The following is a 44,210-nucleotide window of genomic DNA, read 5'->3' as shown; positions in this document are numbered from 1 at the left end:
ACAGCGTGTGCGTGAGCTGGCGGTGCAGGCAGCAAGTGACACCAACGGTAGTACTGACCGTACTTCAATCTACACTGAAATGAAGCAACGTCTGGACGAAATTGACCGTGTTGCTAAATCAGCATCTTTCAACGGCACGAACCTGCTGGACGGTACTGCAAGCGGCGGTATCAACATTCAGGTTGGTGCAAACACCGGTGCTAATGAAGTTATCACTATCGACTCTGGTGCGCTGGTTAATGCTTCAACGACTTCAGGCCTGTCTTCTGGTGTTTCTACTGCAGTAGACACAATCAGTGGCGGCACAGGTGCTGCGAGTGGTTCTGGTGCTATCGGTGGTTCTGGTGGCTTGGCACAACAAATCGTAAGTGCTGTTGATACCGCACTGAAAGCGGTAGATACCGCGCGTAGTAACCTGGGTGCGATCCAGAACCGTTTCGAATCCACGATCACCAACGTGAACAACACCATCAACAACCTGTCTAACGCCCGTGGCCGAATTCAGGATGCGGATTATGCGGTGGAAGTGTCGAACATGACCAAGGCGAACATTCTGCAACAGGCTGGTACATCAGTGCTGTCTCAGGCGAACCAGGTACCTCAGACCGTTCTGTCTCTGTTGCGTTAATCGTAAGCAATATGGCATGAAATTTAACCCGGCCATGTGCCGGGTTAAATTTATCAGTCGCTCCAATGTCTCGGTACTTTCTTGAGTTTTTAATAGTATCTTCATGATTCTTCTATCTTAATTTCCTCCGTTTTTTTGCCTTTCAATTTGGTATATGTACCTTTTGAGCAAGTTTTTTCCTGTTTCTGGTTTTAAAAATAGCTATAAATGATTATTTATCATGCGATTAGGTAATGCAGGCAATAAAAAAGTAGATTCCAGTAAAGTTGTCAGGAGAGGAAGTTGCAGTTTTGATTCTAATGCTTTAAATAGCATGGTAATTGATTGGTTTATTTATCGTTTAGTTTGATTTTCTAGCCTTAAAATGGAAGTATTTATATATCTGTTTTGTCTACAAGGCTCCTTTCTATGCCACGCGTCTTTATCAGCACACTTCAACTTATCGACTACAGAGATGAAACACTGGCCATTTTGGATCTGATTGGTGGATTCATCGATAACGGCTGGAGTGTAGATATCTATTGCCATCAATATGATGTTCGCATAAAAACTCTGATAGAGAAAAAATTTGCAGGTAAAGACATTTTCGCCACTGACGACACCAGTTATATTTTTAACGAGCATTATGATCTATTCTGGATTCAGTATTTTTCATTAAACACAAGTATATTAGATAGATTTCTGAATGGTGGCGTTACAACGAATATCATATTCGATCACCAGTCATTGGATAGCCGAGAGGCCGCATCGGCTGATATTTTGCTTGAAAATCGCTTATGCGATCGAGCGTTAGTCACATTGCCGCGTTTGACTGATTTTTTGAATGAGAGTGGGATAACTAGCTCGCTGATATCCGTGTTTCCTCATTCTGCTCCTGATTTTTATTTCAATCACTCTTCATCGGAAAATGACAATAGCCTAAAAAAGATACTTATTGTCGTGGAAGAAACAACACCGATGCTCAAGGCATTGATAAGTGAACTGGAGAAGTTTTCGATAGCTTGCGAAATTATGAATCGAGACCAATGGGTTCATAATAATGTGGTGACTGATTTTGATGCTATTGTTGCTAGTGGAATTATTGCACAATATGCACTATGTGCAGGAAAACCTGCCTATTTGTATCAAGACAATTTTTTCATCGGATATATTACCGACGAGTTGATTGAAGGAAATGTATTTCGTAATGAAACGGCCGGAAAAGCTCTTTCTTCAGAGGAAGTAGCAGAAAACATTTATAAGGGTTATGAGCAAGCGGCTAAATATACCCAGAAACGTTCAGGTTATTATAATGAATCCTGGCGGTTATCAAATACGTTACCATCACTGCTTGGCAGTTTGCCAGAACCGACGCTTAAAACGATAACCGATCAAGAACTGCAACGACTTGCTCTTCACAATTTAACCTTACAGGATAAAACGAAGCCTTTTTATTCTGTCGATAAGTGGTTAAGTGAGCGCTTGATTAGCCCTGCGCGTCGTGATTTATTGCAAGCGTTTATTCAGGCCTATCCGGAAATTGGCAATATAGGCATTGCAATACTGGCACAATCTAACGATAAAGACGCCATAAATGCGTCATTAGCTAGTATCCATGGACAATTTTATGCAGCCAGTGAGGTCTATGTATTGACCTCTAATAATTTCATTTGCGCGGATGCTGACGGGGCAGTCACATGGCTATCATCTGACTCGGTTGAAGAAAGCCCACTGAATGTTGTACTCGCTAAAACATCAGCATCTTACCTGCTAGTTTTACGTTCTGGCGAACGTTTACTGCCACATGCGTCATTATTATTAGCTGAGCATCGCCTGCGTTTTCCTTCGGCAAAAGCATTCTATTTTGACGAAGCGATTATGAAAGAAGGTAAAGCAGAAAACCCAATGCTTAAGCCTGAATGTAATATTGATATGTTGCGTAGTTTCCCTTATATAGGTCGAAACTTAGCTCTTGATGCATCAACTTTGCGCCAGCAAGGCATAATTCCTTCTATTGGTGAATCTCTTGAACTGCACGATGTTATTTGGCAACTGATAGAACAAGAAGGGCCACAGGCTATTGGTCACATTCCGGAAGTACTGGTTTATACCACAAATTCACTGTTCGATTGGTTGCACAGTGAGGGGGTGACGCAATATTACCCTGATATTATTCAACGCCATCTTGCTCGTTGTCATGTTGATGCTGTTGTTTCAGCAAACGATGACGATGGGATATGCTATATTCAATATCAGCACCTAAGTAAGCCGCTTGTTTCTATTATTATTCCTACGCGCGATCATCTACCTGTTATTAGCCGGTGCATCGAAACGCTTATGGAATGTACGCAATACCTCAACTATGAATTGTTAATTGTAGATAATCAGTCGACAGAGGCTGGGGCTTGTCAATATTTAAGACAACTTTCTGCAATGGAGTTAACGCAAGTTCAGGTTTTGTCGTGGCCACATCCATTTAATTTTTCTGCCATTAATAATTTTGCTGCTCAAAAAGCGAAAGGCGATGTACTACTTTTCCTTAATAATGATACAGAAATCACGAATGGCGATTGGTTGAATGCCCTATTAAATCATGCACTACGTCCTGAGGTAGGCATTGTTGGGGCTAAGCTGGTGTTTGATGATGGCCGAATTCAGCATGGTGGCATCGTATTAGGTATGAATGATAGTGCCGCGATTGCGTTTCAGGGGTTGGGAGCGGAATCTAAAGGTTATATGAGTCGTTTACGCACGACTCACAACGTAAGCGCGGTTAGCGCGGCTTGCATGATGATGCGGCGTGACGTTTATGTTGAGCTTGGTGGGTTTGATGAGGAGCAATATCCTACCTATTTTGGCGATGTTGATCTTGCGCTTAAAGCACGACAACAAGGATATCTGGTTGTGTGGACGCCAGATGCTCAAGTGATGCATCTAGGAGGTGCGTCGCGCTTATTACAGCAGCATTTCAAGCTGCCACCATTACCGCAACAATCAAATATTGACTCACTTTATGACCGCTGGTTACCGCAGTTAGCGAACGATCCCTGTTATCACCCTGCTTATGGCAAACATGCTCCAGGGTTTTCTCTAACGCCAGAAATGGCAAGGTGCCAACGCGCATTACCAGGGCGACCGCTGCCTGTGGTTATTGGGAGCCATAGTGATTGGCATGGGTGTGGACACTATCGTGTTATTTTCCCTTTTCAGGCATTAGAGCGAGAGATGCATATAGAAGGGGGGCTGAAACACGGCGTGCCAAAATTGGTCGATGCCGTTGATATGGAACCTGATGTTGTGATTGTTCAATCTGCCGCGGGGGCCCAGACACCAGAGATGGTGGCACAGTATCGCAAATATACACGTTCATCGATTGTTGCAGAATTCGATGACTACATCCTTAATGTTCCGATCAATAGCGGTAATAGGAAATCATTCTCACAACAATTAATTAAAAATTTCCGCCGTTCTTTGGAATCTGTCGATTGGGTCGTGGTTTCTACACCAGCATTGGCCGAAGCTTATTCTGCTTACCACTCAGATATTCGTGTCGCTTACAACCGATTGCCTGCATCTTGGTGGAAAGGGTTAACTAGCCTACGCCAGCAAGGACGTAAACCTCGGGTTGGTTGGGCTGGAGGAAGTAGCCATAAAGGTGATTTGGCTATTCTCCGTTCGGTAGTGAAAGCGTTAGAGGATGAAGTTGACTGGGTTTTCATGGGCATGAAACCTGAAGGTGTGAAATGTGAATTTCATGCCGGTGTCCCTATCGAATATTACCCACAAAAAACAGCGAGTCTGAACCTCGATTTGGCACTGGTGCCGCTAGAACATAATCTGTTCAATGAATGCAAAAGTAATTTACGACTCATGGAACTAGGGGCGTGTGGGGTTCCTGTAATTTGTACTGACATAGAACCTTACCGCTGTGGTCTGCCAGTAACGCGAGTTGATAATCGTTTTAAAGATTGGATAGATGCGATACGTATACACATCTCGGATATGGATGCGACTGCAAGAATGGGCGATGAGCTCAGAGATGCTGTGTATAAAGATTGGATGCTAGAAGGTGATGGGTTGACTGATTGGTTGCAGGCTTGGTTACCAAAATAGCGAGATAACGTGGTAAACACAATATGAAGATGTAATAGCGCATTGGTTGCTGAAGAGCCAAGGGCGGTAGCTTTCCCTGCTTTAGATAGTAACAATAGATTTTTTGTGAACTGCATATATGAGTGTTTGATTTTTAGGATAAACGATGAGTAAAAAATTTAAATATCCTTATGTAATTACTGTTCCAGGTTATATTGAATCCTCTCTTGGGATTCAGGTTATGCATCGCCTTTGCCATCTTATTAACCAACATGGGGGAGAGGCATATATTGTTTCTCCTATAACCAATCCTGAATGGAATACACCGAAATTAACGTCTGGTAAATTTAACGAGTATAAAGACTCTGGAGAAATATTCATCGCGGTTTACCCTGAAATAGAGTCAGGTAACCCTCTGGAAGCGCCTCTCTGTGTCAGGTATATGCTGAATAGAGAGGGTGTCCTGAACGGCAACAGTATTAATGCTGGTGAGGATGACCTCTTTTTCTTTTATCGACAAGAATTTGCTGAAAATGAAGCGAATGTGAATTTACTGATGATCTCAACTTATGATTTGTCAGTGTTTTGCGATGATGCTACAGAGAAAGATCTTGACCTGTTGTATTTAAACCGAGTTCCACGGAGTTCTGTCGATTTTTCAACGTTGCCCGAGAATATAACGGTCTTATCGATGGAGCAGCCATTATCGCTGAATGAACTTGCTAAAGTCCTTAAGCGTGGGCGAGTTATGTATTCCTATGAAACATCTGGCACCTGTTTTTTAGCTGGATTATGTGGTTGTCCCGTGGTTGCAAAAGTTGCCATTGGGTATGAAAAATACGCTATCACGGAGAAAACGTCTAAAGATGTGGGTAATGCCGATGTTGCCTGGGATGATTCCCCGAATGAATTGGCTCGGGCAAGGGCGAGTCTTTATAAATATAGAGAGTTTTATGAAGGATTGGATAGTGTATCCAATCAACAATTTTTCAATTTTCTGGGTCTTACACAAGATAAAGCGCAGAGTTATTATAATAATTGTAAAGAAAATATAGCGGGATGGGTTGAACAGAGGGCGTTTCCTCCGGAAAAAGTCACCCTAGTTTCTAAAAATATTGATGAATTAGTATCACCTCAAGCTATTTATATTTGCATCTATGATCGTTCGGAATCTTGGCGTGAGGTTTTAACTACATTAGAATCTTTATTGCCTGTAAAGGAGGTGTATTCAAGATTACGCTGTGTTATTTTTACCAATGGGGAATATATTTTTTCTAAAGATTTTGAATCTTGGGTTTCATTATGCGAAACAGAAAAACTACACTCTACTATAAAAAATATAGCGATGCAGCAGAGTGTTAACTGGTTTCAGTATGTGAGCGCGGGAGTTACATTCATCGCAGACAGCTTTTTTTCTGCAATATGCTTCTTAAATAAAGAAAGTGACTACAGCGCAGTCTACCCTGACAAAATATTCATTAATGATTGTGGTGAATTAGAGTCTGCTTTTTTACCAGATTTTAGTATTGATTACTTTCTTGGTTTCCCAAGTGCTTTTTTTGTTGGCTGTTTCTTCCATAAAAGTATTTTTATAGATACGAATTATTACAATGACATTTCCTCTGACTGCTTTGATTTTGACGTTCTGATACGTTTGATTACAGAGAAAGGAAAGGGGAGCATCGGTCATTTCCCTGAACCGTTGTTAGTTAGTGGGTCAAGAAAAGAATTAGATAATAGCAAAGTAGAGCAACTGATCAGTAACTACTTAAACGCAAAAGGTTATGTGAATAGCTTGATTTTACCTAATTCATCAGGTGGGTATCGGGTTGTTTATGGCCATAACAAAGATTTGCCTAAAATTAGTATCTTTATCATCGATAACGGTGATATCAATGTATTGCAACGCTGTGTGATGGGACTGCTGGAAAAATCTAAATATACCAATTATGAAATTTTGATTCTAAGTTGCTATGCTGAGATTGAAGAGAATCGTTACTGGTTGGAAGAAGTCAGTAAAATTGATCCTAATAGAATAAAAACCATTATATTTCCACATCATGAAAGTCGCGCTAAGCTTAACAATATTGCTGCTAATCAAGCATCGGGTGATTATCTTCTCTTGCTTGATGTTGCAGTTTTTCCAGCGCACGATGAATGGCTGGAAAATTTAGTTAATCATTGCCTGCGTGATGATGTTGGGTGTGTTGGCAGCAAGGTAATTAATCTAAATGAGAAAATTTATTCAGCAGGCATGATTCTTGGGCTCAATGGTGTAGCGGAAACGCCTTTCGTTGGGAGCCACTATTCAGATTCGGGTTATATGAACCGTTTATCAATAGAACAAAATTATAGCGCGCTTCCCTCATTGTGTTTACTTATAAGACGTTCTATTTATCACGATGTTGGTGGAATAGATGAGTCGCTGACAGAGGGATATCTTGCTGATATCGATTTAAGTCTAAAAATTCGTGAGGCGGGTTATCTTTCCGTTTGGACTCCTTATTCTATTGTTGCGACTGACTTGTCTCCAGAAAAAAATGACAAGAGCAAAGAAACGTGCTCGGAGCAAGAGAGAGTTATTTACCACAAGTGGGGAGGGGTGATTGCTAATGATCCTACATATAATAAGAACTTGTCATTAACTCAATGTTATAGAATAGAAAAAAATCTCAGACCGTGTGAGTTATCGCCAGAGCCTCAACGACTGTCTCGTGTAATGGTGTTTTCTGGCGGTAGCAATTCGATGGAGAGATATCGTTTAGAAGAACCTTTTTATAACATGCGATACCATGGAATGGTTGACGGAGCCGTTGCTTCAGAATCTCTCGTTATATCTGATTTTTTACAAATAGAGCCTGATGTAATTATCACACAGAACTATATTAAAAGTGGGAAAATAACCGATTTCAAATCGATAAAAGATTGTTTTTCTATTTATGATATGAATTATTATGAATCAAATAAATTTTATGATATTAAAAATAAAAAAGAGCACTTGAAAAAAGTAAAAGAAGATTTAGCTCCTTTTGATAGAGTGATTGTAGGTTCTGAAGTGTTAGCTGAGCAATATGGCAGAATGCATCACGATATTAAAATTTTGCCTACATATTTACCTCATTTTTGGAATGATCTGGTCTTGACCGGAAGGGTTAGCGAAAAACCACGGGTTGGATGTGTAACGTTTGATCTCAATGATGAAGATATTGAGTTAGTCTCTAACGTTATCCGCGATTTTTCTCATCTCGTTACATGGGTATTTCTAGGGGCCTATCCTCCTAAACTGAAACCTTTTATTCACGAATATCATCGCTATCACGGTTTTACTCATTACCCTCAACAGCTAGCTTTGCTCAATCTCGACTTTGCAATAGCACCGCTGGTTGATAATAATGCTAATCGAGCTCGCAGTAATATTCGCCTGTTAGAGTTTGGTATATGTGGTATACCAGTTATATGCAGCGATGTTCTATGTTACAAAGGTAATCTTTCCGTTAACTTTGCGAAAAATAGATATAAAGACTGGTCTGCTGCAATGAGTCAGTATGTTCATGATGTTAATTCGGTTAGGAAAGTTGGCGCTGTGTTGAAAAGTGAAGTTCAAGAGAACTGGATGCTTAATCAAAATAAATCGGAAATTATAAAGAAAAATTGGTTGCCACGATAATTTATTACGTTAAAGGCTGTTTATGAAAAATGAGATATATGTTACCAGTCCACTACTTCCTCCACTTGAAGAATTTATCCCTTACTTGGAAAAGATATGGGAAAATAAAAGATTAACGAATGGCGGGCCTTTACATGATCAACTTGAAGATGAACTGGCAAAATACTTAGGGGTTAAGTATATCAGTCTTTTTTCAAATGGCACCTTAGCACTATTGACGGCATTGCAGACATTACGCATTACCGGTGAAGTTATTACTACCCCTTATTCTTTTGTGGCCACCTCACATTCACTTTTGTGGAATGGATTAAAACCCGTATTTGTAGATATTGATCCTCTGACGTGTAACCTAGATGCTGATAAGATTGAGCAAGCTATTACGTCAAATACTTCGGCTATTATGCCTGTTCATTGTTATGGTATCCCTGCAGATGTTGATCGTATTCAAGCGATTGCAGATAACTATGGGCTAAAGGTTATCTATGATGCGGCCCATGCATTTGGTGTGAAGAAAGATGATTACAGCATTTTAAATCATGGTGATTTATCTATTCTTAGTTTTCATGCGACGAAAGTTTTCAATACCATTGAAGGCGGCGCAATTATTTCTCAAGATGCCAAGACTAAAAAACGCATTGATTATCTGAAAAATTTTGGCTTCGCTGATGAAGTTACTGTAGTCGCACCAGGCATCAATGGGAAAATGAATGAGGTTCAGGCAGCGTTTGGTCTCCTACAACTAAAACATATCGATGATGCCTTGTTGAAGAGGAAGGAGATTTATCTACGATACTATGAACGATTAAAAAAATATCCGAGTATTAGGATGATAAATATACCTAAAAATACCGAGTGGAATTATTCATATTTCCCAGTTTTTTTTGATAAAGATGTTATATATAAGCGAGATGAAATCTATGCATTGATGAAGGATGTTGGGGTTTTAACTCGACGATATTTTTATCCATTGATCAGCTCATTTCCAATGTATCGTGGTTTTGATAGTGCGAATGTGAATAATTTATCAGAAGCGGATTTCTTAGCTAACTCTGTATTATGTTTACCAATATACCCTGGTCTAAGTGAAGTTGAACATGACAATGTTATTTCTGTTTTTACTTCATTATTGTTAAAGTGACATATTAATATAATTAAAATTTTATTTATTTTTAATAACTAAATTGCAATTTAGCAGATATATTTTACAGCCATGGAGTATTTTTGCTAATCATTATTATTTTTTATTTTCTACACGAATGGTTATACATCATACGATAAAACGTAAAACTACTTTTCATTACTATAGCGCACCATTAAAATGGTGCTTTATCTTTATGTTGACAAAAGACGACAGCAATGAGTCACGAAAAACAGCGTACACACCGAAATAATGTGAAATGTCCAGCGAAAAGATTGCTTGTTATTTCAGAAAATCAAGAGCTTTCACTTTTTTTGAAAAATGAGCTTGAGGAAAACTTATTTAAACATTCGTTGAAGGTTGATTTTTGCTATACATCATTCAATCTTAACCCACAACAGATGATTGAAATAGGTGCAGAAAAGATAAATGTCAAAGATGAAAGCACGGTAAGCAGAATAATAGAAAACTATGATTTAGTTTTTAGTCTACATTGTAAGCAGATCTTTCCTAAGAGACTCATTGAGAATGTATGCTGTGTCAACTTTCACCCTGGGCTAAATCCATATAACCGCGGGTGGTATCCCCAAGCTTTTTCAATAATAAATGGCTTGCCAGTTGGTTCTACCATTCATTTAATGGATGCCGAAGTAGACCATGGCGAGATTATTGCTCAGAAAGAAGTTGGAGTAAAAATATCCGATACTTCGTTAGATATTTATAGGAAAATAATAGCTGCCGAAAAGGAGTTGATGCGCGAAAATGTTTTTAATATTATTGAAGGAATCTTCAATTTTACAAAACCGGAGCAAGACGGTAACTACAATGGAATAAAAGAATATAACGCACTATGCGAACTAAACTTAACGTCTGTAGCAACATTCGGCGAGCACTTAAACGTATTGCGCGCCACCACGCACGGTGACTTTAAAAACGCATATTTTGTCGATGAGAATGGTAAAAAATATTTTGTAAGGGTTATAATAGAAGAGGATGTTTAGGGTAACTCAATAGCCACTTTAAACATGTATATAAGAAAAAATGACATATCTATCTAAATTCCACCCGGCAGCAAGTTCCCTAAGCTGTATTAGTCGCGACTTGATCTGACACTGGACCTTAAAAGGTTGAGATTTCCGGTTTTCCAGCCATCAACCGGTATTCTTCCTGTGTCAGGTTATTCAGTGATTCATGGGGCCGCTCGCCGTTATATTTGTGCAGCCAGCGATCCCCTGAGTGTCAGTATAGTTGTCACACCCTCTGAAAAATCAATTTGAGGGCATGGAGTGACAAATGAAACGTGTTTCCCCTGAACGAAAAACCGAAATACTGGCAAAACTGCTACCACGGCAGACATTCTTGACGGTGCGTCTGGCTTCGGCGGACTTCGACATGGCAATGATCTGGTGTTCGGTAGATCGGGCTTTACGCATAGCGATCTCCCCAGAGGGTCATAATCAGTATGTCGGAAGATCTCTAAAAGTGAATGGCTCGGTTTACCGAGACACTTACAACCTGTCTATCTAAAAATAGTTTACGATGTAATTCTTATTATCCCGTCAAGCGCTAGCTTATAATCCCCGCATCGTTGGTAATAGTCGAGAGCTTCAGGCTTCATACCAAAACACTCAAGTATAACCGCTATGTTGTAATTGGCCTTATACGTCCCAACGCCTTGTTTTCGACCTGGTCCCATTTTTGTACATAGCTGAAATGTATAAATCGCATTCTGAAAATCAGCGTTATTCATGAGTATTAATGCTTTTAAAAACATAAAATCAGTAGAATGACAGAGATTTTCATATTGTAAAATACCTAAGGCTTTTTCATATTGTTCGGTATTAATTAAGCAATAGCCGTAACATTCAATCAGAACTTCATTGTAATCCTGGTGCATATCTTTTTGCAGACGTAATGATGTTTCAAAACTTTGTGCAGCTTGCTCGTAATTTTTCCCTAAGTAGTGACTTTTTCCTAACTGATAATGCAGATAGGGATCATCACTCATTTTATCGATAGCATTCTCGAGTAATGTAATATTGCGAGCGATCTTATTTTTTCTTTCTATCGTTTCTTTCGTGTAACCACTATGCGTGAATGATAATGGAGTATCAAAACGTCCATTAGGTGCTTCTCCGGTATTTTTTTTGCAAATTTGTTCATGGATAATACCGAAAAACTCATAATATTTTTTGTTGAAAATTCGGCTTATGCGTTCTTGGATTAAATCTATGTCTTCCGAGCTTTCATCATTGGTGATACTTGCGACCTCTACGGTACCAACCTGTGTAGGGTGAGCGTTAATCAGTTCAGAGAGTAACTCACTATCAAATTTATTAATTATTTCATCAGCATCCACCACTAAAACCCAATCATACTTAGCGAATTGTAGTGAGTAATTTCTCGCAGCTGAGAAATCTGATATCCACTCAAAATCATAAATTTTGTCGGTAAAATCCCTAGCAATATTCTTTGAGTCATCGCTGGATCCAGTATCAACAACAATAATATCATCAAAATATTTTGCAATTTCTTTCAGCGAGCTACTCAAGTGCAAAGCTTCATTTTTCACGATCATACAGACTGATATCATTGTACACCGGGTTTTTAAAATGTAGATGTTACAAGATATTATACCAAACTTTTAGTAGCATCAATCCGAGATCAATTTTGGCTGTTTGTGGTGTGAAAGTTTAATCTGTGGTGAATGATTAATATCATTTTCCATCGTTTAAATACTGAGGCCGCAGTGTGTTTTTATCTGTACTAGAAATGGAGATACGTAAGCCGTGTCGTTCAATCCAATCACTTTTGATAGTGAACCACTGAGGTTGCAAGACACGGTGTTAGATCCTTATAAAGGAAATACGTAAAGCCACTGAGTCATTTGGTTAAGTGGTAGTAAAAGTACATAGGCCAGATCTTTAGTCTGACTTTAGGCACAGGGATGCCATGTATTGAAAATGGTTTTCTCGCCCATAAAACATCCTTTTCTCTGCGTAGAACCTGCGCTAGAATCATCCCCTCGAAAGAGATGTACATCACAAATTTAGCGTATCATTGCATTCCATGCGACTGGCATTTATGCTTCTAACCGCATATTCTTTACCTAATCTTGTCATACATGGCAGGAATAACCCTTCTTTTTTGACGCTATTCAGGCGATTGGCTACCCTACCTAAAAGCATAATAGTGTCGATAACATTATCATCGTAGGTATTTGTCACTGTGAGCGATTTGTATACCGCCGAAGGCACAATGGATAAAAATTCCCTCTGGAAGCGCTATGTCCCACTAGTGCGCCATGAAGCCTTGCGTTTACAGGTTCGTCTCCCCGCGAGTGTTGAACTTGACGATTTGCTACAAGCTGGCGGTATTGGCTTGCTAAGCGCAGTTGAACGTTATGATTCGTTGCAAGGTACGGCGTTTACCACCTATGCCGTTCAACGAATTCGTGGCTCGATGCTGGATGAATTACGCAGTCGTGATTGGGCTCCACGCAGTGTACGGCGTAATGCGCGGGAAGTGGCACAAGCAATGCAACAGACTGAACAACAACTCGGTCGTACTCCAACGGAGCAGGAAGTTGCGCAGACCTTGAACATTACGCTTGAGGATTATCGTCAGATATTGCTGGATACGAACAATAGCCAGCTTTTCTCTTACGATGAATGGCGTGAAGAACATGGCGATAGTGCAGAGGCGTTACTGGAAGGCAACGAAGATGCCAACCCATTGCATCAATTGATGGAAGGCAATTTGCGCCATCGTGTGATGGACGCGATTGAAAACCTGCCAGAACGTGAAAAGTTGGTGTTGACGCTCTACTATCAGGAAGAGTTGAACCTGAAAGAAATCGGTGCCGTTCTTGAGGTTGGAGAATCAAGAGTCAGTCAGTTGCATAGCCAGGCGATAAAGCGCCTGCGCGTGAAATTAATGAACGATGTTTAATTGCGCTGCGTAGGAATACTGTTATCAAAATATATCTTCAGCCACTGAAGCAGCAGCAGGACCATGACAATTTTTTTGAATATTGATGAGCATCTTGCCTCAGTATCTAAATAGTCAATACTGCCTGTTTTGTAGCACCGGATCCTCTAGCGTAATGAGAGGTGCTATGGCTTCACATTGAAGTTATATATTGTCATGGAATGGATTCATGCACCCATCAATTCGGAAGAAACAGCTGCTAAGCCGTTATCTGAAAGACTTCAAACATAGACAGACCAACTGTTCCCAGTGTGATAAAGAACTTGACCGCGTTTCACTGGTGTTTCGCAATCAGCTTATCAATAAAAAATCAATTGGCAGCATCGACAGGCTTATCGATGACGAAATATGGTCTGGTCTGCAACAGGAATTAATCCCACTTTGCCGCTTTTGTAGCGAAATATTATGCAATACCACTGCTAGCTATTTCGATATTAAAGCTTTCACACAATATCTGATCGAACAAACCGAAGTTCGTCATAGCACGATGCGCGAGTATGTCATTCGTCTGCGGCGGTTGGATGAACTGCTGGTCGCAAATAATTATCCTGCAGAAACTTTTTCCGGGCACCGTGATGGGGTACAGCAGCGTGTATGCGACTACCTTCCTGACATTGAGCAAAATATCTACCGCAGCGCCCTACGAAAATACGATCAATACCTGGACTGGCAGCGGCATTTTTAACGTGCATAGTGCGTATTTCTCAGGCTGACATTGCTAATCCATGGGATACTGACTATACGTAAATGTTATGACAGTGTAAAAAATGCTTGCGTTGTAGGGGCAAATTATTGCACTGTCATACTACTGAAATCATTCGGCACTAATTTTTAGGGAATGGTTAGCAGTAGTTCTACGATGCGATCAATCATTATTCAGTGGAATAGTTGTTGTCACAGTGAGGAACGCGCATGGTAATGTCCGCTTGTGGACTTTGTAATCGATGTCAAGATTCTACGCTGCTGACTCGCCGATGCGAGGGATTTTCCTCCCACTTATTTTCAACACTGTTCCATTCTCTCTTTACCCAAGTTCCCCATTTATTTTCTTTTCCTATCCATGAATGTTCGGCCCGTTTTTTACACGGTTCGTGGATGACTCATGTGTATTTTCTGTCCGCTATTGGCTTAATAAGGAAGCCTAACCTCGTTAGTGAGTTAAACGTCACGCGCTGCAAAGCAGTGCGGTAAGTGAAACAAACTGTAAGGTGCCACTATGGGAAGACAAAAAGCAGTGATCAAAGCTCGTCGTGAAGCAAAACGCGTTATCCGTCGTGATTCGCGTAGCCATCGTCAGCGTGAAGAAGAATCGGTCACTTCTCTGGTACAGATGGGCGGGATTGAAGCAATCGGAATGGCGCGTGAGAATCGTGATAATTCTGTTATTCAAGCTCGTACCGCCGCCCAGGAACATTACTTGTCTGCGATAGAAAACAAACAGTTGATTTTTGCCACAGGCGAAGCTGGCTGCGGCAAAACGTATCTGAGCGCTGCGAAAGCGGCGGAGGCACTAATCCATAAAGAGGTTGAGCGCATTATTGTTACGCGGCCAGTATTACAGGCTGATGAGGATCTTGGTTTTTTACCCGGTGATATTTCGGAGAAGTTTGCGCCTTATTTCCGCCCAGTTTACGACATACTCCTGCGTCGGCTGGGATCATCTTTTATGCAGTATTGCTTACGACCGGAAATAGGCAAAGTCGAAATCGCGCCTTTTGCTTATATGCGCGGGCGGACGTTTGAAAATGCGGTTGTGATTTTGGATGAAGCGCAAAACGTGACGGTGAACCAAATGAAAATGTTCCTGACGCGTTTAGGCGAGAATGTTACCGTTATCGTGAATGGTGATGTGACGCAGTGTGACTTGCCTGCTGGGGTTAAATCCGGCCTGCGCGACGCACTGGAGCGTTTTGTTGACGATGACATGATTGGCGTGGTCTCTTTCGGTAAAGAGGACTGCGTTCGTTCGGCACTGTGCCAGCGTACGCTCCATGCCTATGGCTGATGTCTGTGTGGCGCGGGAATGAAAATTCTCGCGCCACACCATAAAAGAAAACGCCCCTGACGCAAGTCAGGGGCGTTTTCTTTTATATGGCGGTGAGGAAGGGATTCGAACCCTTGATACGTTTTCACGTATACACACTTTCCAGGCGTGCTCCTTCAGCCTCTCGGACACCTCACCGGGGGTTGCCTACGAGGGGCAACGGGGCGCTACTATAGGGAGTCACTTAGCTCCGGTCAAGCAGTATTTAGCGCTATCAGTGCGTCTGGCTAAGCATTGAACGGTAACGGATAGCCTGCGTAACCGTGTCGTCAACATGTAGACAAAATCATTGAAAAAAACGCATAAAAAAAACCACAGATCGCAATGACCTGTGGTTTTTTGCAGCGATTGGACGATTACGCCAGCAGCGTTTTGATGTAGCTGGTCAGTGCTTCGTCTTTGCTGTTAGCGAAGAAGTATTCCTGGAATTTAGGACCAGCAATCGCACCTTTAACCAGATCCTGATCGAGACCTTTCAGGATGGTGATTAGATCGTTGTAGGTCACAGCTTTCACGGCATCCAGGATTTTCTTGTTACGTTGTTGAGGAGCAACGCGATCGCTTGGATAGCCTCTGCCGCCTTCTTCTTTGAACAACTGGGTAAACAGGTTTTCCAGGTTCAGTTCAGCGCCCCAGCCAAAGCCTTTAGCGTAAGGAACGGATACCGCGTTACCGTTGTTGATCTGAGAGAACAGGTAAGCATCAGATGGGTCAACAACCAGACCGCAGATTACGCCTGGGAAGGAGTTACAAGCCAGCATTGCGCCCTGACCAGTACCGCAACCAGTTACGACGAAATCAGCTGCGCCAGAGTTCAGCAGGATAGCTGCCAGAATACCGTTCTGGATGTAGGTCAGCTGTGCTGCATCTTCAACTGCGTATTGGCCGTAGTTGTGTACAGTGTGGCCCAACGGTGCAACCGCTTTGGTCAGAGACTCGGCGATGATGGCGTTTTTGGCAGCCTGGCTGTTCTCGTTAATCAGTGCAATTTTCATGTTCGTTCCTTTTCTGTGACGGACAAATACATTTTTTAAAACTGTATTTCAATTTGATGTGTGCAGTATACCGTTTCAAAAATAAAGCGCAAATCGTGGAAGCAAAGAATGCGGCACAGCCCATAAATTCGGGAAAAACACGATGCAGAGAAAATGAGTAACTAGAGGATAAGTGATTGAAAAATGGCGCTGTATTTCAGCGCCATTGGGTTGATGATCATGCGTCGGGGAAGGTGAGCGTATTGCCCGGTGCTTCTCGATTAAGATGAAGAAAATTCAGGTGTCGTTCGTACTGATCCAAAATGTCGTTAATCACCTGTTCTTTGCTGTAATCCATCAGGTCATTCCCCTGACTTCCTTCTAATAAGAAGGTTTCAAGCCGGTAATAATCTGATTTGCCTGACCGCGCACGGTAGGTAAAAGCCGGGACGCTATAACGCTGTGGCCAAATCTGATAAAGAAAGTTCTGTTCATCGCCCAAATCAACCAACAGTTCGAGATGGTTCAAGCGCTCATCTTCGACAGGAGGCAATTCGTTGACTTCAACGCTGGTGCCTCGTAGACGTAGTTCACGCGCAACATCATCCATCGCGACTTTACAGACGTTATCCAGCATTTTCTGTGTATGCGTCGTACCGGGGAAATTCATGACGCGCGAGAGGCGCTGTTTCCAGTTCAAGCGATCGTCACCGGATATTGGCATAGGTGCAGACGTTTGTAATGAGCTGGCTTTACGATAGTCCTCGACCCGCAGTGATTTATATAAGCCTGCCATAATAAAGAACATCACAAAGCTAAACGGTAACCCCATGATGACGGTGGTGTTCTGTAATGCTGAAACGCCGTTTGTCATCAGCATACCCAACGTCAGCAGACCAATGGCGACTGACCAGAAAACGCGCAGCCAGTTCGGCGCATCATTATTGATGTCGGCAAGGCGAGAGGTAAAGTTGCCCAGCACCAGTGAACCAGAATCGGCAGACGTGACATAAAACAGCAGGCCGGTAATGGTGGCGACAGAGGCACTCAGGCTGAAGCCTGGGTACTGTGCCAGCAGACTGTAGAATCCGCGCTCCGGGTGTTGCATGACTTCATTCGCAAAATCCAGATTACCGTGGATCACCTGATAAAGCGCACTGTTGCCAAAAATGGAGAGCCACAGCAGCGTAAAGACAAACGGAATGATCAGCGTACCGACGACGAACTGGCGAATCGTTCTGCCGCGTGAGATACGTGCCAGAAATAGCCCGACAAACGGTGCCCATGCGACCCACCATGCCCAGAAAAACAGCGTCCAGCTATTCATCCACTCTGTCGGGCGATCGAACGCAAAGCTGTTGAGCGTCATGCCCGTAAAACGATTGATGTAATCCCCGACGTTAAGTACCAGCGCGTTTAGCAGAAACTCGGTATCGCCCCAAAAGAGCAGAAAGAGAATCAAGCCCAGTGCGAGCAGGACGTTAAGCTCGGAAAGGAAGCGAATGCCACGATTGACACCGGACGTCACGGAAACGGTCGCCATGATCACGGAAAGCAGGATCAGAGAAGCCTGAACGGTGAGATTCTCTGGGATTTGGAACAGGACTTTCAGCCCATAGTTAAGCTGAACGACGCCGATACCCAACGTGGTCGCGATACCGAAAATGGTGCCGAGTACGGCTGCAATATCGACGCTGTGCCCAATCGGGCCATTGATGCGTTTACCAAAGATAGGGTACAGGGCAGAGCGAATAGTCAGCGGCAAATTATACCGGTAGCTGAAGTAACCCAGCGCGATTCCCATCAGGGCGTACATTGACCAGCCCGTCAGCCCGTAGTGAAACAACGTCCAGACCATGGCCTGTCGCGCAGCTTCCATCGTTTGGCCTTGTCCTTCCGGCGGCATCATGTATTGCGTGATAGGCTCCGCGACGGAAAAGAACATTAAATCGATGCCGATCCCCGCTGCAAACAGCATTGCCGCCCAGCTCATCAGGCTAAATTCAGGTTTCGATTGTTCCGGCCCGAGCTTGATTGAACCAAATCGAGACGAGGCGATGAAGATGACGAAAACGATGTAGAGCGTGGCGGCTAGCAGGTAATACCAACCAAATGTGGCAGAAACCCAGTTGAGTGCGTGGGTAATCCATTCATTCGCTTCTTTGTTAAACAGCATTGTCATCAGCGAGAAGGTCAGTATTAATCCCGCTGATGTATAGAACACGACAGGATTCAGGCGATCCTGCTGGGTGGTGGTTTCTGAGGCTGGCATGGTTATCCCTTGCGTTATGTGAATCGATACTCTGACTCCTCTCTCCACGAAGCGCGCTTAGCGCATATCAAGAGCTTATCCCATACCAATAACAAGGCGCAGGACATCCGCTGAGTACGCTTTCCGTTGAAGATGGTTGTCAGAACAAAAAATAAGTCATTTATTTTAAGGCGGCGTTATCGTCTGAACTAAAGCCACTTTTTGTGATAATTGATGCGAATTTTTAACCTTTCAGCAATAAAATATATTCATTTTTTATTGAACGTTCAATCAAAAAAAAGTTTAATAGGATAAATCGGATCACGAATCATCGTCTTTTACCGTGATTCATAACGCAAAAAATGAAGGGAGAACGCAGTGCCTAAAGTCGGAATGCAGCCCATCAGACGGCAGCAACTCATCGAAGCGACGCTGGCAGCGATTAACGATGTTGGGATGCATGACGCCTCGATCGTACAGATTGCCCGACGCGCGGGGGTGTCGAATGGGATCATCAGCCATTACTTCCGCGATAAAAATGGCTTACTGGAAGCGACGATGCGTTATCTGATTAGCCATCTGGGGCTGGCGGTGAAATCAAGATTGCTTAACCTGACAGACAATACGCCTCGTGCTCGTTTGCGGGCGATTGTTCAGGGGAATTTTGATGATAGCCAGACAAACAGCGCGGCGATGAAAACCTGGTTGGCATTCTGGGCTAGTAGTCTGCATTCCCCCATGCTCCATCGGCTGCAGCAGGTCAACGATCGGCGGCTTTATTCCAACTTGAGTGTCGAGTTCAGCCGTTGTTTGCCGAAAGATAACGCACGCATTGCGGCAAAAGGGTTAGCGGGGTTGATCGATGGCTTGTGGCTGCGCGGAGCGCTAAGTCATAACGCCTTCAACTGCGAAGAAGCACTGAGTATTACCTACGACTATATCGATCAACAACTCACTATCGATCGGCTGCTCACTCGCGCGTAATCCTTCCTCATTATTTTGCCTTCTCTGCCCGGACGTGTAATCGGGCAGTCATCAGACAGGAGAGTTTATGTCTCGCTACGGTTTACAACAGCTTTACATCAACGGCACCTATGTCGATAGCACGGGTAACGATACGTTTGATGCGGTGAACCCCGCGAATGGCGACATTATTGCCTGCATCCAGTCGGCCACTGCCGCTGACGTTGATCGCGCGGTCAGCGCCGCTACCGCAGGGCAGAAGGTATGGGCGGCGATGACGGCGATGGAGCGTTCGCGCATTTTACGCCGCGCCGTTGATATCCTGCGTGAGCGCAATGATGAGCTCGCGTTGCTTGAAACGCATGACACTGGTAAGCCGCTCTCGGAAACGCGTACCGTCGACATCGTGACCGGTGCCGATGTTCTGGAGTACTACGCGGGGTTGATTCCTATGCTGGAAGGCCAACAGATCCCTCTACGCGATACCTCGTTTGTCTACACCCGTCGTGAGCCGCTTGGTGTTGTCGCTGGCATCGGTGCCTGGAACTACCCCATTCAGATTGCGTTGTGGAAATCGGCACCTGCGCTAGCGGCAGGCAACGCGATGATCTTCAAACCCAGTGAGGTCACGTCGCTCACCGCGCTGAAACTGGCGGAAATCTACACTGAGGCTGGGTTACCGGCAGGCGTATTTAACGTGCTGACCGGAACCGGGAAATCCGTTGGTCAGGCGCTGACCACTCACCCAGGTATTGCCAAAGTCTCTTTCACCGGAGGGATCGCCAGTGGGAAAACGGTCATGGCTAATGCCGCAGGTTCGACGCTAAAAGAGGTCACGATGGAGCTGGGCGGGAAATCGCCGTTGATCATTTTTGATGATGCCGATCTGGATAAGGCGGCGGATATCGCCATGATGGCGAACTTTTTCAGTTCAGGGCAGGTATGTACCAACGGCACGCGTGTCTTTGTACCACAGGCATTGCAGACGCAGTTTGAGGAAAAAATTCTAGCGCGCGTTCAGCGGATCCGTATCGGCGATCCGACTGACGATCTGGTGAATTTTGGCCCGCTGGCTAGCTTCTCGCACAGGGAATCCGTACTGCGTTATATCGAAAGCGGAAAACGAGAGGGCGCTCGCGTGCTGGTGGGCGGTGAACCTATAACAGACGGTGATTATGCACAGGGCGCATACGTTGCACCTACGGTGTTCACTGACTGTCGAGACGATATGAAGATTGTCCGAGAAGAAATCTTCGGCCCAGTCATGAGTATTCTGACGTATCAGAACGAGGATGAAGTTATCCGCCGCGCTAATGATAGTGAGTACGGGCTGGCGGCTGGCATTGTGACCCAAGATCTGAATCGGGCACATCGGGTTATTCATCAACTGGACGCGGGGATTTGCTGGATCAACACCTGGGGAGAATCTCCGGCTGAAATGCCTGTGGGCGGCTACAAACATTCGGGTGTCGGGCGTGAAAACGGCATAACAACATTGGAACACTACACGCAAATTAAATCTGTACAGGTTGAACTGGGTGAATTCCGCTCGGTATTTTAAACGAAGGGGAGAAAGCCTAATGGAATATGATTACATCATTATCGGAGCCGGTTCCGCTGGCAATGTGTTGGCTGCGCGTTTAACAGAAGAAAGCGATGTGAGCGTGCTGCTGCTTGAAGCGGGTGGTCCTGACTATCGGCTGGATTTTCGTACACAGATGCCTGCCGCGTTAGCTTTCCCATTACAGGGGAAACGCTATAACTGGGCCTATGAAACCGATCCCGAACCGCATATGAATAATCGCCGGATGGAATGTGGCCGAGGAAAAGGATTGGGTGGCTCGTCGCTGATTAACGGCATGTGTTACATCCGTGGTAATGCGATGGATTTTGATAATTGGGCGACCATGCCGGGTCTGGAAGATTGGAGTTACCTCGACTGCCTGCCGTATTTCCGCAAAACGGAAACGCGGGATGTGGGATCGAATGACTACCATGGGGCGGCTGGCCCTGTTTCGGTGACAACACCGAAGATGGGAAACAACGAACTATTCCACGCGATGGTAGAAGCGGGCGTGCAGGCGGGTTATCCGCGTACGGACGATCTCAACGGGTATCAGCAGGAAGGTTTTGGGCCAATGGACAGAACCGTCACGCCGAAGGGGCGTCGTGCCAGCACCGCGCGTGGCTATTTGGATCAGGCGAAAAGCCGTAAGAATCTGACTATCGTGACGCACGCCTTAACCGACAAAATTCTCTTTGACGGAAAACGTGCCGTTGGTGTCGCCTACTTTAAAGGCGAAAATGCCCAGACGGCGAAGGCCCGTCGCGAAGTGCTGCTATGCGCTGGCGCAATTGCCTCACCGCAAATCCTGCAACGTTCCGGTGTGGGGCCGAAAGATTTGCTCCAGGGACTCGATATTCCCGTGGTACACGATCTGCCCGGTGTCGGTGAGAATTTACAAGATCACCTGGAAATGTATTTGCAATATGCCTGCAAAGAACCGGTATCGCTATATCCGGCGTTGCAATGGTTTAATCAGCCGAAAATCGGCGCGGAATGGTTGTTCAACGGCACGGGCATTGGTGCTAGTAACCAGTTTGAGGCAGGCGGTTTTATTCGTAGTCGGGACGCATTCACCTGGCCGAATATTCAATACCATTTCCTACCCGTCGCGATTAATTACAACGGCAGTAATGCGGTGAAAGAACACGGGTTTCAGGCGCACGTCGGTTCTATGCGCTCACTCAGCCGGGGGCGTGTTCAGGTACGATCTAAAGATGCCCGCGAGCACCCCAGCATCCTGTTCAACTACATGTCGACGGAACAAGATTGGCAGGAGTTTCGTGACGCGATCCGCATTACGCGTGAAATTATGGCGCAGCCCGCGCTGGACAAATATCGTGGGCGAGAGATCAGTCCTGGCCTAGAGGTTCAGACGGATGAGGAACTGGATGAGTTTATCCGCACTCATGCTGAGACGGCGTTCCATCCCTCCTGTTCCTGCAAGATGGGAGAGGATGAAATGGCAGTCGTCGATGGGCAAGGCCGTGTCCACGGCATGGAAGGCTTGCGTGTTGTCGATGCTTCCATCATGCCGCAGATTATTACCGGTAACCTGAATGCGACGACTATCATGATCGCGGAGAAAATTGCCGATCGAATTCGCCGCCGTCAGCCGCTGCCACGTAGCAAGGCGCGCTACTATGTTGCCGGAAGCACGCCAGTGAGAAAAGCGCCGTTGAAACCCGTGTCATAACGTTCCCAGCATAGCCAGATGGACCGCCCAAATGGACCGCGTAGAAACCGCGGTCCATACTTTTCATTGCTATACACAATCTGACAAACAAACGCCTTCCGCACCATTACTATGGGTGACAACACATCAGTGATGTCACTTTTCCTTGAGGAATGAAAATGAATAATTGGCTGCAACAAATTCAGGGCTTATTAGGCTCCGGTAGTAAGGAGGATAATCATCAGCAAGGCGGTAAAAAAGGCAATTTTGGCGATATGTTGAAGCCTGCGGCGCTGGGTGGTTTGGCGGGTGTGTTGCTATCGAATAAGTCCACGCGGAAAATTATGGGTTCATTGGGTAAAAATGCATTGATCATCGGTGGGAGCGCGGCTGCCGGCGTGGTGTTGTGGAACCAGTATAAGAAACGCGTTCGCGACACACATCAGGATGATCCTCAGTTTGGTACCCAATCCTCGGCTGATAATATTCGCGCCCGACGTCTGATTCAGGCTCTGGTTTTTGCTGCCAAGAGTGACGGTCATATTGATGCGACCGAGAAACAGCGTATTGATGACAATATTCAGCAACTGCAATTAGGAAGTGACGCGCACCGCTGGGTACAGGAAGCGATAGAACAACCGCTTGACCCGATTTTGCTGGCGAAAGGCGTAAAGAATGAAGAAGAAGCACTTGAGGTCTACTTCCTGAGCTGTGCTGTAATCGATGTCGATCACTTCATGGAAAAAAGTTATTTGGATGCGTTAGCGACGGAATTGAAGATACCGCAAGATGTGCGGCAGTCGATCACCAATGAACTTAAAAGTCCATCATAATAGGTCGAGTGGTTTAGGTTGCAGTTGGGTGCGATCGAACAAATGGAAGGGATAACGCGGGCGAAAATTTTTCGCCCGCAGTGTCGTCTGGCGCTTAGAAAGAGCTGGTGTCTTTGAACAGACCCACTTTCAGTTCGTCAGCGGTATAGATCTGTTGACCGTCAACTAGCACTTCACCATCAGCAATACCCATCACCAGACGGCGATTGATTACGCGTTTGAAGTGAATGCGGTAAGTCACTTTCTTCGCCGTTGGCAGTACTTGTCCGGTGAATTTAACTTCACCCACGCCGAGTGCACGGCCTTTACCTTCGCCACCTAACCAGCCCAGATAGAAGCCGACTAGCTGCCACATAGCATCCAGACCAAGGCAGCCTGGCATCACCGGGTCGCCAATGAAATGGCAACCGAAGAACCACAGGTCAGGCGAGATATCCAATTCGGCTTCCACGAAGCCTTTGCCATATTTACCGCCGTCTTCTGTCATTTTAACGACGCGGTCCATCATTAGCATGTTAGGAGCGGGCAACTGAGGGCCTTGCGGGCCGAACAGCTCACCACGACTGGAGGCAAGGAGGTCTTCTTTTGTATAGGATTCGCGTTTATCTACCATGGTCTCTGTAAGCCTTGTTTTAATGAAGCACGCAGATTAGCGTACACCTGTACGCTGAGCAAGTCTGTTGCATCTGGTTGAACCAGTTGGTTTAACGGAAAAACCAAGGGAAACGTCGACGCTCTTGCGGTAAAAGTTGTCCGATTCGCTCACGAATTTCCGCTAACAGGTTTGGCTGCTGCTCATCGTCGTAAGCGAAATTGGTCAGTAATGACACTGCTTCCGGCGCGGTTTCTACTGGGAATAAGTGGAATTTCCCTTCGCGTACAGCCTCAACGACATCTTCCTGTAAACAGAGATGGCGCAAATTAGTCGCAGGTAAAATCACACCTTGGGTACCCGTCAGCCCACGACGCTGGCAAACCTCGAAGAAGCCTTCGATTTTCTCATTCACGCCGCCAATTGGCTGAACACGACCAAATTGATCGACGGAGCCGGTAACGGCGAACTGCTGGTTGATTGGTCGCAAGGAGAGTGCACTGATCAGTGCGCACAACTCTGCCAGTGAGGCGCTGTCACCATCAACTTCGCTATACGATTGCTCGAAGACCATGGACGCTGAGAAAGGAAGCTGTTGATCAAGCTCTAGCTCGGTAATCAGGAACGCCTGCATGATCATCATGCCTTTAGCGTGTAAATTGCCAGCAAGTTCGGCTTTGCGCTCGACGTCAGTAAATTCGCCGTCGCCAGCGTGAACCACGCAGGTGATGCGTGTCGGCTCACCAAAGGCAACGGGGTAGCCTGGGAATTCCAGCACGGAAAGCCCGTTAACCTGACCGACGACTTCGCCTTCTGTTTCGATCAGAATCTGGCCCAGTTCTATTTCATCCTGCATGCGCTCACGAAGATAGCCTTCACGCCATTGGCGAGCGGCAATCGCGTCAATCAGCGCCTGCTCGGTAATCTGACCATCTCTGGCGTACAGCGATGCGTATTTTAACTGGCTGATTAACCAGCGTGGGCATAATGGTAAATTGCCCTGATCGCCGCTGTAGCGTACGGCAATGTTGACTAATGCCGGCCAGGCATCCGCGTCCAGTAGCGGCAGTTGATTCTCGCTGCATAGTGCATTGATGTAGGTACACCAGCGCGCCATGTCATCTGTTTCAATCAACTGCAATTGCGCTTCGAACTCACCGTAAATCGCGTGTTCGCCTAAGTCCGGCTCCATATCATGAATATCTGCCAGGCTTTCTCGGTCACCGAGAATAATCAGGCGAATATCAAGCGGAATCGGTGGCACATCAACAGGAAGTGGTTTGCGCTCGTCTGGCGACAGCCAACGATAGAGCCCTTCTGCCATAATCTGTTTCAGACGCAGCCACATCAAAGGCTGAGCCAGCAACGCTCTGGCAGACAGGATCAATGTGCCGCCATTAACCTGATGAATCAGCCCTGGATGCAAGGTGATTTCATCGTGAAAATTGCGTACACAGCCGAAGAGTTGTTCGGGCTCAATCCATTCCTGATAGCCACAGGATTGCTGCGCAGCAAAGTTATCCGAAGGCTGCGTGGCGGGTTCGACCCGGATATGACGACCCTCAATGATATATTTACTGCCATGTATCGCCCCGGAGTCTAGCCTGATGGCGCTCAGCGCACGGGCGATCAATGCCATATATTCATCGTTCTCTTGCGCTTTCAACAGCATAAAGCGTGAAGGGGAACGAGGGTGGCAAAAGAGCGTCAGACTGTCTGCCAGACGCGACTGAATAGCGGAGAATTCAGCAGGAGCAAGCTGAGCTGCCTGAGTGAATAGCGTTTGATAGGGCGTATTATTGGGCAGTAAATGCTGCCATGAGAGTCGGTTACTGGTCAAAGTATCAATGTAATCGTCTAAAGGAAAAGCGTGATTATACAAGAATAATGCGGACTGCGCATAAGGAGAGTCATCTCTCCGTCATCTTTCACACGTTGAAGCTCAAACCGTGTTTGGCTAATCGTCTTAAAAGCTGCCGGAAAGCCGCCAGAAAGCGGTCAAAATCAGGGAAAACTGTTATGCTGAAAGTAACGTTACGCGGTCACTGAAGAATTTAATATGAAATATCAACAACTAGAAAATCTTGAGTGCGGATGGAAATGGAAATACCTGGTGAAGAAGCATCGGGAGGGAGAGGAAATTACGCGTTTTCTGGAGCAAAGTGCTGCAGATCATGCCGTACAGGCATTGCTTAAAATGGAAAACCAGCCGGTAAAAGTGCTGGAGTGGATTGCGCAATGTATGAATCCCACCTTAGAAAATCGGATGAAGCAAACGATTCGCGCACGGCGTAAGCGTCATTTCAATGCGGAGCACCAGCATACTCGCAAGAAATCGATCGATCTGGAATATCTGGTCTGGCAGCGTCTTGCTGCTCTTGCTCAGAGGCGTGGAGCTACCTTGTCAGAAACGATTGTGCAGTTAATCGAAGATGCTGAGCACAAAGAGAAGTATGCCAGCCAGATGTCGCTGCTTAAACAGGATCTTAAAGCCATTCTGAATAATGACGAAACGTGATCGATTTTTGTCATTATTACCCATTACCCACTGGTAAAAAAGCATAAAAAAACCTCGCCGAAGCGAGGTTTTTTTCGTTAATAACTTAAGCCTGAGGCTGAGTTACAACGTCTTTGATGCCTTTAACTTCGATCTCTACGCGACGATCCGGTGCAAGGCAGTCGATCAGCGCAGCACGAGGTTTCACGTTGTCACAGGTAGAACCAGTAACTGGTTGAGATTTACCCAAGCCACGAGCAGAGACTTTGTTCGCAGGGATACCTTTAGAAACCAGGTAATCAACTACGCTCTGTGCGCGTTTTTCAGACAGCGCTTGGTTGTATTGCTCTGAACCTAAACGGTCAGTGAAGCCCAGGACAACAACGGAACCGTCTTTCGGATCCAGAGAGCTCAGCTGGGTGTACAGTTGATCCAGTGATTGCTGGCCTTCTGGTTTCAGCGTTGCTTTGTTGAAGTTGAACAGGACGTCAGATTTCAGGGTGAAACGCTTGGTTTCAACAACTGGAGCTGGAGCTGGGGTCGGAGCCGGAGCAACAACAGGTGCTACGCGATCATCCTGGCCGAAACGGTAAGACAGGCCAACACTCATCAGCAGGTTGTCTGGACGAGCACCAACGGTACCAGCATCACCAATGTTGCTTACCCACTGGTAGTCAACGCGGGTAGCCCAGTTTTTGTCGATAGCGTATTCAACACCGATCGCAGCCAGCGGAGAAACGCCAGTGTCGTCGTTGTTGAGATGGGTGCCGCTTCTGTCTGCGTGGCTATCAGTGCGCCATACCAGACCGCCCAGACGAGTATAAACGTCCAGATCAGGCATAACTGGGTAGCTCAATTTAGCAGCCAGTTGGATGCCCTGTGCCTTGAAGCTAGCACTGTCTGCTGGATTAGAAGTAGAACCTGCATACTTCATGCGACCCAGCCAGTCGTAGCCCAGTTCAAAGCCCAAGTACGGGTTGGCTTGATAACCAACAAACGCACCAGCGCCTAACTTGCTTTTGATTGGGTTGTTAACGACACCAGTGTAACCATTGCCGTAGAAGCCAGTATCATGGAATTGAGACACACCCAGTTTACCACCGGTGTACCAGGTATTGTCTTTAGGAGCTGCTTGCGCGATGGTCGCGAAGCTAGCCAGTGCCACTGCAACTGCGATAGCTGTTTTTTTCATTTTACGCCTCATTATCATCCAAATCGGCAATTAACCTGGAGGGCTAATAAACCTTTGGTTAAAATCCTTTAGTCGGAGACTTTGCCCTTATTTATGACTCACTGTCAGTCAACTGACGTTATAAAAGAGCAACTCCAGCGAGTTAAAGTCTACAACCTGATGAGAAAGTTACAAGTATGATGTGATTTGTGTCATAAGAAAATCGCACGATTCATACATACTTGCTAACAAATAGTAGATGCTTTTGACAGATATTACGCCTTTTGGTTGTATTAAATATACCCAAAAAGCCCGCAGAATACCGCTCTGCGGCGATCGCCAAGACATATAGTTTGAATGAGCTGAGAAAATTCTTAATTTACTTAATGATACAATGTCGAATGAATTTTAAGGCTAGGAAACAGTCTATAGGCATCCCCTGCAGCACTTTCTGGCCGCATAATAAAGCCGTACGTATTTCCCGCCTGCGCGGCGTGCCGTAACCGAACCTTCTCTTCTTCCGTCAATTCGTGCGGCAGCCAGCACAAAACGGCGCTGTAATTTCCTGTCAGCAAAGCCTTTTCCATGGCATCTACCGTAAATAGAGGGTTGATGTGGTGGAGTTGCACCATTTTATCCAGTGGTAACCCAGATTGCTGGACCCATGGACGGCTCAATTTTTGCTGAGGAGAAAGCCACAGCAGCCAACGAGACTGTGTGCCCAACTGCTGTAAGAGCGGTAATAACAGGTGTGTGACTATGGGCTGATCGGCGTTGTACACGATTTCGCTGATAATTCCGCCCGTGGCAACCGAGGGTTCCGCAGCGTGTTGATTTGCAGAAAAAGATGACAACTCGATGTTGTGAGAGCTGATTGATTGCGTACGCATAATGAGTCCTACCCATAGTGATACTGTATGAACATACAGTATCCACTGTGTGCGTGAAAATCAACCTGATTTTTTTGAAAGCGCTTCGCATATTCCTTATGCAAGAGACAGTAAACACATTTTATGTTTGAAGCCACCTCGGGGCTGTGTTTAATTATTTGTTCCTGCTACGAATATTTTAATTGTTCAGGAAGAGATCATTTCAATACTAAGGATTACGGCAATGAAGCAATTATGCAAAAAAAGGATTTTGCAATCTCAGCAATCTTTTTCATCTTTGGGGGACATTACTTCACGTTCCCAATTTGGTGGCTACAGCATCGCAGCAAATAAAATGATTTTTGGACTGGTGTCGGAAGGGGAACTTTATCTTCGCGCTAGTAAGAAAGATGAAGAATATTTTCAGCAACGCGATATGCCTAATCTGATTTATACCAAACGCGGTATGCCGGTCCCGTTGAACTACTTTCTTGTCGACGAAGCCTTATGGCAAGAACCTGTGCAGCTATTATATTTTGCCCGTATGGCGCTGTTGGGCGCCCAATATGATAAAGCCGTCAGAAGTACGAACGGGCGATTAAAGGATCTTCCGAATCTTAATCATGATATTGAGCGGCTGCTGTGGAAAGCGGGGATAAAGAATGTTGATGAATTACAGCATTATGGCGCGAAAAATAGCTATCTTGAGTTGCGGAAAGTCCGGGCTAATCTGAGTGTTAATGTGCTATTGGCGCTCGCTGGTGCCATTTGTGGCACGCATCAGGCGGCACTTCCTCGCGGTATCCGCAACGAACTACTGGAATGGTATAAAAACAATGCGGTATCCAAAGGACCAAAGCACTAAGAAATACGCCATGTTTTTACTGCGTCATCATGTCATTTTTTAGCTGTACGAGTTCAGGTAAGAGGCCGATCAGCAGGCCGATTTGCTGAGTAATTAATGATTCTTTACTGTCTGACTCGGGTGAGAGGGATTGAATGCTGGTGGTAATGGTTTTCAATCCCTGATTGATACGCCAACTGTCCTCTTCGCCGCCGTGTAGCGCGTCATCAACATGACACACGGCATCATCCAACAATTGCAGTGTTTCCGATGAGGTGATTTTTCCACGGTGTGCGCCGAGTGTTGAGATATAACTTAACAATGTATGGTTCAGGCACATGAAGCGGAATGCACCATCCAGCTTATTTTTGATGGCATGAGGTTCAGAAGACATATTTGACACAACAGACGCCAGTTCTGCGTCGCAGTTATGTGCATCGCGGCGGGCAATGCGATAAGGCAAGCTATTATCTTTCCCCTGATGATACTGAATCATGATCGCATCAAGATAACGGCAATTGGCATTCAATGTCTTATTGATAACGGTTGGTAAACCGCGGAAATGCCAGTCTGGCCAGATAAGACTCACCGCTGCCCACGCAATTGCACACCCTAACAATGTATCAATAATACGTGGCACTGCGACCTCAAAGCCTTCACCCAATAGGTTGAAACAGAGCAGGACAAGCAACGTAATAAACATGGTCGCATGTGCGTATTGCACGTTGCGAAAGGCGAAAAACAGTACGCCGCTAATGACGATCAGCGTGAGTTGTCCTTCCAGTGAAGGGACGAAGTACAGGATGGGCAGGCCGAGCAAAATACCGGTCAATGTCCCGATAACCCTCAACGTCAGCCGCCGCCGAGTGGCGTTATAGTTGGGCTGGCAAACGAACAAACTGGTCAGCAGAATCCAGTAGCCGTGTTGCAAACCCGTTATCTGAATCAACGCGTAGCCGCTACAGAGCAGTACGGACATACGGATGGCATGACGAAACAGCGCCGACTGAGGCGTCAGATGGCGGCTAATGCGTAAGCGGATATCGCTCCAACCCGTGATTTTGTCATCTGCCAATGTGTTTTCAGGGTTGTTTTCTTGCTCAATAGTTTGCTCGGATTCGATGGTTGATAGTTGAGCATCAATGGCGCGCAGATTGTTCAATAGATACGTCAGTGCTTTGATTTGTGCGGAATCCGCCATTTTGTTGGCGGCAATACGCGCAATAGCGGATTCGAGATGCACAAAAGCCCGCTCAATACGGCTGTCATGCTGATATTTTTGGTGCAGCAGAATGGATTGTGACAGTTGCTGACAGGATTTTGCCTGCATGCTCAGCAGACGCTGAAAGCGAAATAAGACGTCGCTATAGCGCAATTTTTCACGCAATTGCGGATAGTAAACATGCGATGAGCTGGCTCGTTCGTGAATATCTTGCGCGACAAAATAGTAATGCAGCGTTTGGCGCGTCCCACGCTGGCCGCGATCGCCACGCAGACGCGTTAACAGCGATGATTTAGTCTGATTGAGTGTCGCAACCAGTTGGCTGTTTGCCATCGTGACGTCAATAAGGGGCCTGTCGGTTTCTTCTTCAATATCAGGATCGAATAGGTTGGCTTTTGCATCTAAGTAGCGAGCCAACTGCTGATAGCACTGCGCGAGGTTGTCCTGTAGCGGGCGGATTGGGAATATCAGGTGACCGAACAGCGTAAGCAAATTATACCACAATGCCCCGACCAGCAGCATGATGGGTTGCTGATACCAATTGTCGTAAAGAGAAATGCCTAGCATGGTATAAATCGCGATCAGCAGTGCGCCGAATGCGATAGTTGCATAGCGCTGCCCCAATGCTCCGAGCAGGGTAAAGGCACAGGTCGATACTGCGAGACCAAGGCCGAACAGCCAGGGATAGGGAAAAAGCAGTTCGATTGAAACGGAAGCGACAAAAAAACACGTCAGCGTAATGAACAAATTACGCAGACGTCCAGTGAGGCGATCGTCAAGGTCGGTGAGGGCTGCCGCGACGACGCCAAGCGTAACGGGAATGGTTGATGTTGGCTGACCTAACCACCAGGGAATGGCTGCTGCACCACTGAGTGCAATGAGAATGCGGATGGTATACAGCCAACTGCTGTTATACACATAGCGACGAATTCCTGGGGCAAAGGTGAGCAACGTAATATCCTTAGGTGCCGTTAGCGGTAGTGGCGGCGAGCATTATTTTCCCTCGCGGCCTGCGCCAGCTCGACGGAAACCACACGACGGCCTACTGGCCACAGCGCGATGGCGGCAATTTTAAAATTGGCGATGCCAACAGGAATGCCAATGATGGTAATGCACTGAGCGATGCCGGTAATGATGTGCGACAGGCAAAGCCACCAGCCAAAGAAAATGAACCAGAAGATATTCAGCAGAGAACCGCCAGCACTCAGAATTGCGCTCTTTTCATCCGGACGTAGCTCATCAACATGAATGGCTTCATTGCCATAAGGCAGGAACGACAGCTTGGTGATTTCCCAGCATGAACGCGTTAGCGGTAAGGTAAAAATCAGCAGCACGCTGACCACGGTAGCCAGAAGCCAGGCTAACGTGGTGAAAAAACCACCCAGTACGAAATTAAGGATGTTCAACACAGTACGCATAGTCTCTCCTGCACTTATAAGGTAACCAAACTCGCTGATGGTAAAAGAATTATCACATTAAGCATCAGGATATCCTAACCTGTTTTTAAGGCTAGAGCGTGAAGTCCGATAACGGGTAAACTAGGTAACAGAGAAACGACAAAGCATAGACAAATATCCTCTCACATAGTCATGGCGCGAACATCATGGAACTGAAATCTACCTCGTTAGGTAAACATCTGGCCCAACATCCTTACAATCGGGTGCGGTTATTGAATGCCGGTGTCGAAGTGAGTGGCGATAAGCATGAATACCTGATCCCCTTTAATCAACTGCTGAGTATTCACTGTAAAAGGGGCCTGGTGTGGGGAGAGCTGGAGTTTGAGTTGCCAGCTGGAAAAGTAGTGCGTTTGCACGGCACGGAGTGGCAGGAAACGCAGGCTTTCTACCGGCATCTTCTCAAATCCTGGCTTGACTGGAGCGAGGAGATGAGTCTGATCAGCGCTGAGGTTTTACAGCGTCAAACGGACAGTATTCAAACACTGATGCAGCAGGATAAATGGTTCAGTCGTCAGGCACTGTCAATTTTGCAGAGTGCCATCCGCGATTCGCTGGCGGCACTACCTCTGCCGGTTTCCCGATTAGAAACCTTCGATAACTGCCGTGATAACTACCAGCACTGCTTACGCTGGCTTGAGCAGGGCGATGACATGCGCACTGCGGCGAATCAGGCATGGATGGATCGCACGCTGGCGGCAGAGCAGCCTTTCTTTGATACGGTGGAGAGTTCGCCGTTAAATATGTCGCAGAGTAGAGCTGTGATTAATGGTGAAGACGGTGTATTGGTGCTGGCGGGAGCTGGCAGTGGGAAGACTTCCGTGCTGGTGGCTCGGGCGGCGTGGTTAATACATCGACAAGAGGCGACGCCCGATCAGATCTTGCTGCTGGCATTTGGTCGTAAAGCGGCAGATGAGATGAATGAGCGTATCCATGAGCGGCTCCACACGGATGACATTCAGGCTAAGACGTTCCATGCTTTGGCATTGCACATTATTCAGCAGGCTAGTCGTAAAGCTCCGATGATAAGCCAGCTGGAAAGTGATGCGAAACAGCGTCGTGAACTGCTGATTTCTCACTGGCAACAGCAATGTGCTGAGAAAAAAACACAGGCTAACGGATGGCGACGTTGGTTAACGGAAGAGCTTGAGTGGGATGTGCCAGACGGTGATTTCTGGAACGATCCGAAGCTGGCGGGGCGGCTTGCAGGGCGGCTTGAGCGTTGGTTAGGGTTGATGCGTATGCACGGTGGCAGCCAAAGTGAAATGGTTGAACAAGCACCAGAATCCATTCGGGCGGAGTTTCAGCAACGCATTCGCCTGATGGCACCGTTGTTGAAAGCCTGGAAAAAAGCGCTTAAGGACGAAAATGCGGTCGACTTCTCCGGCCTCATCCATCAGGCGGTGAATTTGCTGGATAAAGGGCGTTTTGTGAGCCCTTGGAAACATATTCTGGTGGATGAATTTCAGGATATCTCGCCACAGCGTGCGAGTTTGTTAGCGGCACTGCGTCGACAAAATAGTCGTACCTGTCTTTTTGCTGTAGGGGATGACTGGCAGGCAATTTACCGTTTTAGCGGTGCTGAGCTGGCGTTGACAACGGCGTTTGAACAGCATTTCGGCGTAGGTGAACAGTGCGCGTTGGATACGACTTATCGCTTTAATGAACGCATTGGTGACATTGCCAATACGTTCATACAGCAGAATCCGTACCAGTTAAAGAAACCCCTGAATAGCCTGAGCAAAGGGGATAAAAAAGCGGTAACCATTCTGCCTCAGGATCAGCTTGAGCCACTTTTGGATAAATTGAGCGGCTTTGTTAAGGTAGATGAGCGCATTCTTGTGCTTGCCCGTTACCACCATTTTCGCCCAGCGATGTTAGAAAAGGCAGCAACCAAATGGCCGAACTTGCACATTGATTTCATGACAGTGCATGCCAGTAAAGGGCAGCAGGCGGAATACGTCATTATCGTGGGTATGCATGAGGGAAAAGATGGCTTCCCGGCTCCGACAAGAGAGTCTGTGATTGAAGCGGCGCTGCTACCTGAGCCTGAGGATTTCCCTGATGCAGAGGAACGTCGCTTATTGTATGTGGCGTTGACGAGGGCGAAACACCGGGTCTGGTTGCTACAGGACGTGACAAATCCGTCGGTGTTTGTTGAACATCTTCATCGTTTAGGCGTTCCGACGCAGCGTAAGCCAGGATAGTTACGCAGGGATAATTCTGCGTTGAGGTAATTCTGCTGGGATAACTCGGCGAGGATAGCTAAAGCGGAACAACGTCGTTTAACCGCTGAGACCAGCGTCGGATGTACCGCACGCCGCTGGTCCATTTTGATGTGCTGAGATTATTTCAGACGGTCTTGCAGGTAGCGTTGATAATCAGGGATGGCTATCTGAACCGGTTCTTTAAATAGCGCAGAATTGACCAGGAAATCCGCCGTTGCACGGTTGGTTGCAACAGGAATGTTCCAAACTGTCGCGAGTCTCAGCAGCGCCTTGACATCGGGATCGTGGGGTACTGCGTTAAGTGGATCCCAGAAGAAAATCATCAAATCGATTTTCCCTTCGGAGATGAGTGCGCCGACCTGCTGGTCACCCCCCATCGGCCCGCTCAGCATGCTTTTTACGGGCAGACCCGTGTTTGACTGAATCAGGTTTCCGGTAGTTCCGGTGGCGTAAAGCGTGTGCTCTGTGAGCTGTTGTTTATTCGTACCAACCCAATCCAGCAAAGATTGTTTGCAGTGGTCGTGTGCTACCAGCGCAATATGTTTTTGCGCGGCGATGGTACGGGTGGTGAACTCCATGGTTACGTCCTTCAATCTGGTGTAGTAAAGCTGACGCTAGGGTAAGGACAGATTACGGAAACGCTGTTTCAGTGCAAAGCGATAAAAGTGGGAAAAGGCGAACGGGTATCAAAAATCTGATGTGACTGCGCGTAAAATCACCAGGTTACCGATTCATTCAGCGCGCTAGCAAAACCTGCAACAGAAGCACCTTTCGCCGCTGCGTTGTATTCCGACATTTTTCGCTCTATATCGAGCAACTCATTATCAGCAATGACAAGCGCATCGGTACGCGTAGGGATAACCTGATTTTTTTCATCAAGCAATTGATATTGGGGAAGGGCAGTAAAGTTTTGGCGATCTTGAGGGGTTTGCAGCGGCGGAAGCTTAAATGACACCGATGCCACTTTTTCTGTGTTAAAGGCCGCAATAAATGTCGAAGGGAAATAGGTCGCTGGCGCACCCGTTTGGGCATCGACAGTATCAACAACTTTAAACAGAATTTGGTGTTGCCCACTGCCAAGTTCGAGGCTATCGGCACCTTTCAGCAACGAGCCTGACATTCTCTGCCCGTCAACCATAAGGAGATCGATCTTCTGATCTAATTTCAACGTTGTTGCCGCAATTGCTGAGGTGCTTAAACCCGCAATAAACAGGCAAACAGTGATGAAGCCGAATTTCATAATTTTCCCAGATGGTACGTAATTCGAGTATTGTTGAGGAATTGTCTGAATGTGTCAAAGGTTTCAATTTGAAACAGGCTGTTATGGCATTTTTCGTTCCGTGCGGCATCCGACTGCGGATTTTCTACACCCTTTCCCGCTATTTCTGGAATGTGCGATACACTCAAATAAATCACGTAAAAGAGGCTGAATAGCATGCATGACAGTGATATTGAATCTGTGCTGAAAACGGTAAAAACCATTGCATTGGTGGGCGCTAGCGATAACTTATCTCGTCCAAGTTATGGCGTAATGGCGTATTTACTTGAGCAAGGCTACGACGTTATCCCCGTCAGCCCCAAGCTGGCTGGTCAGACACTCTTGGGCCAAAAAGCCTATGCCAGCTTAGCGGATATTCCTAAACCCGTTGATATGGTCGATGTCTTTCGTCAGCCGGAGGCGGCTTATGAGGTCGCCAAAGAGGCCATCGCCATCGGTGCTTCCGTACTGTGGTTGCAGATCGGCGTTATTAATGAGCAGGCGGCAATTTTGGCTCACGATGCAGGGCTGAAAGTCGTGATGGATCGCTGCCCGAAAATTGAAATCCCACGACTGGGTTTGGGTAAATAAGTCGTAGACGCAGGGCGATGCTGAATATCACAGTATCGCCAATGCCTGACTGTGGTGAACCGTATCTACGTTGGTGAATGTTAGTGGCGCAACTGTGGGGCGCGGCGTTGTATGACTTCAGCCAATTCGTTTAGTGAAGGGTGGTCGTGCTCAGAAAGCTCTTCCTTCATCAACTGTGCCTCCGCCAGATAAGTGTGTATTGGTTGGCCTTCGTCATCTTCCATCACAACGTGGTACCACGGTTCGGAGCGCGGCGTGTCATTGCCGCTGATTTCTTCCCAGGTGGGCGTTTCTAATGAGTATTCGGGATCGATATCGATAATGACGCCTGGGAACCCTAGGAGTCTATGACGAATCTGTTGTCCGATGCCAAATTTACTAATGATCATATAGCCCCCTGGAAGTTGATAACACTTTCTACTCGCTGCGGATTTTTCTGAGAGAGGACAACCGCATCCGATAACGTCTTGTAGCGTACAGAGGTTTTTCAAGCTATGACGTATGTGCTCGTTGAGCGCTGGCTGAACACATTATTAACAGTATGGTGTAAATTTTTAGAAGATACAGTCCGGCTAATGAAATGTTGTTTGGCTGCTTGGGCCGAGAAGGGGGAAATATGGAAAAGATAGCGACAGCGGCTTATGTCTACGGTGTGGTTCAGGGAGTGGGCTTTCGTTACAGTACGCAACGTCAAGCTGCGCAACTGGGACTCAGTGGGTATGCGCGCAATTGTGATGATGGCAGCGTAGAAGTCGTGGCAAGTGGCGAGCCTCATGCGGTGGAGATGTTGATTGAGTGGCTGAAGCAAGGTGGCCCACGAAGCGCCAGGGTTGATAAGGTGCTTATTGAGCCACATGGCAAGACGGACTATAAAGGGTTTACGATCCGCTATTGAAACTGTTGAGTTAGATGCATTTCACTGGCTTGGGTAAGCCGGCGATTTTGGTTGCCTGTTTTGCTGGACCTTTCGGAAACAGTTTATACAGGTAGCGGCTATTTCCTTTCTCTTCACCGTACTTTTGCGCCATCGCTTTAACTAACATGCGTATAGCGGGTGAGGTGTTGAACTCCTGATAAAAATTTCGCACAAACCGGACGACTTCCCAATGCGGTTCTGTCAGCGCAATGCCTTCCTGCTCAGCGAGCACGGGAGCCAACGCTTCGCTCCACGCGGTACTGTCCATCAGGTAACCCTGTGCGTCTGTTGCGATCGTTCGCCCTTCAAACTCCAACATCTTCTCTCCGCCTGCGATATCTCAGCTCGCAGTTTAACAAATTTTTTTGTCTGCGCCGGAATAAAAAAAGCCCCAAAATTGGGGCTTCTCAGTGCGGTGCTCAACGAGACTTAGTCGTTACGCATGATGCCCAGAATACTCAACAGGCTAACGAAGATATTGTATATCGCGACATACAGGCTAACCGTTGCCCGGATATAGTTGGTTTCGCCACCGTGAATAATGTTACTGGTTTCCCACAGGATGGCACCCGCAGAGAACAGAATAAACAGAGCGCTGATCGCCAGATGCAACGCTGGAATCTGTAGGAACAGATTGGCAATGACGGCAACAATCAGTACAACAAATCCAGCCATCATCATGCCAGACAAGAAGGACATGTCCTTACGTGTCGTTAATACATAGGCTGAACAGCAGAAGAACACCACTGCCGTACCGCCCAGCGCTAACATGACAATGTCGCCTGCGCCGGAAGAAATCAGCGAGCTTAAAATCGGGCCCAGCGTATAACCCATAAATCCGGTCAGTGCGAATGCGGCTAAAATACCCGCTGGGCTGTTAGCCAGTTTATGCGTCAGGAACATCAGACCATAAAACCCAACTAGCATCAGAATTAAGCCAGGAGCGGGCAGGTTAAGTACAGTACTTGCCGTTGCGGTAACGGCGGAAAAACCCAGCGTCAGCGACAGCAGGAAATACGTATTACGCAGCACTTTGTGAGTGCTGAGTAGCGAACTTTCACGAGTAGAGGAAACAACAATACGATCCATATCAGCGACTCTCTCTTCAGGGTGCTATTATCCAATGTCAAAGAATAAATAGTTGCAGGACGTTATTAAAGATGGTTTACCCTTCTTTACGCTGCAAATTCACCATACTCTGTGCCAGTGCTCGTGTTTTGTCCTGCAATTCATATGATGGTGGAGGGAAATTGCTCTATTTTATGCATCGCGTGACGATTTTGCGTTCAATTGTGTTGCGTTAGGTTGTTTTTCAGGCAATTGAGCGCTGTGATGCTTTACAAGATCCCGCACACTGTTTATAGTTCGCGTCATTGCGGAGGAGTGGCCGAGTGGTTGAAGGCACCGGTCTTGAAAACCGGCGACGCGAAAGTGTTCTAGAGTTCGAATCTCTACTCCTCCGCCAAAAAAATTCAACGGGTTAGCTTAGGCTAGCCCGTTTTCGTTTCTGCTGTTGAATCCAACATCGCATTTTGCATTGTGGTATTTTTACTTCTGTTTGAGTCGGAATGTACTAAGTGGCTTAACACTGCGGGAGTGTCATGCGGGAATTTTTCATCGCTTATTCATTTAGAAATGAATACTAACGATTAGCAAAAAATAAATATATATCATACCGGGTTTTAAATACATTCATTCGTAATGGATAACCAAAGCATAGTAATGCGTGTCTTTTCATTATTATGCACCATGCTATTCATTATCGACGGCATCGTTCTTTAAATAAAAGCGTATTCCGGCAATACAAAGATCTTACCGAGGTGATGGTCGAATGTATTTACGAGGTATTAAATCAGGAAGTCATCCTGAGTTTTATAAACTATCAAATCCAGCAATGTGCGATACTTTTCCTGAAACGCCGTATTGGCCTCTGTTTCAATTTTGTGAATTAATTTAGCAATGATGGCCTTGTTGCTGACGGAATGGCCGGATTGGATGATCTCTTCTACGATGTTGCCGAGCATTTCCATATCGCTGACCTGAGAGTCTAGGGCAAGGACATCAGATATCGGAAGCTCGTTCTGGGGCACCTCTGAATGCATTGTTTCTCCTCCCTTTCGCGCTTTCTGACATGGTTAATGCACACACTGCCAGACAGGACAAATTTGCTGTCCGCCAGACATGAATAAATGGTTAGTTAACTTTAGTCGATCATACGCATAAAACCAGTCGATAAGATAAATAAACACTGCGTTACTCCGTGACTTGTCCGAGCGTGAAAGCATGACGACGATCAATGGTCAGGCGGATAAATATGAATTTATCATTTTCCACAAATATTATGTCTGAAATAATTATACGAAATGCATGACTTCAATAAGTTAAACATGTCGAGATAAAAGGAGGCAGGGAAATAGATTAACTGAACATAAAGACTATTAATGCATTTTGATTAAGTCTATACCTCAAATAATTCGAGTTGCAGGAAGGCGGCAAGAAAAAGAATCCCGATGAGCTTACACAAGTAAGTGATTCGGGTGAGTGAACGCAGCCAACGCACATGCAGCTTGAAGTATTACGGGTATATAGGTTTTTGATCTGCTCAAGGAGATGACATTTTTCTGTGGCACATGCGGTTTATCAAAAAATGTTTTTTATCAAAACCTATTTATCGAAAATGGCACCCTAGTTTAGGAGCATTGACATGCAAAAGATCAGAGCAAAAGCAGTTTGTCTTTTTCGCAATAATGGCCAAATTCTGTTAGCCGAAGGATATGATCCCATAAAAGATGAGCACTATGTCTTGCCTCTCGGTGGTGGTATCGAATTTGGTGAATCGTCGCAGGCGGCGGCGGAGAGGGAAGTTCAAGAGGAAATTAGCGCAGCGACCAAGGACTTTTCGCTGCTGGGCGTTTCAGAGAATATCTTTTCCTACAATGGCAAGTCAGGGCATGAAATTGTCTTTGTCTATGAAGCGCGCTTTCAGGATGAGTCGCTTTATCAGCAAGATATCATCCATGGCATAGAGACCAACGGTGTTCCGATCGTGACTCGTTGGTTTGATATTGATTTGCTGCGTTCTGGGGAAATCAAGTTTTATCCTCATGGTATAGTGGACATGATCTAACCGCAGTCGAATGGCTGGGGTAGGTGATAGTAGACGGTTGCCTCCGTGATGATGAAGTTAAGCGCCCGAAATAAGGAAAAAAAGATGCAGGTTTTGGTGGTCATTGATATGCAAAATGCAGTGTTTGCTATGCCAAGAGCGCGACAGGCGCAGATAGTCGCATTGATAAACCAGCTTTCAGGTGCAGCAGATCGGACGATTTTTATTCAGCACGAAGGCGACGGTATGCTGTCAGGCAGCGAGGGATGGCAGTTATTACCTGAGCTGCACCAGCCAGCGGATAGCTTGTCGATAACGAAAACAGCGTGCGATGCGTTTTACCGCACGTCGTTAGCCGATGTGTTGGCTGATCTGGGTGTTAACCACCTGACGATTTGCGGATGTGCGACGGATTACTGTGTTGATGCAACCATTAAAAATGCGGCCAGCCGAGGCTATGCGCTGACGATTGCTTCTGATGCGCACACGACGGCCAATCGCGGTGAACTGAAAGCAGAGCAATTAGTTACGCATTACAATAATGTGTGGCGGGATTTTATTATTCCGGGTAACACGATTACGGTAGAAACAACGGAAAACATCATTGCTTCATGGAAGACGAACCGCTAATACAAAGAGCGGGCGATCCATTAAGGCAAAAATTGCAGGCAACATGCGTAAAAGTGAACGGGATCATATTCTGCTGCTGATGAGCAGACTACGCTTCTTACATACTGACAGGTAATCAGTTATCCAGGTTGGGGAGAGGTGATTATGTACACGAGCATTCTGGTGCCAGTAGATATAGAAGAAGATGAACTCACTAAACACGCGCTTACGCATGCAGTCAGGTTGGCCAAAATGTCGGGTGCTGCAATACACCTCTTTCATTCCCTCCCTGATGCGTCAGCATTTTTATCTGCTTATTCTTTTGGCATAAAAGAGTTTGAGAATGAGGCGGTGGTGAAAGCGAATGACAAACTTAAATCACTGATGAAAACAATCGATCTGCCGGCATCACGGTTGTCATGCAGCGTCAGCTTCGGATCGGCGAGAGACGAAGTGTTATCGCTGGCGGAGGAGATTAATGCGGATTTGATCGTAATCGGTTCACGCCGACCGGATGTGAAAACCTATCTGCTTGGCTCAAATGCTGCTGCTATTGTTCGTCATGCAAAAATGTCAGTGCTCGTTGTCCGTTAGTTTTTATAACGCTGCTGCTGCGTTTTGGGGCAGCAGCGACGCTATGTGGCACTATGCGTCAGCATGGCGATCGCAATATTCAACACGTTCAATCAACTGTTCGATCTCGCGATCGGAAAACACTTCTATACCGTGGTAGCGCAGCAACTCTGCCGTAACACCATTGCCTGCCGTTTGTGAGCCATCAAATCGTCCGCTGTATATGATGTTGCTGCCACAGGATGGGCTTCCTTCCGTAAGGAGAGCGAAGCGGCAGTGATGATGTTGTGCCATTTGCAGCGTTAACCAGGCTCCCAGAATATAACGCTCGGTCACATCGCTGCCGGTGGCTTCAACAACTTTGGCTCCAGCCTTGATAACCGAATTGCCACCGAAGGCCGGAATAATCTCTGCTGAAGGTCTGGGCGTTGGGAAACCCGCTGCCAATTCCGGACAAAACGTAATCAGCCTCGCTTGTTGACGCCACTGGGCGAGATAGTCGCCGACAGATTTCTTTTCAGTACCGTTATAACGAACGGGAAAGCCGGAAAGACAGGCGCTGATCAGAATATTACTCATCGTGGGGCATTTCCTCTAAAAGGCGAGCATAGGCGTTGCTGCATTAAGTCATAAAGCATGTTGTCTGGAAGAGAAGCACGGCATCAAAAAATGGAGAACAGCAGGACGACAGGGAAACTCAACGGCCAGGTTAGACCTACCAGTAACGAAGCAAAGAATCGGATGAGCAGGGATTTGTCTTTACTCAACAAGAAAGTAACGATCAGGGCAACAAAAAAACCGATCATGTAGGTAAATTTAATGAGTTCCCAGAAGGAGTGATGTGGCACGTTTGTTTCCTTTTATCCTCGAAGCGCCTGCATTTTATGTTGTTAATATTTTATGATCAATTTTTTAACCCATAATGAGTAGTCGGGATGCGCCGTTCTGCGGTGCGTATTTTATACTACAGCGAGTATCCTCTGGTTAAAATGAGATCTTCGGTATGAAAACAACGCTAGCTGTTGTGATGGTGTGTGCTACGGCTCTACTTTCTGTTTCTACGCTTAGTATGGCGAAAAATTCTCGAATTTCTGATGAGCAGATCAAAGAAAAGATTATTCAGGAATCGATTTCGTCTTATTCCGGTAATTGTCCGTGCCCTTATAATTCAGCACGTAATGGTAGCAAATGCGGTAAGCGTAGCGCGTGGAGCAGAGATGGCGGCTATTCGCCAATTTGTTACAAAGACGATGTAACCAGAAAAATGATTGACGACTGGAGAATGGAAAGTGGAAATAAATAACCTTCGATAAGGAGATAAAGTAGCGAAATAATAATCTCTTTGCTAAGAAATTAATTACACCATTTGTGTGACAGAAATATTAAATTTTTATTTCAGTATGGACATTGTAGGCTGGCTGTCATAGCTTACTATTTTACCCCATGAGAAAGGTAATAAAATGAGTGAGATATCTAGCCTGTCCCTGAAAATTTCCCCAGAGCTGAAAGAAAAAATCAAAGCCGCTGCCTTAGAAAACGAAGTATCCCTCAGTGCAGAAGTCAGCGCCCGGTTGCTGAAAAGCTTTGATGAAAGCCAGCAATCTTCAGAACTGTCTCCTGAATCGGTGGATAGTCAGGGTACGGAAGAAGTGGGTGCAGAAGCGCCATTGACGCAAAAAGAACTCAAAAAACTCCGGGAATTGCTGAAAGGCAAATCCAAAGTGACTTCCAAGAAAAAGTAATACTGGATGAGATTCAGCATCTCTGATTGATCAAAAGAATAGATAACAAAATTAAATCACCCAGACATCTTGATGACAAGGTGGCTGGGTGAGCCCTTTTTGCTCAATGGCTCGCATTCGTGTAGAAAGTGAAAACCTCTGGAAAGAAGGCTACCTCACGTTATTTGTTTAATCCCATATATCTCTCTATTCCCCGCACACGGCATAACATAAATCCAGATAGTATTTATTTAAATGTATAACAAATTGTTATTATTTGTTTTTGGGTTTATTGTTACATCCTAAATACAATATTTACTTCTATAAAATAGATTTATCTTATAAATAGATAGATTTTAAAAAAATGATCGATTAAATAGATATTGATACCGTAAGTTAGAAAATATAAAGATTATCTACAAAAGGCCGATACCGCCTTCGGCGTTAGGAAGATTTGTCCTGGCTTGTATGATTTCCTTGTCGCTACTATTAAACCATAATTTTAGTGACGGTAATTCTCTTGAGTTGTATGGGTCTGGAGAATGTAAAAAGCCAGGTTATGGTACGGAAAAATGCGATGTAAGGTGAGGTGTAAAGGATGACGTGTTTTTACTACCAGCATGTGCAGAAGTCTGGCACCCGTACGTTGTATCTGGTTAGACCAATTCGACTACGCCATGATGAATGTGGTTTGATGAGCATGTCTACCTGCATATTGTTTATGTTTCTCACCAGGGCATATAAATGGTCTGTCTAGAGAT

The 44,210-nt window shown here is 45.8% G+C and carries 40 protein-coding genes and 2 tRNA genes; 23 read left to right on the top strand and 19 right to left on the bottom strand.

Annotated features, from left to right (window positions below):
• The 5 genes from A0G03_RS20565 to A0G03_RS20545 all read left to right on the top strand — a co-directional run.
• Positions 1–628: flagellin (locus A0G03_RS20565; protein WP_101749548.1), on the top strand; the 628-nt coding region annotated here is incomplete at its 5' end.
• Between the two features lie 408 nt (positions 629–1,036).
• Positions 1,037–4,720, top strand: coding sequence for a glycosyltransferase (locus A0G03_RS20560; RefSeq protein ID WP_053075303.1), 3,684 nt, complete (start codon positions 1,037–1,039; stop codon positions 4,718–4,720).
• A gap of 145 nt (positions 4,721–4,865) precedes the next feature.
• Positions 4,866–8,366 carry a glycosyltransferase gene (locus tag A0G03_RS20555; protein ID WP_048259616.1) on the top strand — a complete coding sequence of 1,167 codons (3,501 nt, stop codon included), beginning with the start codon at positions 4,866–4,868 and terminating at the stop codon, positions 8,364–8,366.
• A 22-nt stretch (positions 8,367–8,388) separates the two neighbouring features.
• On the top strand, positions 8,389–9,504 hold the full coding sequence (locus tag A0G03_RS20550) for a DegT/DnrJ/EryC1/StrS family aminotransferase (protein ID WP_048259617.1): 1,116 nt from the start codon (positions 8,389–8,391) through the stop codon (positions 9,502–9,504).
• A gap of 218 nt (positions 9,505–9,722) precedes the next feature.
• The gene (locus tag A0G03_RS20545) at positions 9,723–10,505 is read left to right on the top strand and encodes a dTDP-4-amino-4,6-dideoxyglucose formyltransferase (RefSeq protein ID WP_048259618.1); all 783 of its coding nucleotides are present in this window, start codon (positions 9,723–9,725) and stop codon (positions 10,503–10,505) included.
• A 267-nt stretch (positions 10,506–10,772) separates the two neighbouring features.
• Here A0G03_RS20545 and A0G03_RS21895 read toward each other — a convergent pair whose 3' ends face one another.
• Positions 10,773–10,937, bottom strand: coding sequence for a hypothetical protein (locus tag A0G03_RS21895; protein WP_157860051.1), 165 nt, complete (start codon positions 10,935–10,937; stop codon positions 10,773–10,775).
• 101 nt (positions 10,938–11,038) lie between these two features.
• Positions 11,039–12,082 carry a glycosyltransferase gene (locus A0G03_RS20540; RefSeq protein WP_223250576.1) on the bottom strand — a complete coding sequence of 348 codons (1,044 nt, stop codon included), beginning with the start codon at positions 12,080–12,082 and terminating at the stop codon, positions 11,039–11,041.
• Positions 12,083–12,732: 650 nt separating this feature from the next.
• On the opposite strand from A0G03_RS20540, the gene A0G03_RS20535 reads away from it, so the two are divergent.
• The 3 genes from A0G03_RS20535 (at position 12,733) to phoH (ending at position 15,499) form a co-directional block, all read left to right on the top strand.
• Positions 12,733–13,455, top strand: coding sequence for an RNA polymerase sigma factor FliA (locus A0G03_RS20535; protein ID WP_011093316.1), 723 nt, complete (start codon positions 12,733–12,735; stop codon positions 13,453–13,455).
• Between the two features lie 208 nt (positions 13,456–13,663).
• Positions 13,664–14,179, top strand: a complete 516-nt coding sequence (fliZ, locus tag A0G03_RS20530; RefSeq protein WP_048259620.1) for a flagella biosynthesis regulatory protein FliZ — start codon at positions 13,664–13,666, stop codon at positions 14,177–14,179.
• Between the two features lie 531 nt (positions 14,180–14,710).
• Positions 14,711–15,499 (top strand): phosphate starvation-inducible protein PhoH, encoded by a 789-nt coding sequence (gene phoH, locus A0G03_RS20525; protein WP_048259621.1) that lies wholly within the window; start codon positions 14,711–14,713, stop codon positions 15,497–15,499.
• A gap of 87 nt (positions 15,500–15,586) precedes the next feature.
• On the opposite strand, the gene A0G03_RS20520 is transcribed toward phoH, so the two are convergent.
• From A0G03_RS20520 to A0G03_RS20510, 3 genes are all read right to left on the bottom strand, one after another.
• Positions 15,587–15,676, bottom strand: a tRNA-Ser gene (locus A0G03_RS20520).
• Positions 15,677–15,894: 218 nt separating this feature from the next.
• Complete coding sequence (locus tag A0G03_RS20515; protein ID WP_010287191.1) at positions 15,895–16,533, bottom strand: RpiB/LacA/LacB family sugar-phosphate isomerase; 639 nt, start codon at positions 16,531–16,533, stop codon at positions 15,895–15,897.
• Positions 16,534–16,750: 217 nt separating this feature from the next.
• Positions 16,751–18,784: a choline transporter gene (locus tag A0G03_RS20510; protein ID WP_048259622.1), complete on the bottom strand. Its 2,034-nt coding sequence runs from the start codon at positions 18,782–18,784 to the stop codon at positions 16,751–16,753.
• Positions 18,785–19,141: 357 nt separating this feature from the next.
• Between A0G03_RS20510 and betI the strand changes: the two genes are divergently transcribed.
• The 4 genes from betI to A0G03_RS20490 all read left to right on the top strand — a co-directional run bounded on the left by betI (position 19,142) and on the right by A0G03_RS20490 (position 23,798).
• A complete protein-coding gene (gene betI, locus A0G03_RS20505; protein WP_048259623.1) occupies positions 19,142–19,747 on the top strand; it encodes a transcriptional regulator BetI in 606 nt (201 codons plus the stop codon).
• Positions 19,748–19,814: 67 nt separating this feature from the next.
• Positions 19,815–21,287, top strand: coding sequence for a betaine-aldehyde dehydrogenase (betB, locus tag A0G03_RS20500; protein ID WP_048259624.1), 1,473 nt, complete (start codon positions 19,815–19,817; stop codon positions 21,285–21,287).
• 19 nt (positions 21,288–21,306) lie between these two features.
• Entirely contained in the window at positions 21,307–22,986 is a 1,680-nt protein-coding gene (gene betA, locus A0G03_RS20495; protein WP_048259625.1) for a choline dehydrogenase, read from the top strand.
• Between the two features lie 158 nt (positions 22,987–23,144).
• Positions 23,145–23,798, top strand: a complete 654-nt coding sequence (locus tag A0G03_RS20490) for a tellurite resistance TerB family protein (protein WP_080965227.1) — start codon at positions 23,145–23,147, stop codon at positions 23,796–23,798.
• A 94-nt stretch (positions 23,799–23,892) separates the two neighbouring features.
• Here A0G03_RS20490 and fabA read toward each other — a convergent pair whose 3' ends face one another.
• Entirely contained in the window at positions 23,893–24,411 is a 519-nt protein-coding gene (gene fabA, locus A0G03_RS20485; RefSeq protein WP_048259627.1) for a bifunctional 3-hydroxydecanoyl-ACP dehydratase/trans-2-decenoyl-ACP isomerase, read from the bottom strand.
• A 91-nt stretch (positions 24,412–24,502) separates the two neighbouring features.
• Positions 24,503–26,272, bottom strand: a complete 1,770-nt coding sequence (locus tag A0G03_RS20480; RefSeq protein ID WP_048259628.1) for an AAA family ATPase — start codon at positions 26,270–26,272, stop codon at positions 24,503–24,505.
• Positions 26,273–26,449: 177 nt separating this feature from the next.
• Here A0G03_RS20480 and matP point away from each other — a divergent pair, with 177 nt between their 5' ends.
• Positions 26,450–26,908: a macrodomain Ter protein MatP gene (gene matP / locus A0G03_RS20475; RefSeq protein ID WP_048259629.1), complete on the top strand. Its 459-nt coding sequence runs from the start codon at positions 26,450–26,452 to the stop codon at positions 26,906–26,908.
• Between the two features lie 85 nt (positions 26,909–26,993).
• On the opposite strand, the gene ompA is transcribed toward matP, so the two are convergent.
• Complete coding sequence (ompA, locus tag A0G03_RS20470) at positions 26,994–28,079, bottom strand: porin OmpA (protein WP_048259630.1); 1,086 nt, start codon at positions 28,077–28,079, stop codon at positions 26,994–26,996.
• A 362-nt stretch (positions 28,080–28,441) separates the two neighbouring features.
• On the bottom strand, positions 28,442–28,948 hold the full coding sequence (sulA, locus tag A0G03_RS20465; protein WP_048259631.1) for an SOS-induced cell division inhibitor SulA: 507 nt from the start codon (positions 28,946–28,948) through the stop codon (positions 28,442–28,444).
• Between the two features lie 223 nt (positions 28,949–29,171).
• On the opposite strand from sulA, the gene A0G03_RS20460 reads away from it, so the two are divergent.
• Positions 29,172–29,792 (top strand): TfoX/Sxy family DNA transformation protein, encoded by a 621-nt coding sequence (locus A0G03_RS20460; protein ID WP_048259632.1) that lies wholly within the window; start codon positions 29,172–29,174, stop codon positions 29,790–29,792.
• Between the two features lie 16 nt (positions 29,793–29,808).
• Here the strand turns inward: A0G03_RS20460 and yccS are convergent, their stop codons facing one another.
• Complete coding sequence (gene yccS, locus A0G03_RS20455; protein WP_048259633.1) at positions 29,809–31,944, bottom strand: YccS family putative transporter; 2,136 nt, start codon at positions 31,942–31,944, stop codon at positions 29,809–29,811.
• A 20-nt stretch (positions 31,945–31,964) separates the two neighbouring features.
• On the bottom strand, positions 31,965–32,411 hold the full coding sequence (locus A0G03_RS20450; RefSeq protein ID WP_048259634.1) for a YccF domain-containing protein: 447 nt from the start codon (positions 32,409–32,411) through the stop codon (positions 31,965–31,967).
• Positions 32,412–32,596: 185 nt separating this feature from the next.
• Here A0G03_RS20450 and helD point away from each other — a divergent pair, with 185 nt between their 5' ends.
• Positions 32,597–34,654: a DNA helicase IV gene (helD, locus tag A0G03_RS20445; protein ID WP_048259635.1), complete on the top strand. Its 2,058-nt coding sequence runs from the start codon at positions 32,597–32,599 to the stop codon at positions 34,652–34,654.
• Positions 34,655–34,794: 140 nt separating this feature from the next.
• Here helD and A0G03_RS20440 read toward each other — a convergent pair whose 3' ends face one another.
• Positions 34,795–35,253: a methylglyoxal synthase gene (locus A0G03_RS20440; RefSeq protein WP_048259637.1), complete on the bottom strand. Its 459-nt coding sequence runs from the start codon at positions 35,251–35,253 to the stop codon at positions 34,795–34,797.
• Between the two features lie 137 nt (positions 35,254–35,390).
• On the bottom strand, positions 35,391–35,915 hold the full coding sequence (locus tag A0G03_RS20435; protein WP_048259639.1) for a DUF2057 family protein: 525 nt from the start codon (positions 35,913–35,915) through the stop codon (positions 35,391–35,393).
• Between the two features lie 195 nt (positions 35,916–36,110).
• Here A0G03_RS20435 and A0G03_RS20430 point away from each other — a divergent pair, with 195 nt between their 5' ends.
• Positions 36,111–36,524: a CoA-binding protein gene (locus tag A0G03_RS20430; protein WP_048259640.1), complete on the top strand. Its 414-nt coding sequence runs from the start codon at positions 36,111–36,113 to the stop codon at positions 36,522–36,524.
• Between the two features lie 80 nt (positions 36,525–36,604).
• On the opposite strand, the gene hspQ is transcribed toward A0G03_RS20430, so the two are convergent.
• On the bottom strand, positions 36,605–36,913 hold the full coding sequence (hspQ, locus tag A0G03_RS20425; RefSeq protein ID WP_048259641.1) for a heat shock protein HspQ: 309 nt from the start codon (positions 36,911–36,913) through the stop codon (positions 36,605–36,607).
• A gap of 227 nt (positions 36,914–37,140) precedes the next feature.
• Between hspQ and yccX the strand changes: the two genes are divergently transcribed.
• Positions 37,141–37,419: an acylphosphatase gene (gene yccX, locus A0G03_RS20420; protein ID WP_048259643.1), complete on the top strand. Its 279-nt coding sequence runs from the start codon at positions 37,141–37,143 to the stop codon at positions 37,417–37,419.
• 10 nt (positions 37,420–37,429) lie between these two features.
• On the opposite strand, the gene tusE is transcribed toward yccX, so the two are convergent.
• On the bottom strand, positions 37,430–37,759 hold the full coding sequence (gene tusE, locus A0G03_RS20415) for a sulfurtransferase TusE (protein WP_011093338.1): 330 nt from the start codon (positions 37,757–37,759) through the stop codon (positions 37,430–37,432).
• Between the two features lie 110 nt (positions 37,760–37,869).
• Positions 37,870–38,529 carry an FtsH protease modulator YccA gene (gene yccA / locus A0G03_RS20410; RefSeq protein ID WP_039298801.1) on the bottom strand — a complete coding sequence of 220 codons (660 nt, stop codon included), beginning with the start codon at positions 38,527–38,529 and terminating at the stop codon, positions 37,870–37,872.
• 288 nt (positions 38,530–38,817) lie between these two features.
• On the opposite strand from yccA, the gene A0G03_RS20405 reads away from it, so the two are divergent.
• Positions 38,818–38,905 (top strand) — tRNA-Ser (locus A0G03_RS20405).
• Between the two features lie 382 nt (positions 38,906–39,287).
• Here A0G03_RS20405 and A0G03_RS20400 read toward each other — a convergent pair.
• Entirely contained in the window at positions 39,288–39,542 is a 255-nt protein-coding gene (locus A0G03_RS20400) for a biofilm/acid-resistance regulator YmgB/AriR (RefSeq protein WP_048259644.1), read from the bottom strand.
• Positions 39,543–40,144: 602 nt separating this feature from the next.
• Between A0G03_RS20400 and A0G03_RS20395 the strand changes: the two genes are divergently transcribed.
• The 3 genes from A0G03_RS20395 to A0G03_RS20385 all read left to right on the top strand — a co-directional run bounded on the left by A0G03_RS20395 (position 40,145) and on the right by A0G03_RS20385 (position 41,749).
• Positions 40,145–40,567 (top strand): NUDIX hydrolase, encoded by a 423-nt coding sequence (locus A0G03_RS20395; protein WP_048259646.1) that lies wholly within the window; start codon positions 40,145–40,147, stop codon positions 40,565–40,567.
• Positions 40,568–40,651: 84 nt separating this feature from the next.
• Complete coding sequence (locus A0G03_RS20390) at positions 40,652–41,176, top strand: isochorismatase family protein (protein WP_048259648.1); 525 nt, start codon at positions 40,652–40,654, stop codon at positions 41,174–41,176.
• 144 nt (positions 41,177–41,320) lie between these two features.
• The gene (locus A0G03_RS20385) at positions 41,321–41,749 is read left to right on the top strand and encodes a universal stress protein (protein ID WP_048259649.1); all 429 of its coding nucleotides are present in this window, start codon (positions 41,321–41,323) and stop codon (positions 41,747–41,749) included.
• A 51-nt stretch (positions 41,750–41,800) separates the two neighbouring features.
• Here the strand turns inward: A0G03_RS20385 and A0G03_RS20380 are convergent, their stop codons facing one another.
• Positions 41,801–42,307, bottom strand: coding sequence for a 2-thiouracil desulfurase family protein (locus A0G03_RS20380; RefSeq protein ID WP_048259650.1), 507 nt, complete (start codon positions 42,305–42,307; stop codon positions 41,801–41,803).
• 83 nt (positions 42,308–42,390) lie between these two features.
• The gene (locus A0G03_RS20375; protein ID WP_053075304.1) at positions 42,391–42,576 is read right to left on the bottom strand and encodes a GhoT/OrtT family toxin; all 186 of its coding nucleotides are present in this window, start codon (positions 42,574–42,576) and stop codon (positions 42,391–42,393) included.
• A gap of 155 nt (positions 42,577–42,731) precedes the next feature.
• Here A0G03_RS20375 and A0G03_RS20370 point away from each other — a divergent pair, with 155 nt between their 5' ends.
• Positions 42,732–43,031, top strand: coding sequence for a hypothetical protein (locus A0G03_RS20370; RefSeq protein WP_048259652.1), 300 nt, complete (start codon positions 42,732–42,734; stop codon positions 43,029–43,031).
• A gap of 157 nt (positions 43,032–43,188) precedes the next feature.
• On the top strand, positions 43,189–43,470 hold the full coding sequence (locus tag A0G03_RS20365) for a hypothetical protein (RefSeq protein WP_048259654.1): 282 nt from the start codon (positions 43,189–43,191) through the stop codon (positions 43,468–43,470).
• Positions 43,471–44,210: the final 740 nt, after the last annotated feature.

Origin of the sequence: Pectobacterium peruviense (assembly GCF_002847345.1) — a bacterium.
Taxonomy (GTDB): domain Bacteria; phylum Pseudomonadota; class Gammaproteobacteria; order Enterobacterales; family Enterobacteriaceae; genus Pectobacterium; species Pectobacterium peruviense.
Note: the sequence above shows the minus strand (reverse complement) of the source record. Positions and strands in the feature narration are given on the sequence as shown.

Coding starts and splice junctions, on each gene's coding strand:
- A0G03_RS20560 (WP_053075303.1), top strand. CDS start 1,037: ATGCCACGCGTCTTTATCAGCACACTTCAACTTATCGACTACAGAGAT.
- A0G03_RS20555 (WP_048259616.1), top strand. CDS start 4,866: ATGAGTAAAAAATTTAAATATCCTTATGTAATTACTGTTCCAGGTTAT.
- A0G03_RS20550 (WP_048259617.1), top strand. CDS start 8,389: ATGAAAAATGAGATATATGTTACCAGTCCACTACTTCCTCCACTTGAA.
- A0G03_RS20545 (WP_048259618.1), top strand. CDS start 9,723: ATGAGTCACGAAAAACAGCGTACACACCGAAATAATGTGAAATGTCCA.
- A0G03_RS21895 (WP_157860051.1), bottom strand. CDS start 10,937: ATGCGTAAAGCCCGATCTACCGAACACCAGATCATTGCCATGTCGAAG.
- A0G03_RS20540 (WP_223250576.1), bottom strand. CDS start 12,082: ATGATCGTGAAAAATGAAGCTTTGCACTTGAGTAGCTCGCTGAAAGAA.
- fliZ (WP_048259620.1), top strand. CDS start 13,664: ATGCACCCATCAATTCGGAAGAAACAGCTGCTAAGCCGTTATCTGAAA.
- phoH (WP_048259621.1), top strand. CDS start 14,711: ATGGGAAGACAAAAAGCAGTGATCAAAGCTCGTCGTGAAGCAAAACGC.
- A0G03_RS20515 (WP_010287191.1), bottom strand. CDS start 16,533: ATGAAAATTGCACTGATTAACGAGAACAGCCAGGCTGCCAAAAACGCC.
- A0G03_RS20510 (WP_048259622.1), bottom strand. CDS start 18,784: ATGCCAGCCTCAGAAACCACCACCCAGCAGGATCGCCTGAATCCTGTC.
- betB (WP_048259624.1), top strand. CDS start 19,815: ATGTCTCGCTACGGTTTACAACAGCTTTACATCAACGGCACCTATGTC.
- betA (WP_048259625.1), top strand. CDS start 21,307: ATGGAATATGATTACATCATTATCGGAGCCGGTTCCGCTGGCAATGTG.
- A0G03_RS20490 (WP_080965227.1), top strand. CDS start 23,145: ATGAATAATTGGCTGCAACAAATTCAGGGCTTATTAGGCTCCGGTAGT.
- fabA (WP_048259627.1), bottom strand. CDS start 24,411: ATGGTAGATAAACGCGAATCCTATACAAAAGAAGACCTCCTTGCCTCC.
- matP (WP_048259629.1), top strand. CDS start 26,450: ATGAAATATCAACAACTAGAAAATCTTGAGTGCGGATGGAAATGGAAA.
- ompA (WP_048259630.1), bottom strand. CDS start 28,079: ATGAAAAAAACAGCTATCGCAGTTGCAGTGGCACTGGCTAGCTTCGCG.
- sulA (WP_048259631.1), bottom strand. CDS start 28,948: ATGCGTACGCAATCAATCAGCTCTCACAACATCGAGTTGTCATCTTTT.
- A0G03_RS20460 (WP_048259632.1), top strand. CDS start 29,172: ATGAAGCAATTATGCAAAAAAAGGATTTTGCAATCTCAGCAATCTTTT.
- A0G03_RS20450 (WP_048259634.1), bottom strand. CDS start 32,411: ATGCGTACTGTGTTGAACATCCTTAATTTCGTACTGGGTGGTTTTTTC.
- helD (WP_048259635.1), top strand. CDS start 32,597: ATGGAACTGAAATCTACCTCGTTAGGTAAACATCTGGCCCAACATCCT.
- A0G03_RS20440 (WP_048259637.1), bottom strand. CDS start 35,253: ATGGAGTTCACCACCCGTACCATCGCCGCGCAAAAACATATTGCGCTG.
- A0G03_RS20435 (WP_048259639.1), bottom strand. CDS start 35,915: ATGAAATTCGGCTTCATCACTGTTTGCCTGTTTATTGCGGGTTTAAGC.
- A0G03_RS20430 (WP_048259640.1), top strand. CDS start 36,111: ATGCATGACAGTGATATTGAATCTGTGCTGAAAACGGTAAAAACCATT.
- hspQ (WP_048259641.1), bottom strand. CDS start 36,913: ATGATCATTAGTAAATTTGGCATCGGACAACAGATTCGTCATAGACTC.
- yccX (WP_048259643.1), top strand. CDS start 37,141: ATGGAAAAGATAGCGACAGCGGCTTATGTCTACGGTGTGGTTCAGGGA.
- tusE (WP_011093338.1), bottom strand. CDS start 37,759: ATGTTGGAGTTTGAAGGGCGAACGATCGCAACAGACGCACAGGGTTAC.
- yccA (WP_039298801.1), bottom strand. CDS start 38,529: ATGGATCGTATTGTTGTTTCCTCTACTCGTGAAAGTTCGCTACTCAGC.
- A0G03_RS20400 (WP_048259644.1), bottom strand. CDS start 39,542: ATGCATTCAGAGGTGCCCCAGAACGAGCTTCCGATATCTGATGTCCTT.
- A0G03_RS20395 (WP_048259646.1), top strand. CDS start 40,145: ATGCAAAAGATCAGAGCAAAAGCAGTTTGTCTTTTTCGCAATAATGGC.
- A0G03_RS20390 (WP_048259648.1), top strand. CDS start 40,652: ATGCAGGTTTTGGTGGTCATTGATATGCAAAATGCAGTGTTTGCTATG.
- A0G03_RS20385 (WP_048259649.1), top strand. CDS start 41,321: ATGTACACGAGCATTCTGGTGCCAGTAGATATAGAAGAAGATGAACTC.
- A0G03_RS20380 (WP_048259650.1), bottom strand. CDS start 42,307: ATGAGTAATATTCTGATCAGCGCCTGTCTTTCCGGCTTTCCCGTTCGT.
- A0G03_RS20370 (WP_048259652.1), top strand. CDS start 42,732: ATGAAAACAACGCTAGCTGTTGTGATGGTGTGTGCTACGGCTCTACTT.
- A0G03_RS20365 (WP_048259654.1), top strand. CDS start 43,189: ATGAGTGAGATATCTAGCCTGTCCCTGAAAATTTCCCCAGAGCTGAAA.